This is a genomic window from Hungatella sp. L36 (assembly GCF_014288035.1).
In genome coordinates, this window is the sequence record NZ_JACOPC010000007.1 from 115,344 (window position 1) to 173,014 (window position 57,671).

General features: G+C 42.4%; 47 protein-coding genes (1 of these 47 only partly in view). 11 read left to right on the plus strand and 36 right to left on the minus strand.

Annotation, left to right across the window (positions count from 1 at the left end; translation table 11 throughout):
* Positions 1-320 precede the first annotated feature (320 nt).
* The gene (locus H8S80_RS17670) at positions 321-1,289 is read right to left on the minus strand and encodes a tyrosine-type recombinase/integrase (RefSeq protein ID WP_117632688.1); all 969 of its coding nucleotides are present in this window, start codon (positions 1,287-1,289) and stop codon (positions 321-323) included.
* A gap of 274 nt (positions 1,290-1,563) precedes the next feature.
* Between H8S80_RS17670 and cps2T the strand changes: the two genes are divergently transcribed.
* The 7 genes from cps2T (at position 1,564) to H8S80_RS17705 (ending at position 10,727) form a co-directional block, all read left to right on the plus strand.
* Positions 1,564-2,730 carry a beta 1-4 rhamnosyltransferase Cps2T gene (gene cps2T / locus H8S80_RS17675; RefSeq protein ID WP_117632689.1) on the plus strand — a complete coding sequence of 389 codons (1,167 nt, stop codon included), beginning with the start codon at positions 1,564-1,566 and terminating at the stop codon, positions 2,728-2,730.
* Between the two features lie 63 nt (positions 2,731-2,793).
* Positions 2,794-3,894, plus strand: coding sequence for a polysaccharide pyruvyl transferase family protein (locus tag H8S80_RS17680; RefSeq protein ID WP_181987994.1), 1,101 nt, complete (start codon positions 2,794-2,796; stop codon positions 3,892-3,894).
* 31 nt (positions 3,895-3,925) lie between these two features.
* The gene (locus H8S80_RS17685; RefSeq protein WP_117632691.1) at positions 3,926-4,933 is read left to right on the plus strand and encodes a Gfo/Idh/MocA family protein; all 1,008 of its coding nucleotides are present in this window, start codon (positions 3,926-3,928) and stop codon (positions 4,931-4,933) included.
* Positions 4,934-4,951: 18 nt separating this feature from the next.
* The gene (gene menD / locus H8S80_RS17690; RefSeq protein ID WP_117632692.1) at positions 4,952-6,721 is read left to right on the plus strand and encodes a 2-succinyl-5-enolpyruvyl-6-hydroxy-3-cyclohexene-1-carboxylic-acid synthase; all 1,770 of its coding nucleotides are present in this window, start codon (positions 4,952-4,954) and stop codon (positions 6,719-6,721) included.
* An 88-nt stretch (positions 6,722-6,809) separates the two neighbouring features.
* Positions 6,810-8,225: a lipopolysaccharide biosynthesis protein gene (locus H8S80_RS17695; protein ID WP_117632693.1), complete on the plus strand. Its 1,416-nt coding sequence runs from the start codon at positions 6,810-6,812 to the stop codon at positions 8,223-8,225.
* Positions 8,226-8,234: 9 nt separating this feature from the next.
* Positions 8,235-9,326 carry a glycosyltransferase family 4 protein gene (locus H8S80_RS17700; protein WP_117632694.1) on the plus strand — a complete coding sequence of 364 codons (1,092 nt, stop codon included), beginning with the start codon at positions 8,235-8,237 and terminating at the stop codon, positions 9,324-9,326.
* 87 nt (positions 9,327-9,413) lie between these two features.
* Positions 9,414-10,727, plus strand: a complete 1,314-nt coding sequence (locus H8S80_RS17705; RefSeq protein WP_117632695.1) for an O-antigen ligase family protein — start codon at positions 9,414-9,416, stop codon at positions 10,725-10,727.
* A 160-nt stretch (positions 10,728-10,887) separates the two neighbouring features.
* Here H8S80_RS17705 and H8S80_RS17710 read toward each other — a convergent pair whose 3' ends face one another.
* From H8S80_RS17710 to H8S80_RS17775, 14 genes are all read right to left on the minus strand, one after another.
* Complete coding sequence (locus H8S80_RS17710; RefSeq protein ID WP_117632696.1) at positions 10,888-12,339, minus strand: lipopolysaccharide biosynthesis protein; 1,452 nt, start codon at positions 12,337-12,339, stop codon at positions 10,888-10,890.
* Positions 12,340-12,365: 26 nt separating this feature from the next.
* Positions 12,366-13,493: a CDP-glycerol glycerophosphotransferase family protein gene (locus H8S80_RS17715; protein ID WP_117632697.1), complete on the minus strand. Its 1,128-nt coding sequence runs from the start codon at positions 13,491-13,493 to the stop codon at positions 12,366-12,368.
* A gap of 4 nt (positions 13,494-13,497) precedes the next feature.
* Positions 13,498-14,535, minus strand: a complete 1,038-nt coding sequence (locus H8S80_RS17720; RefSeq protein WP_117632698.1) for an asparagine synthase C-terminal domain-containing protein — start codon at positions 14,533-14,535, stop codon at positions 13,498-13,500.
* 14 nt (positions 14,536-14,549) lie between these two features.
* The gene (locus tag H8S80_RS17725) at positions 14,550-14,984 is read right to left on the minus strand and encodes an FAD synthase family protein (RefSeq protein WP_002605586.1); all 435 of its coding nucleotides are present in this window, start codon (positions 14,982-14,984) and stop codon (positions 14,550-14,552) included.
* 20 nt (positions 14,985-15,004) lie between these two features.
* The gene (locus H8S80_RS17730; protein WP_181987995.1) at positions 15,005-15,991 is read right to left on the minus strand and encodes a glycosyltransferase family 2 protein; all 987 of its coding nucleotides are present in this window, start codon (positions 15,989-15,991) and stop codon (positions 15,005-15,007) included.
* A 10-nt stretch (positions 15,992-16,001) separates the two neighbouring features.
* A complete protein-coding gene (locus tag H8S80_RS17735; RefSeq protein ID WP_117632700.1) occupies positions 16,002-17,138 on the minus strand; it encodes an O-antigen ligase family protein in 1,137 nt (378 codons plus the stop codon).
* Positions 17,139-17,142: 4 nt separating this feature from the next.
* On the minus strand, positions 17,143-18,159 hold the full coding sequence (locus H8S80_RS17740) for a glycosyltransferase (protein ID WP_117632701.1): 1,017 nt from the start codon (positions 18,157-18,159) through the stop codon (positions 17,143-17,145).
* On the minus strand, positions 18,152-19,483 hold the full coding sequence (locus tag H8S80_RS17745; protein ID WP_117632702.1) for a hypothetical protein: 1,332 nt from the start codon (positions 19,481-19,483) through the stop codon (positions 18,152-18,154). The genes H8S80_RS17740 and H8S80_RS17745 overlap by 8 nt, the downstream gene beginning before the upstream one ends.
* Before the next feature lie 10 nt (positions 19,484-19,493).
* Positions 19,494-21,323, minus strand: coding sequence for an alginate lyase family protein (locus tag H8S80_RS17750; protein ID WP_243010367.1), 1,830 nt, complete (start codon positions 21,321-21,323; stop codon positions 19,494-19,496).
* A gap of 22 nt (positions 21,324-21,345) precedes the next feature.
* Entirely contained in the window at positions 21,346-22,446 is a 1,101-nt protein-coding gene (wecB, locus tag H8S80_RS17755) for a non-hydrolyzing UDP-N-acetylglucosamine 2-epimerase (protein ID WP_117632703.1), read from the minus strand.
* Between the two features lies 1 nt (position 22,447).
* The gene (locus H8S80_RS17760; RefSeq protein ID WP_117632704.1) at positions 22,448-22,879 is read right to left on the minus strand and encodes a serine O-acetyltransferase; all 432 of its coding nucleotides are present in this window, start codon (positions 22,877-22,879) and stop codon (positions 22,448-22,450) included.
* 12 nt (positions 22,880-22,891) lie between these two features.
* On the minus strand, positions 22,892-24,115 hold the full coding sequence (locus H8S80_RS17765) for a nucleotide sugar dehydrogenase (protein ID WP_117632705.1): 1,224 nt from the start codon (positions 24,113-24,115) through the stop codon (positions 22,892-22,894).
* A gap of 6 nt (positions 24,116-24,121) precedes the next feature.
* A complete protein-coding gene (locus H8S80_RS17770; RefSeq protein ID WP_117632706.1) occupies positions 24,122-24,889 on the minus strand; it encodes a WecB/TagA/CpsF family glycosyltransferase in 768 nt (255 codons plus the stop codon).
* 953 nt (positions 24,890-25,842) lie between these two features.
* A complete protein-coding gene (locus tag H8S80_RS17775; RefSeq protein WP_117632707.1) occupies positions 25,843-27,273 on the minus strand; it encodes a sugar transferase in 1,431 nt (476 codons plus the stop codon).
* A 209-nt stretch (positions 27,274-27,482) separates the two neighbouring features.
* On the opposite strand from H8S80_RS17775, the gene H8S80_RS17780 reads away from it, so the two are divergent.
* Complete coding sequence (locus H8S80_RS17780) at positions 27,483-27,836, plus strand: helix-turn-helix domain-containing protein (protein WP_117632708.1); 354 nt, start codon at positions 27,483-27,485, stop codon at positions 27,834-27,836.
* Between the two features lie 343 nt (positions 27,837-28,179).
* On the opposite strand, the gene H8S80_RS17785 is transcribed toward H8S80_RS17780, so the two are convergent.
* Positions 28,180-28,683, minus strand: coding sequence for a QueT transporter family protein (locus H8S80_RS17785; RefSeq protein WP_025530687.1), 504 nt, complete (start codon positions 28,681-28,683; stop codon positions 28,180-28,182).
* Between the two features lie 598 nt (positions 28,684-29,281).
* A complete protein-coding gene (locus H8S80_RS17790; protein ID WP_243272828.1) occupies positions 29,282-31,303 on the minus strand; it encodes a M13 family metallopeptidase in 2,022 nt (673 codons plus the stop codon).
* A gap of 346 nt (positions 31,304-31,649) precedes the next feature.
* Here H8S80_RS17790 and H8S80_RS17795 point away from each other — a divergent pair, with 346 nt between their 5' ends.
* Both H8S80_RS17795 and H8S80_RS17800 read left to right on the plus strand, forming a co-directional pair.
* Positions 31,650-32,843 (plus strand): FRG domain-containing protein, encoded by a 1,194-nt coding sequence (locus H8S80_RS17795; protein ID WP_002605572.1) that lies wholly within the window; start codon positions 31,650-31,652, stop codon positions 32,841-32,843.
* Entirely contained in the window at positions 32,800-35,070 is a 2,271-nt protein-coding gene (locus H8S80_RS17800; RefSeq protein WP_117632710.1) for an AIPR family protein, read from the plus strand. The genes H8S80_RS17795 and H8S80_RS17800 overlap by 44 nt, the downstream gene beginning before the upstream one ends.
* 129 nt (positions 35,071-35,199) lie before the next feature.
* On the opposite strand, the gene H8S80_RS17805 is transcribed toward H8S80_RS17800, so the two are convergent.
* The 8 genes from H8S80_RS17805 to dpsA form a co-directional block, all read right to left on the minus strand.
* The gene (locus tag H8S80_RS17805; protein ID WP_002605570.1) at positions 35,200-36,753 is read right to left on the minus strand and encodes an MFS transporter; all 1,554 of its coding nucleotides are present in this window, start codon (positions 36,751-36,753) and stop codon (positions 35,200-35,202) included.
* A 20-nt stretch (positions 36,754-36,773) separates the two neighbouring features.
* Positions 36,774-37,211: a hypothetical protein gene (locus H8S80_RS17810; protein WP_002605569.1), complete on the minus strand. Its 438-nt coding sequence runs from the start codon at positions 37,209-37,211 to the stop codon at positions 36,774-36,776.
* A gap of 1 nt (position 37,212) precedes the next feature.
* Positions 37,213-40,473 carry a glycoside hydrolase family 3 C-terminal domain-containing protein gene (locus tag H8S80_RS17815; RefSeq protein WP_117632711.1) on the minus strand — a complete coding sequence of 1,087 codons (3,261 nt, stop codon included), beginning with the start codon at positions 40,471-40,473 and terminating at the stop codon, positions 37,213-37,215.
* Positions 40,474-40,504: 31 nt separating this feature from the next.
* Positions 40,505-42,466 carry a glycoside hydrolase family 2 protein gene (locus H8S80_RS17820; protein WP_117632712.1) on the minus strand — a complete coding sequence of 654 codons (1,962 nt, stop codon included), beginning with the start codon at positions 42,464-42,466 and terminating at the stop codon, positions 40,505-40,507.
* A 138-nt stretch (positions 42,467-42,604) separates the two neighbouring features.
* Positions 42,605-43,933: an ATP-binding protein gene (locus H8S80_RS17825; protein ID WP_025530683.1), complete on the minus strand. Its 1,329-nt coding sequence runs from the start codon at positions 43,931-43,933 to the stop codon at positions 42,605-42,607.
* A complete protein-coding gene (locus tag H8S80_RS17830; RefSeq protein ID WP_002605565.1) occupies positions 43,930-44,637 on the minus strand; it encodes a LytR/AlgR family response regulator transcription factor in 708 nt (235 codons plus the stop codon). The genes H8S80_RS17825 and H8S80_RS17830 overlap by 4 nt, the downstream gene beginning before the upstream one ends.
* 143 nt (positions 44,638-44,780) lie before the next feature.
* Entirely contained in the window at positions 44,781-45,359 is a 579-nt protein-coding gene (locus H8S80_RS17835; protein WP_002605564.1) for a dipicolinate synthase subunit B, read from the minus strand.
* Between the two features lie 13 nt (positions 45,360-45,372).
* Positions 45,373-46,203: a dipicolinate synthase subunit DpsA gene (dpsA, locus tag H8S80_RS17840; protein ID WP_025530682.1), complete on the minus strand. Its 831-nt coding sequence runs from the start codon at positions 46,201-46,203 to the stop codon at positions 45,373-45,375.
* A 115-nt stretch (positions 46,204-46,318) separates the two neighbouring features.
* Between dpsA and dapA the strand changes: the two genes are divergently transcribed.
* Complete coding sequence (dapA, locus tag H8S80_RS17845; protein WP_117632713.1) at positions 46,319-47,197, plus strand: 4-hydroxy-tetrahydrodipicolinate synthase; 879 nt, start codon at positions 46,319-46,321, stop codon at positions 47,195-47,197.
* Positions 47,198-47,261: 64 nt separating this feature from the next.
* Here dapA and rbsK read toward each other — a convergent pair whose 3' ends face one another.
* From rbsK to H8S80_RS17900, 11 genes are all read right to left on the minus strand, one after another.
* Positions 47,262-48,188 carry a ribokinase gene (gene rbsK, locus H8S80_RS17850; protein WP_117632714.1) on the minus strand — a complete coding sequence of 309 codons (927 nt, stop codon included), beginning with the start codon at positions 48,186-48,188 and terminating at the stop codon, positions 47,262-47,264.
* Between the two features lie 27 nt (positions 48,189-48,215).
* The gene (deoC, locus tag H8S80_RS17855; RefSeq protein WP_243007945.1) at positions 48,216-48,857 is read right to left on the minus strand and encodes a deoxyribose-phosphate aldolase; all 642 of its coding nucleotides are present in this window, start codon (positions 48,855-48,857) and stop codon (positions 48,216-48,218) included.
* A gap of 14 nt (positions 48,858-48,871) precedes the next feature.
* On the minus strand, positions 48,872-49,699 hold the full coding sequence (locus H8S80_RS17860) for a carbohydrate ABC transporter permease (RefSeq protein WP_002605559.1): 828 nt from the start codon (positions 49,697-49,699) through the stop codon (positions 48,872-48,874).
* A 14-nt stretch (positions 49,700-49,713) separates the two neighbouring features.
* Entirely contained in the window at positions 49,714-50,643 is a 930-nt protein-coding gene (locus H8S80_RS17865; protein ID WP_025530680.1) for a carbohydrate ABC transporter permease, read from the minus strand.
* Positions 50,612-51,676 carry an ABC transporter ATP-binding protein gene (locus tag H8S80_RS17870; RefSeq protein ID WP_117632716.1) on the minus strand — a complete coding sequence of 355 codons (1,065 nt, stop codon included), beginning with the start codon at positions 51,674-51,676 and terminating at the stop codon, positions 50,612-50,614. Before H8S80_RS17870 ends, H8S80_RS17865 begins: the two co-directional genes overlap by 32 nt.
* A 24-nt stretch (positions 51,677-51,700) precedes the next feature.
* Positions 51,701-53,095 (minus strand): ABC transporter substrate-binding protein, encoded by a 1,395-nt coding sequence (locus H8S80_RS17875; protein WP_117632717.1) that lies wholly within the window; start codon positions 53,093-53,095, stop codon positions 51,701-51,703.
* A 48-nt stretch (positions 53,096-53,143) separates the two neighbouring features.
* On the minus strand, positions 53,144-53,755 hold the full coding sequence (locus H8S80_RS17880; protein WP_002605555.1) for a hypothetical protein: 612 nt from the start codon (positions 53,753-53,755) through the stop codon (positions 53,144-53,146).
* A gap of 91 nt (positions 53,756-53,846) precedes the next feature.
* Complete coding sequence (locus tag H8S80_RS17885) at positions 53,847-54,854, minus strand: LacI family DNA-binding transcriptional regulator (RefSeq protein ID WP_002605554.1); 1,008 nt, start codon at positions 54,852-54,854, stop codon at positions 53,847-53,849.
* Between the two features lie 310 nt (positions 54,855-55,164).
* Positions 55,165-56,439, minus strand: coding sequence for an MFS transporter (locus tag H8S80_RS17890; protein WP_117632718.1), 1,275 nt, complete (start codon positions 56,437-56,439; stop codon positions 55,165-55,167).
* A 2-nt stretch (positions 56,440-56,441) separates the two neighbouring features.
* On the minus strand, positions 56,442-57,272 hold the full coding sequence (locus H8S80_RS17895) for an MBL fold metallo-hydrolase (protein WP_117632719.1): 831 nt from the start codon (positions 57,270-57,272) through the stop codon (positions 56,442-56,444).
* An 18-nt stretch (positions 57,273-57,290) separates the two neighbouring features.
* On the minus strand, positions 57,291-57,671 hold the final stretch of the coding sequence (locus H8S80_RS17900; RefSeq protein WP_002605551.1) for a carbohydrate ABC transporter permease. The gene runs 468 nt beyond the window's last position; 381 of the gene's 849 nt are visible here — the last part of the coding sequence; its start codon lies beyond the right edge, outside the window; it ends in the stop codon at positions 57,291-57,293.

Below are 57,671 nucleotides of genomic sequence, written 5' to 3' on the forward strand. Positions count from 1 at the left end.
TTATATTGGGTTATAATATTGGTACTTAATATTTGTTGCTAAGTAATATTGTATCGAAATATTTTTATCTTTGTTATTATAAACCAAGAATGTATTTAAAATTATTTGTCTACATATTTTATCAACTACTATAACATAAATATATATTCTTTACATTAATTATATTCTTAATTATTAATGTTAAAGTTTTTAACTTTTACATATGATGTTATTTAAAAATGCTTTATAAACCAAATGGACCACATTAATTTTTGTAATAAAATCTCCTTGCCATATTTGATTGTTAAGTTTTATCCAATAATTAAACTTACTAAAGCTTATCACAACCACTCTTCACCCATATTATCTTCTGGTAAATTAATAAAATTTCTTCCATTATAGTTTAATAACACCTCCCTCTTTCTTTTTAATGATACTTCAGTATAAATTTGTGTTGTAACAATACTGCTATGTCCTAAAATCTCTTGAACCGCTCTTATATCAGCTCCGTTGTTTAGTAATTGGGTTGCAAAGCTATGTCTTAAATAATGAGGGGTTGCATCAGAATTTATATGTGCCAATTCCCGGTACTTATAAAAGAGATTTTCTATGCTGTAAATGCTTAATCGTTTTCCGTATTTATTAACAAACAGAGCATCGTCCTGAATATTAAATTCTTTTCTCGTTCTGATCCATTTCTGAAGTTTCTGATTTACTGCGATTGAGGATATAAAAAGTAATCGTTCTTTGTTTCCCTTACCATGAATTAAAAATGATGCCTCAACAGAATCATAATCCCCTATATTTAGTGCTGCAACCTCTCCTATTCTCAATCCCAAGCAAAACAACACTTCAATTATACACATATCTCTCAAACAGAGTCTCCGGTAAAAATCACTTGGAGCTGACCAATATTCTTTTGAGACAGTAGATATCAATTGATTAATCTCCGCTTTTGATAAAGTACGTGGAAGGGACTTTGGCAGTTGAAACTTTCTAGAGGAGAACTTCATAAATATCTCGTTGATTCCTTTTTCTGTATTTATGTAGTAAAAAAACTGTTTGATGGAAACATACTTTCTGCGAATAGATCGCGGAGATAATTTCTTATCTTTTTGCAAATAAAGAAAATAGTCTGAGATTGACTGTGTATTTAATGAATCATATCTATTTTCATTTAACCAAGTAAGTAAACATACCAGATCACTTTTATAAGCATAAAGAGTTTTCTCTGATAGGTTTCTTTCAAGTGATAATGAATTTAAAAAGTCGGTAAGATATGTTTTTTGTTGTTCGTATATGTATTCCATTGTTTGGTACCCCCTCATTATTGAACATACTTTATATTTTCAGTCTAATTGTTGAAGTTTTAATGGCTTTCTACATTTACTCCTGGTCCTCTACAATTTGCTAGCATATCTCTCCCTTCTAAAAATAATGCAAATATAAATAACTATGTTTTGTACACCTAGATTATTGCATAAATAAATAGGGCGATAAAGTGTCTGGTTTAAATAATAACAATTATTTACGGTATATATTTATAAATTAATTGATTAAAAGCAGAGGTTATAAAGGGGAAATATGAATATACAACATATATACATCATTGGAGCCAAGAATTGCGGTGCTTATGGAGGTTACGAAACATTTTTAGAAAAACTTACAGAGTATCACCAGGAAAATCCGCAGCTTAAATACCATATTGCATGGAAAGGTACAGAAAAAAAAGAATTTTATTATCATAATGCTCATTGTTTTCAGATTAATGTACCTGATATAGGACATGCACAGGCCATTTATTATGATGTCGCCGCTTTGAATTTTTGTATTAAAGATATTAAAAAACACAAGATAAAAACACCAATAGTATATATTCTCGCATGTAGGATTGGTCCTTTTGCCGCGTATTACCGAAATAAAATTCATAAACTCGGCGGCAGGGTTTATGTCAATCCAGATGGACATGAATGGCTAAGGGCTAAGTGGAGCCCTCTTATTAGAAAATATTGGAAACTATCTGAAGAACTAATGGTAAAACATGCTGACCTGCTCATATGTGACAGTAAAAATATTGAAACCTATGTGAGAAATACCTATTCAAAATACAAACCGGATACCACATTTATTGCATATGGTGCTGAATTAAGCCTCAGCAAACTGGCAGATAAAGATAATAAAATTATAAACTGGTATTTAAAAAACGGACTCGAGAAAAAAAACTATTACCTTGCAGTCGGCCGGTTTGTGCCTGAAAATTCTTTCGAGATTATGATTCGAGAGTTTATGGCATCAAACTCGAAGCGTAACTTTGCTATTATTACAACCTCTAATAATAAGTTTTTGGCTGAATTAGAAGACCGGTTACACTTTAAAAAAGATAAAAGAATTAAATTCGTTGGTACTGTTTATGATTCAGAACTTTTAAAGAAAATTCGTGAAAATGCATACGCTTATCTTCATGGCCACACAGTCGGCGGGACGAATCCTTCTTTGATAGAAGCACTTGGCAGTACAGATCTAAACTTACTTATAGATGTTGGATTTAATCAGGAAGTTGCCGAAGATACTGCGCTTTACTGGAGTTCTGATATTGATGATTTAAGAAAATTAATCGATAAAGTTGATGCTATGAGTATAGAATCAATTCATGAGTTGGGGAAAAAAGCAAAAAAAAGAGTAGCTGATGCATATACCTGGGAGTATATCGGTTATAAATATGAACAGCTGTTTCTAGAAAATATAAAATAAATTGCAATAGTAGAGTTATATTTACTAAGAAATAAACAGAAAAATTCCAGAAGGGAGAAGCCGGTGAAAAGAGTCCATATTTTAACCTTCCATAATGCTTTAAATTATGGTGCAGTTCTTCAATGTATAGCATTATATAAAACAATCAGCCAAATTACCGAATGCGATGTTATTAATTACCATTCGCCTAAAATAGACGAAGTTTATAAAGTTTTTTCCTTCAAACGCTCTTTAAAAAATAATGTAAAGGGAATCCTTTTAGTTCTAAAAACACGCTGTAAAAAGAAAAAGTTTAATAACTTTCTTAATGACTATGTAAATTTGACAAAAAGATATTTTAATTTCAATGAACTAAAGAATGAGCATTGGGATGAAAAAGATATTTTTTGTTGCGGCAGTGATCAAGTATGGAACTTAGATTTAACAAATAGCGATGAAATATATTTTCTTTCATTTGCTCCGAAGAATACAACTAAGATGTCATACGCAGCCAGTATAGGAAAAGAATTATCTGATTCGGAAAAACCATTTTTTTATATGAAATTAAAAGAATTTGACTTTATTTCAGTTCGAGAAGAATCAGCCAAAAATAAATTCCATGAAATAGGGATAGAATGTATTCAAAATATAGATCCGGTATACCTCTTGAATAAAAATGAGTTAGAAAAGATGTCAATTGAAATTCCTGAAGAACAGCAGCCATTTGTTTTAGTATACTTATTACAGAAATCTGAAAAGTTCATGAAAAAGGCTTTGGACTATTCAAAAACTGAAAACAAACGGCTTATAGTTATTACAGCAATAGAGTTTAAAAAATTTTCTAATGTTACATATATTGATAAGTGCGGTCCAAGAGAGTTTATAAGATATTTTATAAAAGCTGATATAATTTTTACAAATTCATTTCATGGTATATCACTTTCTATCATATTAAACAAAACATTTTTCTTTGAATATTTAGCAGTTAAATTTAAGACCAATAGCAGACTTCATGATATAATCACGTTTTTTAATTTGGAAATACTGGATTCAGATAGATATGATGCGATTCCTAAAGTTATTTCAATTGATTTTAATGAAGTAAATAATAAGATAAAAAAAGAGCAAGACAGATCTATAAAGTATTTAAAGGAAGCATTTGAACATAGATCTATATCTAAATAAGAAAAATATTCTGAAATGACAGGAGGTTTTAATGAAAAATAATAAAATAAATGTCACGATGGTTGGAATCGGCCATGCACATGCAGCTGGTGTCCTGGAAGAATTACTTACACAAACAACAGTTTTCCATGTAACAGGTTTTGTAGAGAGTAACACCAATATACTAAATCAAAAACGAAATACAGCCCCTTTTAACAAAGTACCACTTCTTACAGAAGAGGACGTATTAAATAACAAAACGTACGAAATTGATGCCTTTTTAATAGAAACTGAGATGAAGGACTTAATTTCTACAGCAAGAAAATATCTCCGTGCAGGAATTCCTCTCCATCTGGATAAGCCTACAGGAATAGATAAGAATTTTTTGATTCTGTTAGAAGAAGCAAAAAAACTACATGTTCCAATACAAATGGGATATATGTACCGATATAATCCGGCAGTATTTATCGCTGATAAGTACATAAAAGAAAATAGAATAGGTGATATATGCTACATACATGCCTTTATGGATACGGAATTAGAAATACATCAAAGAAAGAGTCTGAATTGCTATCCGGGAGGCGCCATGTATGTTTATGGCTGTCATATGTTGGATATCGTTCTAAGATTTATGGGGCAGCCTCAATCGGTTCGCTCATTTATTAAGCAATCAGGATTTAATTCCACTGAAGCAGATGACAGCACACTTACCCTGCTCGAATATAACAGAGGGACATCAATAGTTGCCGCGTCCTGTGTTGATGCCAATGGTTACGGCAGAAGGCAGATTGTAATATCCGGTTCTAAAGGAACGATTGAAATTAAACCGTTAGAAAATCCCACAAAAATGACATATGCAGAAAGAGACGGAAAAGATGAGTATAAGGATAAAGCGTCATATATAGATTTATCCGGTTACAACTTTGACAGAAGGTACTATTATATGATAACGGATTTCGCATACATGATTCAAAGAAGATTTGATAAAATGATTTTCCAGATGGATTATGAATATGAAAAAAAACTGCATGAATTATTAATGCAGGCTATAAATCTATAAGAAAGAAAAGAGAAAAAAATGGGATACTCACTAAAAGAAAATGTAAAAATCTTAGTATCATTACTTAAAGCGTACAATATAAAAAATATAGTATTATCATCAGGCAATAGAAATATTTCTTTTGTACAGATGGTTGAAAATGACGATTTTTTTACTTGCTACTCAATTGTGGACGAGAGAAGTGCAGGTTTTTTTGCATTAGGTTTGATAGAACGTCTTAATTCACCAGCGGCAATTTGTTGCACATCAGGGACAGCGGTCTGTAATTATACCTCCGCAGTCTCAGAAGCATTTTATCAAAAACTCCCATTGGTGGTACTAACAGCAGATAGACCATCGTATTTTCTGAATCAAAATGAAGACCAAATGATTCCTCAAACAAATTTATTAAAGAGTATTACTAAATTAAGCGTTCAGCTTCCGGCAGTTGTCAGTAAACAGGATTACTGGTATTGTTCTAATCGTATCCACGCAGCTTTACTGGAACTGAGTCATCACGGAAACGGCCCTGTTCATATTAATTTTCAAATTGATGATAAGGCAACAAATGTATCAGATGCTTTATACGAAAAACCGGATATTTTGAATAGAATGAATCGTTACGAAATTGGAAGAAATAAACAGGAACTGTGGAAGGAAAAAATTAAGGAATTAGAATCTTCAAAGATTATGATTCTTTATGGACAGAGTACATTTATATCCGATGAAGAAATAGAGTATTTAGATGTCTTTACTGAGAGATTTAATTGTATCATCGCTAAGGATCATATGGCTAATCTTCATAGCAAAAATGCAGTTAACATATATACAGCGATCAATGTACTTAATGATTCCGAAATAGAAAATTTGCTACCTGATATTATTATTACTATGGGAGGAAATTCTGTTCTTGTACAACCATTAAAAGCTGCAATTGCTAAAAGAACTACTCCCATAAAACAATGGTTAATATGCGAAGATGGTATTGTCCGGGATTCATTACGCTGCTTAAGCGACATCTTTGAATGTTCCTCTCTGGAATTTTTAAAATTTTTTACTGAATATGGTGCCATAGATAAAAATGAGTATTATTTTCAATGGAGTGATGTGATTAACAGGATTCGTTTACCGGAACCTCCTTATTCCAGTTTATATTCCGTTAAAAGATTAATGGAAAGTATACCCGATAACAGTATATTTCACATCGCTAACAGCAGCAGTATACGTTATGCAAATATGTTCCAATTAAAGGATAGCATTAAAGTATATTGTAACAGAGGAACAAATGGAATAGATGGATCTTTTTCTGCATTCATGGGAAATGCAGTAGTAAGTAAAGATTTATGCTTTTTATTAATTGGTGACTTAAGCTTTTTTTATGATTTAAATGCATGTTGGAACAGATATTGTGGAAAAAACATTCGAATTTTATTAAATAATAATGAAGGAGCTGAACTATTTCACTATTCATATGGTACAAAAATTTCAGAAATAAATACATATATTGCAGCTGAACACGATGGAACTGCAAAAGGGTGGATTGAGTCAAGAGGTTTTCGTTACTTATGCGCGTCTAGTCAGGAGGAATTTGATGAAAAGCTGCAGGAATTTTTAAAAGAAGATTCTGAAACACCAATATTATTTGAAGTATTTACTTTAAAGGATGAGGACGCAAAAATTGTCCACACTTATTATGATGCGAATACTGCCTTAAACATTAAAAATGAAACAAAAAAAATTGTCAGGAAACTCATGGGAAAAAGTAAATCCTTAGATGTAGCAATTAATAAGGCAAGAAAAAAATTTTAGTAAATAAATGACTCAAACGGTGGAAATAAGAATTTCTTTGATAAATAATAAGTCATATAGTTAAACACCAGAAAGAGAATCCAAAGAAATGAATAGAGAACGAGCGCTTTTAAAAAATACAATCATTATAGCTATAGGAACTATTCTGCCTAAAATGACTACATTTATTACATTGCCTGTTATAACTGCCTCATTGACTCAAATTGAATATGGAACATACGATTTAATTACTACTTTGGTTTCTTTTTTCTTACCAATGTTTACTCTTCAGGTACAAGCTGCCGCTTTTAGATTTCTTATTGAATACAGGGGCAACAAGATTAAGACAAGAAGTGTAATTACAAATATACTATTTTTTATAATACCGGTTTCTATCCTCTCCTTGTTTGTACTTTTTTTTGCATTGTATAAATTATCAATCATAATTCGATTATTAATATGCATTTACTTTTTTGTAAATATTCTGGTATTAACAGCACGTCAAATTGTTAGAGGTTTATCAAACAATTTGCTTTATTCTATCAGCGCTGTTGTGGAATCTGCTTTAAATATGATTTTGGTTATTGGAATCTTAAAAATCGCAGATCAGGGAATTGTCGGATTATTGTTATCATTAACTTTAGCAACAATCACCGGATTATTGATATTAATTATAAAAGGAAAAATTATATCAAATATAGATATAAAATTGCTTTCAAAAGATTTATTAAAACAAATTTTGAAGTATTCATGGCCACTGGTGCCACATGTACTTTCTGACTGGATACTGCGCCTGTCAGACAGACTGGTTATTACGTTTTTTCTTGGATTAAATGCAACAGCTATATATGCTGTTGCAAATAAAATACCCTCACTATTGGCTTTAATACAGACTACCTTTACATATGCGTGGCAGGAAAATGCATCTTTAGCAGCTAAAGACACGGATAAAGACGCTTATTATACTCAAATGTTCGAACTAATATCACGGATATTATCTGGTGGAACTGCATTATTAATTGCAGCGACACCTGTTTTATTTAAAATTTTAATTAAAGGAAATTATGCTGAAGCTTATGCCCAAATGCCGATCCTTTTTCTCGGAACTTTATTTTCGGTTTTTGCCTCTTTTATTGGAGGGATATATATAGCCCATAAAAGAACAATAAATATGGGATTGACAACAATTGCCGCAGCAGGTGTGAATTTAGTTTTAGATTTGATGTTAATTAATTATATAGGTATCTATGCTGCATCTGTATCTACACTTATGAGCTATTTTTTTCTGTCATTATACAGACTGTGTGACATAAAAAAATATCATCAGATAAATGTTAAAGTAAAAAATATACTTATGTATTTATCCTTTTTAATAGCTATGTGCGTCATGTGTTGGAGGCAATCATTTTATTTAAACATATTAAATGGACTTATAGGTTTGGTGTTTGCTGTTGTAATAAATCATAAACTAATAAATAACATACTGATAAATATACTGGGGAAAGTAAAAAATAAGGAGAGATAAATTAATTATATGAAAATTCTTCTTGCTGCTAATATGTATCCATCTAATAAATATCCTCATTACGGGATATTTGTAAAGAATACGGAAGAAATTCTTAAAACTATGGAAAATGTTCAGATTAAAAAAGTAGTAATTAAAAAAACCAACAACTTACTTGTCAAAATACTTTCTTATGCTTTATTTTATGTAAGAATTGTTTTATATGTATGTGCAGGAAGATATGATGTTCTATATGGACATTTTTTATCTCATATATCCCTGCCAATTATTGTTGCCAGAAAAATAAATAAGAAAATAAAAATTGTCGTTAACGTTCATGGTAATGATGTGGTTCCAGATCAAAAAAAAGATGAAAAGTGGGAGAAGATTATACGAAAAGCGATTCCGCTAATTAATTACATTATAGTTCCTTCTGATTACTTTTTGCAAATAATGCAGACTGTATATAATGTAAAAAAAGAATTCATTTTTATTTTCCCCTCAGGCGGTGTGAATCGTAGTATATTTTACCAAAAAAAGAAAGATAAACTCTTGACTAAATATCATCTGGAGCAATCAAAGATCTATATAGGTTATGTTTCAAGAATTGAAAAAAATAAAGGATGGGATACTTTTTTACAAACTGTAAATTTGCTTAAAAATTATGATAGCTTAAATTACATTGTCGTTGGGGATGGGGATGAGATAGATGAATATTACAAAACAGCTGCGGATTTAGGAATAGAAGAAAAAATAATTAAGTTTGATTTGCTAAGCCAGAATGAAATTTCTGATATATTTAACATATTAGACGTATTTTGTTTTCCAACTTACAGGAAAAGTGAAAGTTTAGGCTTGGTTGGCTTAGAAGCGATGGCATGTGGCTGCCTTGTATTGGGTTCCAATAAATATGGTCCCTCAACGTATCTGAAAAATGATGTAAATGGTATTACATTTGATCCTGAGAATCCAAAAGAATTGAGCGATAAGATTATTAAACTGCTAAATAAACCTGATATCGAAAAAAACAGGTTGCGTTTAAATGCTTTCAAAACAGTTGATAAGTATGATATGAGCAGAATTTCAGAGGTATTAGTTAATATATTTGAGAATTTCAGATGATATAGTGCTCTTGCATCTGATACTTCTCAATATTTTCAAAAACATATGGAGGAAAATATGTATTTTATTTAAATACATAGACAAAAAATGAAACTATCTTTTAAAACCGGCTACATTTTGTATGATCTGCTATTACTAATGCCTTTTGTGGATATGATAACCGGTTATGCTTTTAATTTGAATATGAATGGCATTATAACGTATATAGGGCAGGGGTATAGAATTTTTATATTCTTATATATGGTCTGTACTCTTTATTGCCATAAATTTAGTAAAAAACAGCTATGGCTTATAATATTCACGATCTTCTTATTTTTACTTAACCTTATACAATATATTAGATTTAATGGATCTGTTATAGAAAATTTTTCATATACACTAAAATTACTTTTACCTGTATATTTAATATATAGTTTAAGTATAACTTCCAGATATGACAAAGATATCATCAATCGTTTATTGAATGTGTATTCTTGGATCTATCCTCTATCATTAGTGATACCCAAGATACTGGGAATAGGATTTTATATTTCTAATTATGCATTTGAGAGCGGCTATAAAGGTTTCTATTATGCAAATAATGAACTTAATGTTATTTTAATGGTACTATTTGTATATAATTTTCAAAAATTATATGACAATATAATAGTCAGAGAAAAAAATCCGAAGGATATTCACGGGATAAATGGTATTGATTTCACTAATCTGTTGAAACTTTTTTTAATTATATTTGCTTTGCTTTTTATTGGCTCTAAAACAAGTATTCTCTCTCTTTTTATTGTATGTTTGGCCTATCTTTTTAAATATGAGGGGCTAAAATATAAACTAAAATTTATTTTATTATTAATATGCCTTGGTTTACCAGGTATTCCTTTTATAGGTTTCATTTTAAATAGTCAAATAAATAATATAATTTCCAGAATTATCTATAGCTATAACCGATATGTTGAAATAGAAGGGTTTTTAAGTTTTTTATTATCAAGAAGAAATTTAAGAATTAAACCAGGATTTGATTTTTGGTACAGTGATGGATATAAAGGTGTATTAAATTTTATTTTGGGTATTGGAAAAAGTACTAAGTGCCCCAATGACGGAATTAGCGCTAATCAGTTTGCGCTAATTGAGTTGGATTTTTTTGATTGCCTTTTTTGGTTTGGAATTGTAACAGTGTGCATAATTATAGTGTTCTATCTTTCTTTTTTTATAAAATCGTTAAAAGTGAAAGACTTATTTATGGAAAAAGTAATGTTTCTTTTTGTATTCTCTTTTAGTATGATTGCCGGCCATGTAATGATGTCTGCTAACTCGGGAACTATCTTTGCAATTATCACAGCAGATTTGTTTATAAAAAGCTGTAATAAACGGGCTGAAAATATAAAAGAAAATGCTGAGTCAATTTAATGTTTAATTTAAACTTAATGTGTTCTTGTACGGTACTTATGTTGAAGCGCTTACAAGAATTCAAGGTTTATGTACCTGCTTATCGTTGTATTGAGCGTCCTCCCACTCTTAGCTTTAGGGAAACTATACATATTTTCCGAACTCTATTTAGCAAATTGTATTAAGCTTTCTTTTTTGCAAGTAAGTCTTTCAACACAGATATTATACAGTTCCTTCCTAAGAGAACTAGAACTAATGCAACTGCTAAAATTCCGTACCTTATAACAGGATACCTGTATGTTCCTAATATTGCAAATCCTGCAAGAAGAAATGGAACCGTTATCATGAGTAGCTTCTTCTGTTCGTATGGTCTTACTCCATCACAGAATTGATCACATACTTTATTCATGAAAATATAATGACATATGCTGTAAATCATGTAGCATGCTAAAGTAGTATAGCCAGCAGCACGATATCCGAACAGTCTTATGAATATAAAATTCAATATAATATTAAGAATTGCTCCAGTAACACTGGCTATCATAACAAATTTGGTTTTTTCATAGTAAAAAGCAAACTTGGCAAATAAATCATACATATACATGAAATATCCACTCATTGCAACTGGCGGTATCACATAAATTGCGTCATAATATGTAGGCGGAGCAAATATAGCAACCACCTCCGGCGCAAGAACAATAAGCAGCAAATTAAGGCAGGCAAGCGCCATTAGTGTTGAGTATGCGACTGACGAAATATCTTTTATAGACTTATCTTTAATTTTCCTGTAGATCCACGGATTTATGGTCTGCATTAATGCCGTATTGAATAAAAGCATCAACAGTGAGATCGAATATGCAAGGCTGTATATGCCCGCATCCGATGGACCAACCAAATCGCGAATCATAATTCTGTCAGCACTGTTTAACACTGTTTGTGATAAATAGTGTGGCACAAGAGGTAAATTAAAGCTTAATGCATATACCCAATATTTCTTAGAAAATAGCACTTCACCTCTTTTAACTTGAATAAAAAACAGCCATGCATACCCAATCAGTTCAACTAATGCTATTCCAAGAATTCGGGCGCTTACTTTATCATTAGTAACAGAAACACAGAATATACCAACAATTGGTTTTGCCAAAGAAACTACTAGCGTTATAGCTACCAAGGCTTTGTATTTATAGTTAACTCTCTGCTCTGTTGACCAAAAGGAAAATACCGCAGTTGTCCAAATAATAACTAGCATAGCAATCATTTGAACTGAACTTAAAGTAAACAGCTGATTCCAAAAATCATGAAAAATAAAGTATATAACCATCCATACAGCAACAAGCAGTAAAGTCAAACCTTGTAATGACGATGTGAATACGTTTCTATCTTTCTCAAACTTCACAAGTCCTTGTGCATATACCCCTCCAGTTAAGCTTAATGAAACAAAAATAGATGCAATACTCAACCATGAATTAAACACGTTGTACTGACCATATTCTGTTGTATTCATTATTCGCGTAAATATAGGAGTAGTGACTGTAGATATTCCCTTCTGTAAAAAAGAACAAATTAAAAACCACAGCGATGCCTTAACTTGAATTGGAAAACTCTTATATCTATTTAAAACTGACTTTATCACAAATTATCACCTCATTTAGGACCAGTTTACCTTTTAATCTCCACCAAGATTTTATTAACGACAACCTCTGGCCCAACATCATCGTAGTAACCTATTTCATCGACAAAGGCGTTTCTATCTTTTTCATACTTTGCCTCATCAAATGTTTTTAAACATTCCAGGAATTCATTCATATTCCGGCACAGTGGCGCTGGCAAAGAGTGGATATCAAAATACATACCTCTTTCTTTGCTTAGATAGTGTTCAAGATCTAATGCGTATAAAATCACTTTTCGTTTCAGCTTAAATCCATCGAAAATACATCCTGAATAATCTGTCACTAAGAAATCAGTTGCTATAATCAGGTCTTCAATCTGAGAATACTGAGATCCATTTAATACTTTATCAGTATAATGCATAAAACCATCTAGAGATGCAATACTTGGATGAAGGCGAACAATAACTTTCCAAGTTCCTCCATATACATTAGATAATGTGTCTATAACTTCAGAAAAATTCATGTTATAGCACTCTAGATTTTTATCAGCTCTAAAAGTTGGTGCATATAAAAGTAAATGGTCATTATCATCTAACTCATCAAAAAAGTTATATACCTTGGATTTAATATCACTTTCACTTTCGGATTTAATTTTTTTGAAGAGATCACACTTGGCAATTTCTCCATCATACCAAAACGAATCTCGCATATTTTTTGTTCTCCAATCAGATCCAGATACCATCAAATTGGCCATTTTCGAATCATTAATAGCATACTCGATGTATTCACGCGGAAGCGTATCACTAGCATCATTCTCTACCCATTTCAAGCAGGGGCCACCACCGTGCCAAGTATGGATATAATATTGTCCTCGACGTTTTCTTACATATCCAGGTTTTCTCCGATTATCAATCCAAACTTTTGCAGTGACTTGCTCATATATAGCCTTGATGGAAGCAAATTTTATGCCTCGAATACCTTTAGGCAATTTTTCATCTGGGTTACGAACAAGCCAAACAATATCCAAGTCGTTTCTCGCTTCCATAATTCTATCTGCAATAGCTTTACCCTCGCTTCCATACCCCTTTCCGCCAAAGTTTGCTATTACTATTTTTCTGTCATTAATTGGAAAAACCCTAAACAAGTAAAAAATCATAGAAATGATTTTATTCTTCATTCTTTTATCCTTCTATCATATTGAGGAACTGTTCAAGACAGTACATCTGCCATTTCTGATTGCCTGTAAACTTAGTAATGTCAATATCTATCTTGAATTCTGGACGCTTAGGTCCTCCCCAATTTTTAAAATACTTATCAACCGGACGTGGCATTGGAGTCTTATTAGGAACAGGAATTTCTGGATATTTTTTACTCATAAGCTCACGAATAAGATACTTGGGCTCTCCGTGACGAACACGATATAGATCAAGTTCATCAGCCATCTTAAGCCTTGCATACGGATCATAATATGGCATTTCAGCAACAGTGAATGCATTAAAGTAGGAGCTTGAGGATTCAATCGAAAAAACATCATCCATAAATGTCAGGAAATCAATCATATCTTCCCGACGATATCTCTCAAAGAGGTAGTTCATAGATTCAGGTTCTACTAATACTTCCTCTGGCTTGGTAAAAGTATAACGCTCAACAAATTCATCAAAAGTCCAGTCTTTAGCAAGCAATCCGTCCATACCACCAAAAATCAAATCACTGCTCTCGCCAACAAACATCATCTCAATACCATCTAATTTTGCCTGAAGTGCAGCCTGGAGAATTTGCGGCTCAATGGAGTGTACAGGTGCACATTTTGCTTTCATGACTGGTTCAAGATGCGCTATAACTGTATCCCAATTGATATCTACATAATGAAGGTTCAGACCATAATATTTTGCATAGTACTCAGCTCTAGCAAGCTCCTCCCTTTGGAATTCACCACCTAAGAATCTAAATGTATAAGCATCAGCACCGCACATGTAAGATGCTACAATTGCGGAGTCCATTCCACCTGAAAGCATGATACCTTTCTTCTTATCTTTGAACTGTTCCATCTGTTTTGCGATTTCTCTGTCGATATCTTCAACAGTATGTACCAAAATTCTCTGGTCATCTGGAACGGGAGTAATGTTTTTGTGATGTCCGCCCTCATAGAAATTCTTGTTAGCATCCTCGATATATCTGAATGCCATATATGAACTCATGCAATACTTCTTATCTACCATTTTATTTATCCTCCTCATTTCACGTCATGTAAATCGTCTTTTCTAACAGCATCTAAAGCTGCTTGAATCTTTGTAGAAGAAATACCTTTTGTGTATGGGAAGTAAATAATCTTGATTCCTTCTTTCGCAAAATCCTTATCATACTTCTTCCATTTTTCAGTACCATACCAGTCATCACCTACAAAAAGGTATGTCGCACCAAGTTTTTTACAAGCTGTCAGCTTATCCATGTCATACTGTGGTACTGCAGCGTCCACATACTTGCAACTGCGTACAAGTTCGATACGATCCTCAAATGGAATCATTGAATTTTTTCCCTTATACTGTACAAGCTCATCTACCGTTACCCCGACGATCAACTTATCGCACATTCCTTTTGCATTCTTAAATAGATTTAGATGACCTACATGGAATAGATCATATACGCCTGTTGTATATCCGATTACCATTTTACAATTATCTCCAATCACTACTTAAAATACATTCTATACAAATGTAAATATATTTTTTTTGAATGCCTGGCAACAAATACCTTGACCTTTTTTCGTATGCTTACTTCTGAGCTAAACAACAAATCAAATTTATATGAAGAAATAATATTCTTCATTTCTTTAGCAATTTCACTGTTATTCGATTCTTCATCAGCGAGATACAAACTTTCCAGAATTATTCCTGCGGATACCGCATACCGAACATTTGCCTCTCTTTTTAGCTCCGGATAGTTTTTTAAGATAAAGTCATAGAATTCCTTATACGAAATCATTAATTCCATTTCTTTCATACTAAATCCAGATTTAGTAATAGACCCCTCTCTATTTCTCCTATACCCATATATTGGTTTAGAAGTAATAGCCACTTTATTTGTACAATCTATTAATTTGTATGTGGTTGCTAAATCTTCATATAATCTTGCAAGTGGGTACCTAATCTTTTCGAACAACGAAGACCTGTACAACTTTGCACAAGCAGATACATCAACTCCTGCCTGTAGTAAAATTTTACTTAATGTATCTTTACGATTTAAACATTGCCACTCACATTTGTCATTTTTTCCGATTAACTGTCCCCACGTTATGTAATCACTTTCGTAAAAGGCTCGCATGGTTCCAACAGTAATATCTGTATCAAATTGTTTAGCCCCGGTATAAAGAGTTGAAATATAGTCTGGCGAAACAATATCATCTGAGTCTATGCAAGTTACATACTCACCTGTCATAATATCTAAGCCAGCATTACGGGCATCAGATAATCCTCCGTTTATTTTATGGATTACTTTTACACGTTCATCCTCCAGAGCATATTCATCACACATTTTTCCAGAAGAATCTGTGGAACCGTCATCAACTAAAATTATCTCCAGATTTTTATATGTCTGATTTTTTACCGTTGTATAACATGCTAACAAATACGTTTTGACATTATATACTGGTATTATTACCGAAATTAATGGTTCCATATCACACGACTCAACTTTCATTATCATTCTTTTTTCTTGTACTACCACACTCTCTAAAGAAAATCCTTACTACAATCAATCCTATAACCATTGATGTATACAAGAACAAACCATTGTAATAAACCAGTACTGCCAACATGAGGAAACAGCCTATTCCCCCTTTTCCTTTAATAAATCTTATTAGTTCTTCCGTGTACAGACCGACTCCAACGATTCCAAAGCTAATTAGAATAGTAAGTAGATCATTATGCCCCTGAATTGCTGTGCCAAGGTATCTATAATTACCTCTAAGTAGATTCTCATATCCGGAGCCAAATACTTTTTCAAACACAGATGACTCTTCATAGATCATAGATACACTATTAACGATCCATTCTCTTCCATTAGTAATACTACCGTTCCCCATTGCGTATAAGGACTTAGTGATTACTTGGTCGAATACCCTGAAATAAGCTAAGATACCTAATACTATCCCCCCCAATATTATATACTCAAATTTTCTTTTTAGGTTAAAGCTATGTAACAACCATACCAAGACAAATGCTGATGAAAGGATAGCAGATCGCACACATGTAAGTACTATTAGTACTTCCAAAACAGCTCCTAAAACAAGCCATCTGGTTTCCATTTTTATTTTATACACGAACAACGCGAGGCACAGTATTGCCAATAATTCATATGCTAGAATATGTGACAAACTATATGGGCCGTATAAAACAACCGTTCCCCACCCGGTTTGAATGCCGTCTTTAAAGACAAATGTATAAAACAGCACTGCTAAATAGAAGCAAATACCTCTAAAGATAAGTTTGTCGGATTCTAGAATTTTCTTTTTGAACGTTTCCTCATAGTCCTTATAATGGTATGCATCCAATAATAAAAGGAATGAGAAAAACTGAAGTAAAATACTACCGGATTTGTTATACGCAACAAACATAGTAATAAGGAAGACACTACCTATTATTATGAAGTTCGCATCTACTCTACAGCGGTTTCTCCATATACAAGTAAGTAAAATTGCAAATACATACATTATTGTAAATGTCGAGTAATGTTCAGCACCTGTAAAGGTGCTGAATAAAATATTTGCAATCGGATATAGTAGCACCAAGGCGCTTGAAACCCTTTTTATATCAATTGTTTTCATACAGTCACTCCTTTTTTAGTGCTTCCAAGATAAGTGGGCAGTATGATTCTATACAATATCTCCCTCTCGAATCAAATGAGGATTGCTTAAACCGGTCTAATTCATCTCTATTTTCGTGAAGGTAATTGACAGATTTAATTAATTCTTCCGGTGAGTTCCGTTTCAAAACTATGCCCTCTTCTCCATCCAGCACTACTTCCTTATTGTAGTTCCAGTCACTGACGATTGCAGTGATACCAGCCATCTTCGATTCGATTAATGCTCCTGGCACGCCTTCGCCAATCCAATGTGTGAGGAGTATAATTGCGTCATATTTATTTAGTTCCTGATATACCAAAGTTGAATCCTTAAATATGCCATGATACCTTACAGAGTTAAAAATCTTTAAGAATTCTTCAAACCGATCTTTATAAGATGCATCAACTTCACCATATATATCTAATGTAGCAATTTGCTCAATTTTATCAAATGCCTCAATAACTAAATCCATGCCTTTTTCTTCACAGATTTTTGAAAAATAAACTAATTTCAGCTTACCCGTATTCTTTTGAGGCAAGCAAGCACCTTCATCCTCTCTACAATTTGGAAATAAATAGGCATTTTTAATATCTATATTATTTAATCTCTCAATCATTGTTTGAGATTCTACCCATGTACTTCCTACTCTCTTCATAAGGAACCGTAATAAGCCGCTTTCTTTTTCTGGGATTCCAATTTGTCCTCCCATGCCAATTACCATTGTCTTATGAAGTCCGTTTGTACCTGTTAAAATAAATCGTGCTAGGAGAAGAAGCTTTCTTCTTCCAGAAGTACCTACTCCTACAATCATATGATTCGACACGCGAATGCTACAAAGAAGCTTCACACAAAGACTTACACAAAGTTTTTTCGAACGTTTAAATTCTACCAGATCAAAGAAAAATGTATTTGCATCTATGAATACAGTTTCGTATGTTAATTTGTTTTTTCTAGTTACTCCCCCATATGGTGGAGGCAACTCTCCAATATAAACATTAGTCATTAGCCGTCTCACTCAATTTTTGAATCAAAAGATCAAACTTTCCTCTTGTTTTATACTCGATATCATCTACTGTTTGAACACTAAAATCAATTATCCCTTGCGCCTTTTCATTTAAGAACTCATGTACCTTTTTATATTCCTGCTCCGTAAATCCTATAGCAGGGACAATTCTAAGCAACACATGTCCAAGTTCTTCCTGAACAAATTGATATTTTTCAATTTTTTCAAAAACCGCAGAAGTGTCAGTAAAGGAAGCCAATGATACGAGTTCACCATGCTTTCCATACATTGTCTTTTCTCTATGACCACGAATCTTATATAAATCACCTGCGACGAGTTCTGCATAGTCATCAGTAGCATAACGAATTAGCGGCATTTTATAGTTAATAAATCCCGTAGAAATAATTCGACCATCGTTCGCTAACTCTGTGTAGCCATACAATTTATTAAATCTGTAGCATAACCCTTTCTCATTTAATTGCTGTTCTCCGAATACGACTCTCTCTGTATGACCATAGTGCGTTAATATCTCACAATTAAATACCCCTTTAATTGCTTCGGACTGATAAGGATATATATTTTCTGACTGCAGAATAATTCCATCAACAGGATACCCTATTTTAAGATTATTAAGTTTAATCAATTTGCAGAAGAAATAGATAGCTGATGGCAATCCTCTAATAAATTCAGGTTTATATGAGTTTATATCCTTCACAACTTTTGATATAGTCTCTTTATTTATTTGCATTGAATTATAAATCCGCATTGCATACAACGGATTTTCGGAAATCAGAGTATCTCCATATCCACCTATATAGGCTAAAGAGCTGCGTTTATAATCATACGATTTGGTAAATTTCGTGTAGTGGTGATACACAAAGGCATATTCTTTGTAGAGACATTCCATCGTAGTATTCACGACAAGTCTTTTTCCACTCGACCCACCAGTAACAGCTTCATAACTATCATCGATGGCCCGTGAATTAATACCCTCAATATTATTTAATACAATATTTTTGTCTATGATAGGAACCTTGCCTATGAAATCATCTACGGTAAAGTCATATGGATTAAATCCATTCTTATCAAATTCGTTTTTATAAAAATCGCAGTTTTCATACGCATAGATGCATATTTTTTTTAATTCTTGCTGTTGAATTGTATCTACTTCAGAATTCGTCATTTGTTCTGCACGAACTAAAAGATCGTACTGTTTTCTAAACACTTTATTGTTAATCAATCGATTGCGAATAGTTCTGGAAAATAGTCTTTTTATTCCACTAGGTGTTTTCTCGTATATATTTTTTACAAATTGTTTATTCATCTGTATATCCTCACAGGAGATTTATATGTGTGTGAATTTGATCATCAAAATCTATCTTAAGAATTTTCTTTTTCTCCAGATTGTTGTATTCATAAGAGCAGCAACCATCATATATAATAGCGTTTGTGCTAGTAATTCTGATTTTCTCTCTTTGAAATACAAAAGCATTATTATCGTTGACAGGATCATCTACCGCGTTTATATTCCATATTTGTGATGGCTTAATATCGGATAATTTTGTCCTGATACTATCTATAATTTCTAAATTACGATTACGATCGAAAGCAACTATCCGAGTATGTTCGACCCCTTTATAATTGATCTTGCATTGAACAGTAACTTTACCCTCTTTATCTGTACATTTAATTGTATTCACATTGTATCGGCATCCCCACAAGAATGGTCCAAGCATTTCTGCCTGTTCGATATCTTCGACATAAACCGTATTATGTGCTTTCGTGGATCGCATCTCATCTCTATATTTCTTTGGGACATGATAGTTGTATGTACCTGAATCAACTAATACCGGATTCCCTTCGTAATAAACCTGTATGCTCAATGCATCAGCATGACCATGCGCGGCGATACTACCAAAACCTAAATCACCACAGTCCATTGCCATGAGCACTTTTCGATCTTTACTTCTCAGAAAAACCATTCCACCTTCTTCGTACACACGAATATCTGATGAGGTATACATTCCACCTGTCTTTTCCATGCTTACCCAGTCAATAGTTTCCTGACGTTTAAACGAGGTGTATTGTCCTCCTAAAATATCTCCCATTATCTGAAGAACATAATGATAGTAATTTATCTTTTTTCCACTTAGATCCAGAATTTTTCCTTCATCGTTGTCCCCGAATATGATGACTTCACTGTATTCTCCGCAACTGTCAGCTACAAATTCACTCATTTTCTCTAAATAATCTTTCCAAACAGACGGAACTTTAATTTTGTTCTTCTCCATTGAAAGCCAAAGTAAACCATATGCTTCCATCACAAATGCCTGATAATGGAGTGACATTTCCTTATTTACACCGTCCGCATAGTTTTGCTTCGGTAACTCCTCGGTCAGCACCTTAATAGAATAATTAATCCAGGGCTGATATGAAAATACTATTCCTGTTAATCCCAAAGCATACATTTCTACAATTAAATGATTATTTGCAGAAGAAAACTTTGCTCTATGAGATTTTATATATACAGCCATAGCTAATATTCCGTGGCTGAGTTTATTAAGTATCGATTCATCCTGATTCTGATACTTTTCAAATGATTTCTTTAAAAATGCATAAGCATAGATCCATGAATTAACACGAATAGCTACTTCCATAGCACTTGTCCATTCTACGCCATGTAGGAAGTGATTATGGTCATTCCAGCTGTTGAACAAGTCTCTGAACTCATCTAAGTACTTATCATCGCCTGTCAGATAATAATTCTTTGAAATACAAGCAAATTGAAAGTGCCGATTCAACTCCCAGTTTGTTCTAATATCGCCTATATCTTCCCTCTGATTAGTTGAAATTGAGTATGAGAAGTCATTTTCATCCCACATATTATCTGTTTGAAAGCCCGCGTTCCAATACATTTTATAGTCACTATATTTATAATTACCTAAAAGTACTAAACCATCAAACACAGTTGTATGCTGATTATTCCAATTAATAGCTAATCTTGATACATCTAAAGTTAATGACTTTACTTCTTCAGAAAGAGGTACATCAGTGACTGGCTTATCAAACAAATAATATTTTTTGTATTCTTGTTTCTGTACCACCTTCTGCTGAACTCTCCAAGCAACTTCAGGCACATTCATTGATTTTAGCCTATTTGCCAACCACTTAATGTCCCTCATAATTTCATACCAACTTTTCTTCTAATATGTCTGCAATCTGCTTACTTGCAGTACCATCTCCATATGGATTAGATGCATGACTCATCTTCCCATATGCTTCCTTATTGGTGAGAAGTTCAGAGAAGTTCTGGTAAATAGTTTCTTCTTTCGTTCCCACCAGTCTCAATGTACCAGCAGCAATCCCTTCTGGACGCTCTGTTGTATCACGCATAACAAGAACTGGCTTGCCGAGAGCTGGAGCTTCTTCCTGAATTCCACCAGAGTCGGTAAGAATCAAATAGCTCTTGTTCAGGAAATTATGGAAATCAAGAACTTCAAGAGGCTCAATAATCTTGATACGATCACATCCTGCCAACTCTTCATCTGCTTTCTGACGAACAGCAGGATTCATATGGATTGGATAGATTGCCTTGATGTTCGGATGCTCATCCATTACACGGCGGATTGCTCTGAACATGTGCTGCATCGGCTCACCAAGATTCTCTCTTCTATGAGCAGTGATCATAATAAGCCTGGAGTCAGATGCCCAATCCAGATATTTATTCTGGTAATCTTCACGAACGGTAGTCTTAAGTGCATCAATTGCAGTATTACCAGTGATATAGATGGTCTCTGGATCTTTGCCCTCTTTGATGAGGTTATCTCTTGAAATCTCTGTAGGAGCAAAGTTGAGTTTGGAAATAATTGACACTGCCTGACGGTTAAACTCTTCCGGATACGGAGAAAAAATATTATATGTACGGAGACCGGCCTCTACATGACCAACCGGGATCTGCAGATAAAAGCATGCCAATGCTGTTACAAAAGTGGTGGAAGTATCTCCGTGCACCAAGACAACATCTGGCTTCACCTCTTCAAGTACTGCCTTGATCCTCTCCAGAATATTTACAGTTACATCAAACAGGGTCTGTCTATCCTTCATGATGGCAAGATCATAATCAGGAACGACCTGGAATGTCTCTAGTACTTGATTCAACATCTGCCTATGCTGACCTGTTACGCATACAACGGTCTTGACGTTTTCTCTTGTTTTTAATTCATTTACAACAGGACACATCTTAATAGCTTCAGGACGTGTTCCGAATACCAACATTACAGTTCTCATTTTATTGTTCACTCTCTGATTTCTTTATAACTTTTGCTGGAACTCCAACTGCGATACAGTCATCAGGAATGTCTCGAATAACCACCGCTCCAGCACCAATCTCAACATTGTTACCTACATGCACGGGACCGATTATATTCGCACCCGCTCCAACTGTGACATTATCGCCAAGTATAGGCACCTCATAAATTCCAGAAGTTCCTCCAAGCGTTACGTTTTGAGAAATATGACAGTTCTTCCCAAGAACGCATCGTTTATGAATAACTACCCCGATTCCCTGATAACCAATTACAGTTCCTTCACCAATATCTGCTTGATAAGGAATTACTCCCCCCCATAATATTCTGATACTTGCTTTTATTATTCCAGGAAGTGCTGGAACATGGTGAAGGTACAGAAAACGGGATACTTTATACCATTTATAAACCTCCATCGTCCGTTCTCCTTACAGTCTATATATCCCCTCGTTATTGCAAATATGGCGTGTATCAAAAACAACCTTCCCCTGAAGCTTATCCATATTCTGCTTAATCTCATCATGACCAACAAGAAGCACAACAAGATCTACTGAATCAAGGAACTCGTCCAGATTATGCATTTGGTTGGGAACTTCATCCTCTGTGATGAACGGATCGTATACCTTTACAAAATTTCCGCAAAGATGTCTCTCCATTAACTCAAGCATCTGAAGAGTAGGAGACTCTCTCATATCATCAACGTTTTCTTTATATGTAAGACCATACAGGCCAACACGGCTGATGTCTGTCAGTCCCTCCTGCTTCATGATTTCATAGATACGGTTCAGAACGAAATCAGGCATTCCATCATTAGTCTTCATAGACTCATCAATAACCTTTGCAAGGTTAGGGTAGTCTCCAACGAGGAACCACGGGTCTACAGAAATACAGTGACCACCAACACCTGGACCTGGCTGAAGAATATTTACACGAGGATGCATGTTGCAGATTTTGATAATTTCATATACATCCATGTCATCATGACGGCAAATCTTAGCAAGTTCATTTGCAAAAGCAATATTAACCGCACGGAATGTGTTCTCTACAACCTTTGTCATCTCAGCTGTACGGATGCTCGTAACAACAATCTCGCCCTGACAGAAGGTAGCATAGATTTCCTTAATCTTCTCGCCAATTTCTCTATCATCAGCACCGATGGTTCTGTTGTTGTGAAGAAGTTCATAAACCATATTTCCAGGAATAATTCTCTCAGGAGCATGAACGAGGTTAATATCCTTGCCAATCTTAAATCCAGACTCTTCTACTACCGGGCGAATAAACTTGTCGATTGTTCCCGGAGAAACAGTAGATTCAATAACAACAGTCGCCCCCTTAGGGCAGATGCCAAGAATCTGCTTAACTGCTGCAACAACGTACTTTGCATCAACCTTCTTCGAGAACTTATCATAAGGTGTAGGCACAGAAACAATATATGTATCTGTTACCTGATATTCCGTCGTAAACTTAACGCCTGCTTTAAGAGCATCAGCAAAAAGCTCATCCAAACCAACTTCTTTAAAGGTTGTCTTTGCAGCATTCAAAGTAGCTACTAACTCCTTGTTTAAGTCAGTACCAACTACTTCTACTCCATGAGATGCCATCATGAGAGTTGTAGGGAGTCCGATGTATCCTAATCCAATTACGTTAACCATTTTAAATTACCTCTCCTTTTTTGCGTGTTTCTTGTATGTATAAGTGTATTTGACAAATTGACAATTACCTATTATGTAGCGTTTCCAAAGTCTTCGCGGCTCCTGGATGAAGCGATAAAACCACTCTAATCCATGATTCTGCATCCATATTGGAGCGCGATTCGTGACACCAGTCATAACATCAAAGCTACCTCCAACTCCCATAACAAAGGGAATATTTAACTGCTTCAAATACTTATTAACCCAGTATTCTTTCTTCGGTGATGAAAAAGCTACAAACATCATATCTGCACCAGATTCGGCCATATCTTTTACTATTTCTGGCTCATCTGCTTCAGTAAAGTAACCGTTTCTATAGCCAACAATTTGAAGATTTGGATACTGTTCTTCAAACATATTCTTGAGTTTGACAACTACCTCCTCTTTTGCTCCAAAAAGATAAATCTTATATCCCTTGTCGTTAGCAAGTTTAATAAGGTTCTCAAATAAATCAATACCAGTTACTCGTTCCTTAAGAGGAATACCGAGTTTCTTTGCTGCCCATACAATCGACGCACCATCCGCATTAATCAAAGGGCATATATTCACAATTTTTCGTAGCTGCTTGTCATCTTTCATTAAATTAATTTTTAATGCATTAACAACTACATGCTGTGTTGGTATTCCACGTTTTATTATCTTCTCAATCGCTTCTACGGATTCATCCATAGACAACGCGTTCACATACGTATTGAGAATTGGATACCGTTTTTCAATTTCCAAATCTGTGTTCAAATCTTGTCCCCCTCTTCTTCCTTTCAGTATCAGATCTTTATTTCGTCTTCTTGTACTCAATTTCTGTACAATCAAACCTTTTAATCTTTTTCTGTAATATTTCCGCTCTATCGTATTCGCGTACAATTAGTTGTGTACACTCATAACTCTGTAACATCCATTCATATACAAAACATCTTTATATCGTGTAGACCTATAGCTCTCTAAAGCTCATTATGCACTAAAACATTATCATATCGCCTATACCTGTTAAGCTACATCTGCAAATCATCCCATCAAGTCGTGCAATCAAAACAACTATAATTCCATCTGTTTTTCTATGCAAATTCACCAACATATCACTACACCAACTTTTGTCTGTAAAAATTTACGGAGAAACACAGACGCGCTGAATAAATGTTCTCTCATTTTTCCACCTTATTCAGCCGGGTATTTCTCCCATATAGGTATACACTTCTAAAAAATGTTTTAAGAACCGCCAGGTATTTTGCGTTCAACTAACCGCCCTGCTCCTCCTTTTTGAAGCACTTTTTATTGGCTAAACACTGATTGGCGTAGCGATAACAACAAAATCAGCAACACTATATGTATTTTGGCATCAAGTGTTGCTGTCAAGTCCCGTTCCATTTCTGCAAAATACTTTTCTATATATTCATCCTGAATCGAAGGCTTACACTGATTGATCACTAATATGGCAATGCTGAGGCCGCCATGATCTGTTCCTCGTTTTCACTCGAGAAAGTAGGAATTTTGTTTTTACTCGTTTTCAAAGACAACCATGAATACAGAGATTAAAAACAAGAGTATTTACTCGTAAAATTTTTTATACTATAAATAGTAACTCTGTCTAACTACCGTCTCTAAAACTCCCCGTTATCCATACTTTATACACAAATAATTGTTATTATTTACAGTTCATATCCTAAAACCCATTACTTTTATCTATCCAACCCCTACATCGCCCCACTCTTCCCAAACACCACACCCACAGTCCTCATCACAATCTTCATATCCAATCCCAGGCTCCAGTTTGTGATATACGCCTTATCCAACCTCACAACCTCTTCAAAGTCCGTAATATCACTTCTCCCGCTCACCTGCCACATTCCGGTTATTCCGGGCTTTATGGCCAGCCTTACGCGGTGGTGCAGTTCATACTTGTCCCATTCGTCGATGGTCGGCGGCCTCGTACCTACAAGGCTCATATCGCCTTTTAACACATTCCAGAACTGAGGGAACTCATCGATCGAATACTTTCTGATAAATCCTCCAATCCCTTTGTCACCACCAATAATTCTGGGATCGTGGTCCAGCTTGAACATCATTCCATCTTTCACACGATTCTGTGCCATCAGTTCTTTCTTACGTTTCTCCGCGTCCATATACATGCTGCGGAATTTGTAAAGCTTAAATCTCTTACCGTTTTTACCTACCCTGACTTGTGAAAAAAAGATAGGTCCCGGTGATTTTATGTAAATGCATGGTGCCACAATCAAATACAAAATTCCAGTGATGATACATCCGATCAGGCCGCCGACAATATCCATAGCCCGCTTGTAAAATGCCTGTTTCCATGAAGCCATATTAATACTGCTCGTTAAAACGGTGTAGCTTCCCAACCGCTCTATCCGCTGAACTTCGCCTTCCAGCTTCGCCATCTCGATCAGTTTCAAGTGAACCGTGATCCCCATCTCGATGAAATGATTAATCAGGTCTCTTGGCAATGGAATCTCTTTTGGCAGATTAAGAAATACCTCATCTACCCATTCTCTGCAGACATACTCTTCAACATTGTCCATGGTTGCTACTACCGGCACATCATTGATTGTCTCACCAACACGATCTGCATCAAGAAAGCTGATTCCTATAATCTGAAAACCTTCATAATTATTATTACGAATGTTATCAATCACTATATCCATCATTTCTTCTGATGTTATAATTAATAACGATCGATTTCCTTTTCCTACAACACCCTTGGTTTTTAAATATTTTTTCCAAAGAATCCTGGCTATGTAGCTGATGACCATATAAATAATGCCGGTCAGGACCAGCGTAATTCTGGAATATCCTTCACCGGTTTGCGTTGCAAACAAATAAAATACCGCAATTAGAATTATTTGGCATACGTGCTTAAATGTAACTGTAAACTCCTTATAATATCCCCTCTTCAAAACATTTTTGAAGCTCTCGCCAAAGAAAGTGACGCAGACTTGAATTAAGAAGAGTACAAAGGCCATATTTCGATACAATTTGTTCTCATATGCCAAATGAACCCCATGACGAATAAAATAAGCGCTTATAAATGCCACTTGCAGACAAACTAAATCCAGGATCATAAAATCCCAGTGTTTCAGCCAGCCAAGGTTAGCCTTTTTATACATTTTTCATCCTCACCCTTTTTAGTGCCGTATGATCATTTTTCGACAGCATGTCGATTTTTGGCACCTCATCATCTGTTCGCGTTAGAAACAGGTGCATAATATACGTTTAAAACTTACTATTATTATACCCTCAAAACAGGTGTTGTCAACCTTAATGAACCATATAATAATTTTATGTACGGTAATTTCTGGAAAGTGAGGCTTATGAATTGGCGGGATATAATCGAATTGCAGCAGGGGAACGGATCAGAAACAGACGGATGCTTATGGGATTGACACAGGAGGAGCTTGCGGAAAAAATCGGTCGTGCTTATAAATACTGCCAGGATATTGAACGCGGGACCTGCGGTATGTCCATTGACACAATGCTTAGCATTGCATCCTGTCTCAATATTTCGCTGGATTACTTAATCTACGGAAATAATGAGGATACCAGCGAATTCACAGACCTGGATGTGGAACAGCAGGCAGTCATCGAAATTCTGGGGAATTGCAGCATTAAGAAAAAAAGATATGCATTGGATCTGTTAAAATTATTTATGAAGGCTTGTGATGAACGCTAAAGGAACGAGATCATTATACAATGCCATTCGCACAACGATTATTTAAAACCATCAGGCGTTTGCTGCACCATTTTTTTGACACTTATCCAAATATTATTTAACTATAAAGACTCAGTTCTTATAATACCAATTATATAGAAGAAACTAATTAAAAATACAGCCTACTGGTTTCCCCCTTTACCTCTTATCTGTTTATCAGGCAAGGGTATTCCACCAGTATGCTGTATTTCATAATTTAAGCTCTTAAATTCTATTTTCTAACTTGCTTTTCTCTTATATTCTCTGAAAATTCTACAATATTTTTCTTTCTTTGTTCGATCTTTTAGACCTACTTCAGAATTCATTACGCAAGGTTTTTCTTGCCAAACATAATCTGTCTGTATTTATAAAGAACTCCCATTAAAAGATTTCCCAGAACACCGATCGCCAAAATCTCACCAATACCTACAGTTACCATTGCATACAAAATCATATCTTCCGAGCCATACGCAAAACGTAACACCCATGGGATAACAATTGTGTTTGCCAGGATCGGCGGAAGGCAGACCGCCCACTTGTTTTTGCGGAGCATCCAGGAACCCAAGGCCCCAATGAGCGTAGCCAGACTCCCAAAAATGATATCCAATGCTGCGGCGCCACACAATAAATTGGACAGCAGGCATCCGATAAACAGCCCCGGGACTGCGGCCGGTGTAAAAAATGGCAGGATACAGAGCGCTTCCGAAATTCGGAATTGGATAGGACCGAAACTGATCGGTGCAAATACCATCGTAAGTACGGTGTAGATGGCAGCAATCGCCGCCGCATAAACCATAAAATAGGTTCTGCTTGAAGATTTTTGTAACATATTCATTTCTCCTTTAGTTTTGTTTTAGGTGTGGAAGGTCTCGAACACACCATATATTTGCCGTTTCTGCCTGTTTTCAGGGGAAAATCAGCTTTCCTACTATAGCACAAAAACAGGGTAAAAGCAAGCGGTTCCTCAACAGTATGACAGACCTCTCCCTCCGGATATTTCATATAGTTTTAATGCAGGTTATGACATACTTTTATCATAAAAATGATGTTGCTGTTTCTTTATACATTAATACTATACTACATATTTTGCTGCCATTGTAAAGGCCATCTTATCACTCAATAGCTGCTGCATTAAAAATTTAGTCTTTAATAAGTCTGTTTTGTCAACTAATCGTTTACTTTATACAAATTGTTTACTTTACGCGAATTGTTTACTTTACACGAATTGTTTACTTTACACGAACTGTTTACTTTACACGAATTGTTTACTTTACACAAATTGTTTACGTTCCCCCTATCCCTAAACAATTGCTCTCTCGTTCACCACCGCGTTTTCAGTCGCTCTAGTCGTCCAGCATCCCCCAACAAATTAATCAGGTGATTCCTCTCAACGACTCAACAAACGGGCTGGCTCTCCCCAGCCCGCATCACCAGATCTTCACCCTCTTTTCCGGCGCTGCATACATGCCGTCGCCTTCTTTTAAATCCGGGTAGACCTTATAGAAAGCCTCTGTGGAACTTAAGACCGCATTTACTCTCACTTTTGCCGGAGAATGAACGTCCGTATTAAGCCTGTGGATCATGCTTTCCTCTGTATATTTCGACGCCCAGATGCGGGCATACTGCGTGAAAAGAGAATTCAGGGCTTCCGTATCATCTCCGGCAATCGAGGTGACACAGGCAAGGGCGCCTAAATCGGCAATATTCTCGTTTAACGTCTGGCGGCCATTTACATAACGCCCTTTCACAGCCTCCTGGCCGTCATAGTACGCCGCTACCTTAAGAGTCAGATCCTGGAATTTCTTTAAATCGTCCTCTGTCCACCACATATTATAATTTCCATTTTCATCATAGCGGGCGCCGGAGGAATCAAACGCATGGCTGATCTCATGGGCAATCACCATCCCAATCCCGCCTAAATTTGAAGCATCGTCTGCATTTGGATCATAGAACGGAGGCTGCAGGATCGCGGCAGGAAAGACAATTTCGTTATTCAGAGGATTGTAATATGCGTTGACGGTCTGAGGCGTCATTCCCCATTGGGTCCGGTCAACCGGTTTCTTTATTTCTTCTTTTTCGTAGGATCTGAGCGATCGGTATACATTTACCATATTGTCAACCAGACTGCCCTGCCCTTCCGGAAGAATGACTGCGTTTTCATAGTAGTCCGGCCAGTGATCCGGATAACCAATTTTGAGGGTCATATGCTCCAGTTTTCGAATTGCTTTTTCTTTTGTCGCTTCTCCCATCCAATCCAATCCGTTTATACGATCTTCATAGGCGGCCAGAATCTGATGGACCAGCGTTTCGACATTCTTCTTATCTTCTTCCGAAAAATGCTTTTCTACATAAAGCCTGCCGAACTCAAATCCAAATGTATTCTGAACAAGCTCTCCTGCCAGCTTTTTATCTGTTTTCTTTCCCTGAATTCCCTTTTGAGCATTGCTCCATGCTATGGTGCTGTCCCGTATTTCCGGTGTCAGGCAAGGGCTGAAATCTTTAATCAGGCAGAAAACGGAGTAATCCTTCAACAGCGGCAGATGGCCTTCTGTCAGATAGCTGTTCACCTTTTTTGCCTGTCCCGGATCATTTACCACCCAAGAATTAAAACCGGCCGCCCCGGCCGCTTTTAAATATGCTTTTATATCAATATTGGAGTATAGGGCGCTGAGCTCCTTCAGCGATTTGGGATTATACGTTTTTTCAGGGTCATTCTGGTCAGACAGCGGAAGCGTTGCAGACGCTAAATCAGTCTGAAACTTATAAATGGTTGAAGCAGCTCTTTCCGCCTCTTTTTCGCTGATTCCTGTGGATTCCATTATATTTTTTATATATTTCCTGTATGCTTCCAATATGGCCGACTGTGTACCATCTTCCAGTGTCTCTTTTCCCGGCCCTAAGTCGGCGCTCCCCAGATAGCATCCATAATTCCGGGAATCTTTCATATCCTCATAATAAGTCGGAGCAATGAGACTGGAGAATCCCAGTTCATTGTTTATAGTCCCGATCGCTTCTATATATTCCTGAATATCAGCCGCATTGCGGATGCTGTCAAGGTAAGGCTGCAGCGCACCAAATCCGGCATTTCTTCTCCCTTCCATATCAATTGCAGTCAGATATAGACTGGCTATTTTTTGTTCCGGTGACCCTTCGGCAAACTGCTCTCTCTGATTGATAATTTCATTAAGCAGATCACTTAAATTATCATAAGATTTCTGTCCCAATTCGTAAAAATAACTCCAGTTTCCAGAATCCGCAGGAATCTGCTTTTCTGCAAGGATTTTTTGATTTACATAATTGTAATAATCGTCTTCCGCCCTTACATTGCCCGCTTCCGCCTTTCCAGCGGTTCTGACCGCGTCTTCTGAATCCTGCGAACCTCCTGTCCCCTGCGAATCTCCTGTCCCCTGTGGGTCTCCTGGATCCTGCGCCCCCACTTCCCTGTTCATGGCATTTTCCTCCGCCATAGCCAGGGAGGATGATTCTCGTTTCTGTAGATCATCGGCTCCTTGTCTTTGATTTCTGCAGCCGGTTAGTATCACCGAGATTACACATAACATTGTAAGACAACCAAGTATTCTTTTCTTCATTTTCGTTCCTCTTTTTCTGTTTCGCTTTTACTTTTCTTACGCACCTGCTATTACTATGGCTTTTTTTCATCTTTTTCATGCCATATTTCACCAAACTTACGCCGATTCCCCGTTGAATGCCCCTTCCGTATAAGCTATAATAAAACCATCATGATTTTCCTGGCCCAGCCAGCAGGAAATCTATATCGAAAGAGAGGGAAAGCAATTGAACGAAAACAGCGCTTATGTTCTTCCCAAAGATAAAAGAGTCAAAGAAATCTCAGAAAAACCCATTGAAAATGTATCCGATTATATTTCCAAGATAAAAGAATACATGGAATCCCGTAAAGGTGAAAATTACAGTTACGTTTACCGGGGCGAGCCCCAGATTTATACCACCTCCTGCCGCGCCAACATTTTCCGGAGGGGCGTCATGGATGGCAATCCTTTTTTTGAGAAGAGTCTCTTTGACGCCATGAGACAGAACAGGCTGACGGGCGAGAAGCGGTATCTGGACAACGCCATCGACGCCCAGCACGGAGAATTTCCCAGCCGCCTTCTGGATGTGTCCTATAACTGCCTGACGGCCCTGTATTTTGCAGTCACGCCGTACTACCGCAAGGACGTTGATTCGCTGGATCACGAGGATGGGATGGTGTTCGTATTTTTCATCGATGAGATCTTCAGCCCCAGCGCGGAGAATACCAATGCCAATTACGACGCCATCATTAACCGGGACAGGCAGTGGCACCGGGATAAGATTATTTTTGAGAAGAACCATAAATTTATTGACCACACAAAACTGAATAACCGGATCGTGGCACAGCAGGGCGCCTTCATTCTGTTCCAGGGCAACGATGCTGCGGACTTACCCGCGTGGATGACGTATGGCATCCGGATTCCGAAGGAGGCCAAACCGCTGATCCGAAAAGAATTAAAGGAATTTTTCGGCATTCATACCGGGAGTATCTATCCGGAGATTGTGAATCTGGTAGATGAGATCAGCAATAAGAGCCGGAAACTGAACACGGAGAAGTTCTGCTGCGGCAACGAGCTTAAGTATGCCGTCAGAATGCTGGAGAAGGAGCTGGATTACTATTTTGACTACATTCTGGATAACCGGAAGGATTTGGATACAGACGGGATTCTGGTCTACGTGGAAAATATGATTAACAGCTACCGGATCGGCCTGCTGGACTTTACCCAGAACCTGGAAGAGGCCATACAGAAGGCCTACCTGACAGAAGAAGAACTGAATACTATCGTAAACCGTTACAACCAGTTAATTCTGGAATTTTCCAAAGAGCTAAATCAGCATGGCATTCATAAATTCTCAGGGAGCCAGCTGCTAATCAGTATGGAAAGGACAAAAGACAATGAGCGAAAATCGGATGAGAGCCAGGAGAATCGAAAACTATAAAGAGTACATCAGAAATATTTTGAGCAACCGGGATATCGACTGCGACGAGACCTGGTGGGACAGTGAAGAGGCTCAAAAGGCGCTGAATCTCCTGGTCCGGGCAGAAAAATGGGAAATCTGCAGTTCTGTACAGATGGGCATTGACAGCAGTGAGAATTTTCTGTTTCTGAAATTTACAGAGGACAGCGGCAGCCTGTTGGCGGCTCTGGAGGAGGAAGCCTGCCGCCTGGCAGACATGCCGGAATCGGCGGAAAAGAATATCTATGTCATCTGCATTGTAGACAACATGAAAAGCCGGGTTTTCCTCGAAAGACTTTTTCTTTCGGCGGAAGGTAAGACCATAAAGAAAAATATCCGGAAAGAGATGAAGGCCTGGAAAGGTACTGTAAATTTTCTCTATATTCTCGACAACAGCTATAATGAGCAGGACATCAAGCTGACCAATGTAAACCGGTTTGAGTTTATCCAGATGCCTCCTATGAAATGCCATATCAACTGGGAAAATAAGGACGAGGCAGAAGGTTCTAACCGGGGATATGTGACTTCTGTCCACCTGCACCAGCTGATTGATATCTATAACAGCATCGGCGACAAGCTGTTTAAGCGCAATGTCCGGTACGGTTTAAATGAACAGCTGGGCGTTGACCGCGCGATCAAAGATACGCTAAGAAACAATCCCGGCGAGTTCTGGTTTAAGAATAACGGTATTACCATTCTGGTAGAACGGCCCGATTTTAGACTGGATCGTGTGGAGGAGGTGCTTCTGGAACACATATCTGAATATGGTGACCTTCATTTCTCCGTCATCAACGGAGCCCAGACCATCACCGCATCCGCCCAGTGCCTTTATGAGATGGAATATGATTTAAAGGAATGCATAAATAAAGGGGAAGCAGAGGAAGCGGCAAAGCTGGAGGAAAAGATCCGTCAGTCGAAGAACGCCAAGGTACTGCTGCGCATCATACATATTCCACACTCCGCGCAGGCCGCCGAGTCCGAAGCGGATTCGACCCGGGAGGTAAATGAGATCAGCGTGGCCCTAAACCGGCAGAAGCCCATTAAGGCGGAGGATATTGCCTTCGCATCGCCATTTGTGGTGAAGCTGGCCGCATTTCTGGAGCGGGAGCAGATGAACGGCAAAAGGTATTTCAGGCTGGTGAAGCGCGGGGAAGGTAATATTGCCAGGCGCACCGTCGACCTCGTCGATTTTGCGAGAGCCCGGAAGGCCTGCGCAGGGTACCCGGGGGACGCCCGCAGCAAGGGCACCAATGTTCTGCTGAGTTCCCGAAATGACACCGGCGGAGAATACAGTTTTCAGGATAAAACGATATTCGTACCCGAATGGCTGGAGGCAGAGGATGAACAGGAAGCGGAGATTTTTGAGAAGTACTACGGCGCGGTGTATTTTGCAGTCAGAGTGGCCGATTTTTATGGAAAAAATGTAAAGAAGATCATCACGGACAATCCGGCAGCGGCAGCTGTACTGCAAAACGGGAAATGGTATTTTACCACATATATGGTCCAGCTCTTTAATGGATACCGCAGCGATTACTCCCAGTTCACAGACTGTTTTGAACTGATTCGGGACAAATTAAAAGACATGATGGAGCTCTTCGCCGAACTGTGCGGCGCTGCGGCACAGCTGTCAGGTAACTATCCGGTTCTGGATTCCAATACGTTTAAAAAGGATGAGCTCTACTTACTGACCAGGAACGTGGCAGACGTTAGCAGATTTGCACAGATCGTAAACAACAGCCTGGAGGATGACGAGAAGATCGACCTCGTAAGCTACCGTGAGGCTGCTGCCGGAGACCGGCGGCCATCCGCGGAGCCAGACACACAGGCGCAGAAAGCGCCGGGCGGCGGCAAGGCCAAATTCATCAAATTAAACAACGGACCGGCTGAACGGGTCAACAGCACCGCCCATGCCATGGTGAAGACGGTTCAGTACGTCCTCGACAACTATCCCGGCCATGAGAAGGAGATCCTGACGAACGGCACAGACTGGTTCACGGATGACCGCGCCAGAGCGGAAGAGGGCTACGGTTATCTGAGAAGGTCAGTTGAAGTGACGGGAAGCGACGGAAAAACCTACTGGGTGGGGACTCACTCGAACAGTGTCGTAAAGTATAATCAGATCGACCTGATTTGCAGCCTTCTTCACGTGAAAAAACACAGTATCAGCTGGATCGCCATTGACGGGAAGACGCCGTTGTTTTCATGGTAATGTACATAGGTTAAGACCAATTAAAAGGATGCCCTGGAAGTCAATTCATATCTTCCGGGCATCCTCTTTGTTTTACTTATTTGTTTTACTTATTTGTTTTACCTATTCTTTTTAATATCCTTTATTTCATCATTCCTGCCGAAACTCCACTGGCACCTGATCCATGGTCTTCCAGGTGGCAAGCGCCTCTTCCGTACTCATTCCTTTGGCAATCGCATCCTTGCGGACCGCGTTGACCGCCTGGATTTCCTTCATGCGCTCTCCGGTCAGTGTGTAGCCCTTCATGGCCCACAGGGTCAGCGCCCAGGCAATCATCGGAATCACACAGAACAGCACAAGGACGATCCCCTTCATGCCTTCCATGTAAGGCGTATCACCGCCGGGCAGCGTAGACAGTCCAATGGCCGCGATAGCAATTCCCACCACCGTAGAGCTTAAAGACGACACCAGCTTATCCACCAGGGAGAACAGTGTTCCCATTACGCCGGGGATATAGTTGCCTGAGCGGTAGGTCTCATAGTCCGAACAGTCTGCAACCATGGGGATCGGCATATCCGCCGTCGCATAGTAGGCCCCATATCCGATTCCAAACAGCAGGACAAACAGGACCGTATAAATATTTAAGCTGCTGAGAGACAGATTCACTCCCGCCACGCCCGGTTTCCAGAACATGAGCAGTGCAAAGACTCCCACATACATCACCAGCGCAAGCCCCACGTAACGCGTGAGGGACGCCTTCTGCCCGTGCTTCTGAGAGGTACGCACCGTCAGTACAAAGAACGGCGCGGAGAAAACGTAGCCCGCAATCATCATCGGCAGATACAGCCCGTTATAATTGCCCATCATGGAACCATAGAGCATACAGAGCACCGTACCATTGGTGGCAATGGCCAGCGCCAGCTTGCAGCCGGCTCCCGCAACCATCAGCCTCCGGAGCGGTTTGTTCTCTTTCATAATAGCCACATACTCAGAGATCCTGATCTTCTGCTTTTCCTCACTTCCCAGTCCAAAATACTTCGGCTGGTCTTTCTCCCAGATGCCGATTACCGCAAGCACCGTCAATAAGGCAGAGATAATAACCGAGATCGGAATCATCATGTCGAAAAATGCGGCCGTGGTATAGTCTCCGAACTTCGCCCGGAAAATGGGTGCCAGAAACTGGATCGCTCCCATCCCCAGCATGCTGGCCACCATGTTGAAAATCGTAAACATGGGCCGCTGCTTCGGGTCATTGGTCAGCACCGTCTGTCCGGAACGGGTGCAGGAGGTCTGAAACGTATATCCGATTACATAGAGCGCATAGATCACCACATAGGACGTATAGCGCAGCCACATCATCGTATCGGGGATGAGCCTGGTACCAAAATACAGCAGAAACGCACTCACCGCCATAATTACATTTCCCAGCACCATATAAGGCCTGAATTTGCCGAAGCGTCCGTTGGTCTTATCGATCAGAGCGCCGATGATCGGGTCCGTCACCGCGTCAAACAGACGCATGACCGTTACCATGGTCGTGGCGAACATCAGCGCCAGTCCCAGCACCCCATTGCCGTAATAGGCAATGTAGGTGATGGTCAGAATATAGTAAACATTGGTTGCACCGTTATTAAACGGAAACAGGACGAGCTGGTAAGGCTTTGCCCGGTTCATGCCGGCCGCCGTTGTTGATTCGTTGCTCATAAATGGTACCTCCTGCTTTCTTATTTAACACTCTTTAAGAATGAACCGATAATCAGCAGCACGATGGAGATCACAAAGCAGGCAATGGAAACCACACTGGCATAGAATACGTTCCAGCCGGGCGTATTGCCGGAGTTCCAGGAAAATAATCCGGATATCAGCAGGACGCGGTTCATGATGATCCCGCCGATGACGGCTGAAAAAAGAGCAACGGCAGCCACACCGGACAGTGTCCCGACATAATCGTAATTTCCCCACCGGTTAGCGGCGTAAACAGCAATCACAATCAGAAGTATCCCGGCAATTGCCCCCAGTACAAACAGCGGGAAGGAATTGAGCGCATAAGCTTCGTTCATGGTACTGCTGACCACCATGGCGACGAACGCCACGATGCCTGCTGCTGCGGACAGGATATTGAAATAGAAAGCCGGACCCTGTTTTTTAATAAAAGCTGTCATTTTATGATACCTCTCTTTCTTTGCGTTTGGAGGACACGACATACAGAGCTCCACTGGCCAGCAGCAGAATTCCAAATGCTGCGATAGCCGCCATATAGGCCATACGCCACCATGTCATGGTCTGCTCGATATGTGTCGTGCTGTTATAACGGTTCATCAGACTGCTCTGGCTGAACGCATATAAGATATTGTGGCAGGAATCCTTCACGGCATTCTGCAGCCTCGCATCGCCGGAAAGCAGCTGGGCGCTGACCTTGCTGCCGTCAACCTGAGTGGCAAAGGTGGAACAGTTTTCCAGCGTCGTAGCTCCATAGAAGCCTGAGATACCGCGGGTATCAAAGCAGGTCGTTCCGGAAGCCAGTACCGCTCCGTAAATATCAGTGTCGTCATAAATATCGGTGACGGCATATCCCTTAAAGCCCCACTCCTCTTTCAGAATTTCTGTCATCAGTTCGTAGCTGGCGGTGCATTCCACCGGTCCGATCTTGCTGAAGGAAATCATCAGGCCGCGCATACCGGCGTCCACTTCCTCCGTGTCGTACTTGGTCGCCTCGAAAGCGATCTGATAAGCACGCAGCTCGACCTCACGGGCCCTCTGCTCCAGCATGTAAGGCGCCACGCCGCTTCGGTTTGTTTCCTGATCGTTAAATGCAAAATGCTTGGGTGCTGCAATCAGGCCGTAATCCAGTGCGCCGATGGCAAATTCCATAGCTGCGGAACCGGACAGAACCGGGTCTTCCGAATAGTATTCGCCGTTACGGCCGTTATAAGCATGACGGTGAGTATTTAAACCAGGTCCCCACAGAATCGGGATTCCTGTGAACAGCGCTTCCTCTCCGATAAAGGAGCCAACTTCTTTATATAAATCCTGGTTAAAGGAAGCCGCTACGAGCGGTGCGTTGGCAAATACCTCCGGATGCCAGTTTCCGTTGGGATCGCTGGCAGAGATGCTCCAGGGAGCCCCCGTATCCTTTGAAGCGTTTAAGTTTACAGCCACACCATTTCCTGCGTTCTCGGTCATATACGTCTCCACCGTACCGATGGAGCTGACTCCAGGGATACTTGGACCGCCGAACGTAGCGAGATACTGTGCTTCCTCGAGCGTCATCTTATCAAGCAGATCCTGCCATTTCACATCGTCAAAATCAGTGCCGTACATCTCATAGAACATCAGATTGCTGTCCTTCCCCCAGGTGATTCCGGAGGTGTCGTCGTCCGTCTGAATGGTATAATAGTTACCGTTAAGCAGGTTGATCAGTTCCTCATTGACCAGAGTCATATCCGTGTAGCTCTTCGGATATGTGCCGGCCCAGTCGGTACGGCTTAAATAAGTAACCTCTCCCGGCTGGAAATAGTTCCAGTCAGCGTAATCCAGCTGGTTTGAAATCTTCTCTCCGGTTTTCGAAACAGAGAAAGCGGTGCTGGAAATAAAATCTTCTGTAATCTTATGTTCGTAAGCCATAGCGCTGTTGCTCTCGCCTGACAGACTTTCCGGATCCGCTCCCTGGCGGGCCATCATATGATTCAGGGCATCATGTGCGCCGTTACCCATGGCAAAGTAATACGTTCCCGGATCCAGGATATAAGTACCAACGGTGCCGTCACCGTTATCATACGTGTTGTCGTAGCTGGCAATATACTGTAAATCAACCTCTACGGAGACCACCTGTGATTCGCCTGGCTTCAGGGTATCGGTCTTGCCGAAATTAAGCAGCTGAACCGCAGACTTCTCAACGCCTCCCTCTGTATAAGGAGCCTGTCCGTAAATCTGGACAATGGATTTTCCGGCCATGTCACCGGTATTTGTTACCTTTACATGAAATACGGCGGTTGCATCGCAGACGCCTGTTTCCGGATCTGTGGAGACGTTAAACTCCGGTTCTCCCTCGAATTCCTGGGTAAAATCGGTATAAGAAAGACCATATCCGAAGCCATAGGCTACCTCTTTGTCATAGTCCCACTCCGTGGAAGACGCATAAGCGCCGACCGGAGAACCGGCGTTGCCGTTTCCAAATACCGAATCGTAATATCTGGTCTCATAGTAGCGGTAGCCAACATAGATGCCTTCGGCTTCGATCAGGTAGTTGCCTGTAGTGCCGCCGGTCTGCCCAGCGCCGCGGGTGAGCATATCCGCCCCGTTTTCATACTGGAAATTACCCATGTTCTGCATGGCGGGAGCCGACATATTATAGGTTGCGTAGATATCAGGAAGTGCGCCGGAAGGGCTGGTGCGTCCGCAAAGGATATCTGACACACCCAGCATACCGTAGCAGCCTGGGAATCCAATCCAGAGAATTGAATCTATTTCAGGGTCATTCTTTAAGTCACCGATTTCAACGGCATTGGCGGAGTTGAGCAGCACGATTACATTGTCGCTGCATTTCTTCGCCATCTCGATGGTATCGCGTTCATTGGCTGTCAGCTGCAGCGGTTCCTCCGCTCCCAGACCGTCAACCACTCCGCCCGGCAGATAGTCCTTGGACTCCGCGCTTGGACGGCTGATGACTACAATTGCCGCGTCGCCGTATTCGGCAAAGCTGGCCGCATAATCGGAATTGACTGCCTTGATCTCCGCTGCGGACGGCTCGCCCGGGTCATACTCCGCGGAAGGAGTCTCATTTTCTGAGTGAAGATACGTTTCATTCAGTTTATCATATACCGCTGTCATTACCGGATTAACGGTAAAGCCTGCGCCCTCGAACTCAAATTCATCTCCGCTCCAGGAGTCTAGCGTTGCGCCTCTCGTAACCTCGCCGGTGGCAAAGTTATTGTTCAGCGTGTAGGCTATGGTATTCTTAAAATCAGTCTTATTCTGAGTAAGCGCCTGCTCCAGACTGATATAAGGACCCTGTGCCTTGACGCCGAAGCTGGAACCCAGCAGCGATACGTGAGAACGGATTCCGAATAACGTCACCTGGGAATTGCCGGCCAGCGGAAGTCCCTGTCCATCTGCGTTGTTGTTCTTAAGCAGTACGGCGCCCTCCGCAGCCTGCTGGCGGTTCAAATCAATGGCTTTCTGAATCAGCGCGTGGGAATTGCCGGTTCCGTCTTCATTGAGAACCTCCGCCGACGGCTGAAACTTATCATATAAAGGGTCATCCTCTGTATTTTCGGAGACGAATTTCTCACTCAAAGTACCGAGAGCGGTATCGATCGTCGCCTTGTAGCTTTCAGCCACAACCCCAATAATAATTGTCAGTGAAAAAATAAATGTAAACAGAGTTGTCAAGCCGCGCCAAAGCGCTCTTTTTTTCATAAACATAACTTTTCCTTCCTTTCAACTGCATATTTTCTTACACCCAATTGGCGCTGGAGGACTTTTTCCTGACCAGCTTATATGCCGGGTTTGGAACCGCGACTTTATGAAAGACAGCGGTATCCCTGCATTCACCAGCTCTCACCTCCAGCGTTACCGTGCCGTTTAAGGGCACACGGAAGTTGAAAACACGGTCTCCTGTCTGTTCCTCCATCAGCTTTCCATCCGCGTACAGCGCGGCCTTTGGCTGATTGGTGTAAACCTTCACAGTAGTAACAGATTCCTCCCGGTCCGCCCTGCGGCGTCCCGCAATGTGCACAAACGGCTCGTCACTCCAGTAAGCCTTATAGAGATAGAAGCTGTCCTTTTTGATTTTCCGGTCAAATGTGACCAGCCCCTTGTGGTTCATACCGGCCTCTCCACCCTGATCTCTGGCATCCGCCGCGAAATCAAACATGTTCCACACATGAGTCGCCCACAGATAGGGGTTGCGTTCAAAGCATTTTAACATGTACTCGTGGTAAATGGTCTGATACTCCTCCGAGTGATCCCCTCTGCGCGGCTTTCCGGAATGCAGGTTCGGCATGGCCTCACATCCGTATTCCGAATACCCCAGACAGCGCTTCGGATACCGGAAATGGAAAAACCGCATCCACCAATCATTCAGGAACAGCCCCGGGACGTACCATCCCAGATACAGATTCCACGATACCAGGTCGGTGATATGCGCAGACCGGTTAAACGGCCCGCACATGGCGTAGCAGGCCAGCGTTGTCAGCCTGGTCGGGTCCATCTCATGACAGAGCTCGTTAAGCTCCCGGTGATTATCCAGCATATCCTTTTTATTCTTGGTGGAGATGGTAATCTCGTTGGAGACTCCCCAGCAGACGATACAGGGATGGTTGTAATTCTGGACAATCAGTTCCTTCATCTGGCTTATGGTGTTCGCTCTTCCATTGGCCATATGTTCGGAAATATAAGGGATTTCCGCCCAGACCACCAGGCCGGACTCGTCGCACAGATCGTAGAAATACTGATCGTGCTGATAATGGGCGAGGCGGACCGTATTGGCCCCAATCTCACGGATGAGCTCCATGTCCTTTTGATGGTGCTCCTTCGTGATGGCATTGCCCAGTCCCTTCCAGTCCTGATGGCGGGATACGCCGCGCAGGGGATAGCTGCGGCCATTTAAGAAAAATCCTTTTTCCGGGTCCACATGGAAGGTGCGGACGCCAAACCGGCAGCGGATCTCATCCACGGTTTTCCCGTGGTACTCCAGGCGCGCGACCGCCGTATAGAGATACGGGTCCTTCAAGCCATCCCATAAGTGCACGGAAGGGATGACCAGTGTGCAGTCCGCTCCGGTTCCGCAGGCAGCTACCGCGCCATCTGAATCCAGAAGAACGATGCGGATCTCACAATCATCGTCCGGCAGCGCTGCATCGGATTTATTTCCCCCTGCATCCATCTCGGTAAAGGTCTGGACTCTGACATATCCGTCCAGTTCTTTCACCTGCGGCGTAATACGGATTCCGTTCCCGCCGCGGTCAGCCAGAGCAAAATGTCTCCGGTTCACCACCACCAGATTCACGTCACGGTATATGCCCCCGTAGAATGTGAAATCCGCTTTCTGCGGGTACACACGGTCGTTGACGCCATTGTCCGCTTCCACAGCCAGCCGGTTTGTCTCCCGCAGCAGATCTGTCACATCCACACGGAATGTGGAATAGCCGCCGTCATGGGTGCACACCAGGGTATCGTTGAAGCATACCCTCGCACTGGCGTTCACTCCCCGGAATTCCAGATAGACCCGTTCCTCACCTTTCTGAAACTCCGGCATGTCCAGTTCCCGTTCATACCTGCATGAACCGCGCCAGTAATTATTACCGCCATCCTGCCCATCCACGCTGTTCCAGGTATGCGGCAGATTCACTGACACGGTCCTTCCATCCGGACCGGTAAACTGCCACCTGTCATTCAAATTCTTTGTTTTTCTCATGCCATTTCTCTTTTCTTTGTGCTAATCCTCCATACTATAACAAGTTTTTTTTCGGAGTGTAAGCATTTTTGTATAAGTGGTCGATTTTAGAACCCAAGTGGTTTTCAGCAAAAAAAATCAGGGCTGAGAGGAAATATACTACCTCCTCTCAGTCCTGTCCGCGGCTTTTTTGCCTGCGATCGGAATCAATATCTTCAACGAAAAGATATTTTCCTCCGTATCAATTTTCATGAAACCATTATATTTTTCTACCGTATAGCGGATACTCTTCAAGCCGAATCCGTGATACCCGTTCCGGGCCTTTGTGCTGACGGGCAGATCGCCGTCAAACTCCAGCCGCCTGCCGAGCGGATTCATGATATTAATGATCAAAAACTGTTTGCGGACGTACACCAGCACGTCTATCATCCGCATCTCCTGATTCTCCAGCTGCTTTACGCTCTCAATCGCATTGTCAATGGCATTGCCAAACACGGTGTATAGGTCTACCGGATCAAAGATATCCATCTGGCGGCCATCCGCAATGCAGTTGATCTTGATGCTGCTGGCCGTACAGAACAGGCTCTTCTCCGTCAGAACCGTATCCAGCACTTCATTGCCGGTCTTCACGATGGAGTCATAGATCTGCACGGAATCTTCCACCTCGCGCAGATATTTGTCCCGTTCCTCCGGACTGGTGATGGCGCGCATGGCGGCAATCTGATGCTTCAAGTCATGGCATTTGCGGTTAATCAGGGTTATGGTCTCCTGGGACAGCTCATACTGCTCCTTCTGCTGATGCCACAGCTGATTTAAGATGTCCAGCTCCTGTTTCATGGCGCTTTTCTTGAACAGCGTGTTCTGAAGGTAGAGAATCAGGACGCAGTAGCACTGGATCAGCAGGATGTTCCATACCCGCACATCAGGATATGGAATGCCGCCCCCTGACCTCAAAAAGCCAAACAGGATTTCAAAAACAATCAGCAAAAACAGCGCCGAGGACAGCTGCCGAGGCCCCACCTGATAGACTCCGTTTTCCGGCATATATCTGACGATTGTGATGCCGGCCATCCCATAGATCACTGCGTAAATCACCACCATGTAGCCGATGGCCGACAGCTGGCCTCCAATCCCCATACTCCTCAGAACAATGAATGCGGACTCATGGGCAATCTGCTGGCTGATGATCGCCCACGCCGCGCAGTACACCGCCGCGCCTGGAGGCATGGCCGCGCAGATATAGATAAACAGGCAGCTCAGCAGAAAAACGCCCGACATGGATACCACCGCCGGAACGGTCACTGCTGGAAATGCCGTCTTCCACCAGACTGCAGCCACAGCCACAGCGCAGGTCCCCGCCGTCGCCAGGCCCAGTCTCATCCGGAAATTCGGGCGGTGTTTCAGCGGAATTATATAAAGCACGCATGCCGCCCAGAGCGATACAGCCAGTTCCACATACGTCCATATCGTGATATTTATCTTTGTCATGTCCCCATCCCCATGTAATCCGTCAGCTCGGAAAGAAACGCCGTCTTATTCCTCCTGCTGATCTCCAGTTCATCTCCTGCTACGATGACTATATTTTTGCGTATCTCCGAAACGTACTGCAGATTCACCAGATACCAGTGGTTGCACCGCACAAAATGGCTCTCCTTCAGCGTCTCCTCCGCTCCCTGCAGCGTTCCTCTCACCACGAAAATACCGTCCTCCGTGTGGTAATGCAGCATACGGTTCTGCACCTCCACGTAGTGAATCCGGTCCACCTTGAGCCGTTTGATCCCATCCGGAAGATTTAAGAGAATTTCCTCCGGCTGACGTTTTTTCACCCTTGAGACGGCGCGGTCGAGACGCACGGAGAAGGTGTAATAGTTAATCGGCTTCAGCACGTAATCCAGCGCTCCCACATCGTAACCGTTAATCGCATACTGGGCCATATTGGTAATAAAGACAAGCACCACGTCCTGATCCTTTTTCCGTATCTCCCGTGCCGTCTCCATCCCGTTCAGCTTCCCCATCTCGATATCCAGCAGGATTATGTCAAACCGCGGGCTGTAATTCTCCAGCAGCGCACTTCCGTCGCAGAAGGTCTCTGTCTGAATCTCCCGTTTCTTCTCTGCACTATACTGCCTGATGTATTCCTGAATCTGGTCAATATACACTTTTTCATCGTCCACTACAGCAATTTTCAGCATACCCCGTTACCTCCTGACACATAACCCGCCTCTGTTTTCATCCGTTCATTATAACATGTCCGATTTATTTTGCATAGAAAAAATGGCGGAAAGGCCCTGGACATTCCAACGTCCAGGACCTCCGCTGCCTCCGGAAAATCCTTTTATAAAATGACCGGCTGGATCTGCTTTCCTTCCAGCGCTTCTTCCAGGGTTCTGACAATCTGATCCGTCCTGGCAATCATGGAATTGGGCTTTTTAATCGCGTTATCCTGGCCGAATGGCACGAAATAAATGTTTTTAATATTAAAAAGCTGGCCGATATTTTTAAAATTAATTCCCAAAGCGTCGTTGGTGGAAATCGAGATAACCAGGGGCTTGGAGTTTCTCAAATGGGCTTTTGCAGCCATGAGGACAGGGGTGTCGGTTATGCCGTTGGCCAGCTTTGCCAGGGTGTTCCCCGTACACGGTGCAATGAGAAGAATATCCAGGTAGCCCTGCGGACCAATCGGTTCGGCATCCTCCAGCTTCAGAATGGGGGGATTGCCGGTCAGGTCGGAAATGTGGCTGATAAACTCCGTGGTATCTCCAAAACGGGAATCGGTAGTCTGCACATTTGTGGAGATAATGGGATAGATGGAGGCGCCTTCCGCCATCAGAGCGGTGACTGCCTCTTCCATCTTACTAAAGGTACAGAAAGACCCGGTGATTGCCAGGCCGATTTTTTTTCCTTCTAATTTCATATAAACTCCTTTACTATAAGCTTTTCATGACAGCCTTTAACAGAATTTCAGCCGCTGCCTTCGGCGCATAGGCGCCGGGGAGCCCGGGACATAGTCTGGCGTTTATTTCCCGGCTCTTACATGCGGTAAAATCCACGCCGCCAGGGGCAGAGGCAATGTCAATGATGGTGACATCAGGCCTCATAAGGCGGATTTCGGCTTCACGGATGACTGGTGCGGGTATGGTATTGAATATAAAGTGATACTCGCCTATATCCTGTGAGATTTCGGACAGAGGCTTTGTCTTAAGCCCAAGCGCAGTCCCAAAGGCCAGCTGGACCGGATCTCTGTCGGCCACTGTGACATCCGCGGACAATCCCTGTAATTTACAGGCAAGCGTTTTTCCGCAGCGGCCGAAGCCTGTGACGAGACACCGGCTTTGGTGAAGGCAGTCCGGGCTCAAACGGATCGCTTCCGCAATCGCCCCTTCCGCTGTGGCTATGGTATTTTCTAAGGTGATTTCCTCTATCTCCAGAAAGTCAAAGTATGGGATTTTATGCTCTTTGGCGTGGTCTTTTACAAAGTCAGGTATATTTCCGCCGAACAGAGTATTGTCAGGCGTTAAGTGTCTTAAAAGGTCCGTGATCTTTAAGGAATCTTTCTGGTCCGTGGAAAAGATGGTCTTGCCATCCTTTGTAAAGGGTACGGGACACAGAAGGACGCTGCTGGCTTTTATGGCTTCTTCCAGAGAAAGGTTAAGCCTGCCTAAGTCGGCGGATGTAACGGTGGGTAACCCCTGTTGCTTTAACATGCGGCCCAGATAAATCTGTCTTAAATCGCCGCCCAGAATCAAATAATTATTCATGAACTTCACTCTCCATAGTGATTTTATATGAGGAAAAAAACTGGTTTGTGCAAGGAACAGACCGGGAGAGTTTGTCATATTTTACATCAAGGCATTGAATCAAAGGGAAGGTAAGATGATTTTTGAAGGATCTGCAGCAGCAGTTGTGACACCAATGGCCGAAAATGGCGCTATCGATTTTGAAGCAATGGGAAAATTATTGGAATTTCAACTGGAGAATGGAACTGACGCCATTGTAGTAAACGGGACTACCGGCGAATCCTCCACGCTTCAGGATGAAGAGAAATATAAGCTTATTGAATTTACCGTGAAGCGGGTTCATGGAAGGGTGCCTGTAATTGCAGGCGCAGGAAGCAACAATACCGCTCATGCAGTGGAATTATCGAAAAAGGCTCAGGAGCTTGGCGCGGATGGGCTTTTAGAGGTGACGCCTTACTACAACAAGACTTCGCAAAAGGGACTGATCGCCCATTTTACAGCCGTGGCGGACAGCGTTTCAATTCCGGTCATCCTCTATCATGTGCCCAGCCGTACCGGCATGACCATGGAACCGGAGACCTGCAAAGTGCTTTCACAGCATCCGAATATCCAGGCTGTCAAGGAGGCGGGAGGCAATATCTCCCACGTCGCCCGGATCGCCTCTCTGTGCGGGGAAGACCTGGATATTTATTCGGGAAATGACGATCAGACGGTTCCCGTTCTTTCTCTGGGAGGCAAAGGCGTGATCTCTGTCCTGGCCAATATCATGCCGCGGGAAACCCACGAAATGTGCAGGCTTTTCTTGAATGGGCAGGAAAAGGAGAGCTTAGGACTGCAGTTAGACCTGCTGGATTTGATGAATGCCCTTTTCCTGGACGTCAATCCGGTGCCTGTTAAGGCGGCCTTAAGCCTGATGGGAATGTGTGGGGAAAATTACAGGCTGCCTCTCATCAGAATGAGTGCCGCTGACAAGGCAAAGCTGACGGAAACCATGAAGAGGCATTCCCTGATTTAGAGAAACGCGAAAGGGGGTCCTGAAAGCCGTAATCGTACGGCCAGGACCCCCTTAATTATTTCTTTTAGTAGTTTTCCAAAAATGCTTCTATCTCCCGCCTGTCCGGCATGGACGGCGCCGTCCCGATCTTCTGCACCGAGAGTGCCGCCGTCGCGCTGGCGAACACGACCGCGTCCTTCCAATCCTTCCCTTCCGACACGGCCGCCAGAAGTCCCCCGCAAAATGCGTCTCCCGCACCGGTAGTGTCCACGGCCTCTACTGAGAATGCCGGAACAAACTCCCTTTTACCGGATGCTGACGATAAGCAGGCCCCGCGGTCTGCCATGGTAATGATTACCTCGCCAATTCCGCGTTCATGAAACCAGTCCGCCGCCCTCGCTGCGTCCGCATCCGAACAGACAGGAATCCCGGTGTAATACTCTGCCTCCACCTCGTTGGGCGTGATCACATCGATCCGTTTCCACAGCCCCTCCGGCAGGTCTGCCGCAGGAGCCGGGTTTAAGATCACTCTGGTCCCGCTCTCTGCCGCGTATTCCGCAACCCGCTCCACCGCATCCAGATTCGTCTCCAGCTGCATCAGCACATATTCACAGTCCTGGATCACTTCTTTTAAGGAGTCCACTTCCTGCTCCGTTATGGAAAGCCCCGCTCCTGGCACCACCACAATCTCATTCTGACTGCTGTCTTCTCCCACCAGAATCAGCGCACAGCCCGTGTCCTCCCGGTCGGTCCGGAAGACCCGCCCGGTCTCCATGCCCAGTTTTTCCATTGTATTTAGTGCAATATCGGAAAATGAATCCGTACCCAGCTTGGTCGCCAGCGTGACTTTTGCGCCCGCTTTAAAGGCGGCCACAGCCTGGTTAAAGCCCTTCCCCCCAGGGCCCATTTTAAAACCATTCCCCTTAACCGTTTCTCCCGGAACAGGCAGATGCGGCGCACGGGCCATGAGATCCACGACAAAGCTTCCAAAAACCAGTGTTCTTCTTCCCATATACAACCTCCTGGTTCCCCGAACCAATCACTCCTCCAGCAGTATAACTCCGTTTCCTGCACCGATTCTGTCGGCTCCGGCTTCTATCATGGCCTTCGCCTGCTCACAGGTACGGATGCCACCGCTGGCCTTCACCTTTGCTGAATCTCCCACCGTCTCTCTCATCAGACGAACCGCCTCTTCCGTGGCGCCTCCAGTCGAAAATCCGGTTGATGTTTTTACAAATCCAGCCCCTGCCTTCACAGAACGGCGGCAGGTTTCCACGATCTCCTCTCTGGTCAGCAGGCAGGTTTCCAGTATGACTTTCACCACCGCGCCGCCGCTGGCTGCCACGACTGCACGGATATCCTCCTCCACGCGGTCGTAATTTCCATCTTTTACGGCGCCAATATTGATGACCATGTCAACCTCTTCCGCCCCGTCTTCCACGGCTGCCTGTGCCTCGTATGCCTTGGCGCGGGTGCTCATGGCCCCCAGAGGAAAGCCCACGACACAGCATACCTTTACGCCGCTTCCCTTCAGAAGTTCAGCCACCAGCGGAACGTGGCATGTATTGACGCATACCGATGCGAAATGGTATTGAACCGCTTCCCGGCAGTATCTTTTTACCTCTTCTTCTCTCGCGTCGGCGCGCAGTATGGTGTGATCAATCTTTTCTGCAATATTCATGTTGTCCTCCATTTCTATCCTTTGATTCCCCCCTGTGCCACCGCGGTGACAATGTATTTTCTCGCAAAGAAAAACAGTACCACCATGGGGATTACTACAATAAACGCTGCCGCCATCAGCCTCTCATAGCGGATTCCTGCGGACTGCACAAATGAAGTCAGTCCCACGGTCACGGTCCTCATCCTTGACTCATTCGTCACCAGCATGGGCCATAAGAATGAGTTCCAGCTGTCAATGCTGTTGAGAAGAATGATAGTGATGATCGCCGGCTTGGCGATTGGAACCATGATTCTCCAGAGAAATTTCCAGTTGGATGCCCCATCCACCCGCGCCGCGTTGTAAAGCGAGCCGGGAATCTCCAGAAAGAAGTTTCTTAATATAAAGATATAGAGTATGTTGGCTGTATACGGTACGATCAGCGCCTTATACGTATCAATCTGATGAAGCTTCACGATGGTAACGTAATTGGTAATGGCAAGAAGCTCAAACGGAACCATCATAAATCCCAGGAACAGGGAAAAAATAATGTCTCTCCCGGGAAACTTAAGCCTCGAAAATGCAAAGGCAGTCAGTATGCTGACCGTGGTCGTCAGGATCACCGATGAGACCGTGACGAACAGCGAGTTTATAATATACCTTGCGAACTCCCCGGAACTCAGCACATACTTGAAATTATCCAGCAAAAATGACGGCGGCCACCAGATCGGAGGCATCTGCGTCACCTGCTCCGGCGTTTTAAACGCAGTAATGATCATCCAGTAAAACGGCAGAACCATCATCACCGCGCCGGCCGACAGGATTACGTAGGAAATGATCTTTACAGCCAGATGTCTATTTTTCATCTCAATTCTCCTTTTTACCTGCTGACCCATTTTTTCTGAATCGTCATCTGCAGCATGGTCATGATAAACACGATCAAAAACAATACCAGTGCGGCCGCGCAGGCAATGGAAACGTTCATCTTATGATAAAAGTTCTCATATATGTAGAACACCACGGTATAAAGGGAGTATCCCGGCCCCGGTTTTCCATTGAACAGCGCAAATACTTCATTAAACACCTTCGAGGTATTGATAATATTGATAATCAGAACCAGCGCGATCGTGGGCGATAAGAGCGGAAGCGTTATGCGGAACAGAATCTTTGCCGGTTTCGCCCCATCCACTTTTGCCGCCGTATAATACTGTTCACCGATGGTCTGGAGACCGGACAGGAACAGGATAATAGTAAATGGCAGCTTCGTCCAGATTCCATAGATAATCAGGGCCGCCAGCGCCATTCTGGGATTCTCCATCCATTTGACCGGCTCGATCCCGATCACTCCAAGCACGTAATTGATAATGCCGTAATCGTAGTGATACATCCATTTCCATACGATTCCAACGGCAATGGTCGCCGTGACCATCGGCAGAAAATATACGAACTGGAAGAACGAGCTTCCCTTCAGCTTCTGGTTTAAGAGAATGGCTACCGTCAGTGCAATGACTGTGGAAAGCGGTACGACAAATGCCACGTAAAGGAATGTATTTTTCAGTGACAGCAAAAACTCCTTATCCGAGAAAAGCGCTGCGAAATTCCCCATTCCCATGCCGGTGTAGGTGTTGGCCAGATAATCATAGTTCTCCAGAAATGCATTCAGAAAGACCGTGATAATCGGAAAGACCATGAACACACTCACTACAAGAATAAATGGGAGCAGATAGATGAAGGGTTCCGTAAATGTCCTTACCGTGACTTTTTCATCACTTTTTACCTTAACCGATCTTTTCCTCTGTCTCAGAATCATAGATGTGAACCCCCTTCTTTTTCAAACGAACCGATATCTTCCCTCCAATTTCATAGGTCTGTCCGCTTTCCAGCGTACTTCTGAATTCTTTTCCCCCAATTTCCAGAAGATACAGGGTTTCCTTGCCATTTAAAAATACGTTTCTTACGGTTGCAGGCGTCTCATAGACTCCCTCCGCCGCTGCCTCAAACGCCTCGCTCCGGATTCCCAGCTTCACCCTTCTTCCTCTTTCGATGCCTTTCATCCCGGCAATGAGAAATCCCGTATTGTCCCCCTGCAATATTACACGGTTCCCATCGACTATGCCCTCGTATAGATTAATCGGCGGATTGCCCAGGAAGTCCGCCACAAACGGATTGCACGGTTCATCGTACAGCTCCTGAGGCAGCCCGTACTGCTGGATCCGCCCCTTTTTCAGGAGCAGAATATGATCTGATATGCTGAGTGCTTCCTCCTGGTCGTGGGTCACGAAAATGGTGGTGATCCCCGTCTCCAGTTGAAGCCGCCGGATTTCCTCCCGCATTTCCAGGCGGAGCCTGGCGTCTAAATTGGACAACGGCTCATCGAGAAGCAGAATCTCCGGTTCCTTTGCCAGGGCTCTTGCTATAGCCACACGCTGCTGCTGTCCTCCCGAAAGCTGGGATGGCTTTCGGGTAAAGTAATCTTCAATCCGAAGCAGTTTGGCAAACTCCGCTGCCCGCTCCATCCGTTCTTTTTTTGAAACCTTTTTGATCTCCAGCGAAAATGCGATATTCTCCCCCACCGTCATGTGGGGATACAGCGCATAATTCTGAAATACCAGGCCGATATTTCTCTTATCCGGAGACAGAGATGTCACATCCCTGTCTCCGAAATAAATCGATCCCGAAGTAGGCGGCAGAATTCCCGATATTAAATTAAGCAGGGTACTCTTTCCGCATCCGCTTGGCCCCAAAAGCGTGGTCAGTTTCCCATCGCAAAATTCCAAAGATAAATCATCAAGGGCTACCGTTTCCCCAAATCTCTTTCTGATATTCTGTAATTTAATCTCCATGGCTCACCTTTTCACCTGATTGGACTATTTGCGGATTGCTGCTTCTGCCGACTTCCTGGCCTCTGCAAGTGCCGTATCCATGTCGCTTATATCCAGCATAATCTCTTCCAGCGCCTTATCCAGACTCGTGCGAAGCTCATACCATCCCGCTATGGTCGGCATATATCCGTAGGAATCTCTCTGCTCGTAGACCGCAGCCGCCACCGGATTTACTTTTAAGAAATCCTGGTATACGCTCTCGTTCATGGCCGCAGTAGATGCCGGAAGGGCGCCAAATACCGTTCCGCACTCCGCATTGACTTCCGGGCTCAGTAAGTATTTTAAGAACATCCAGCTGGCCAGTTCCTCTTCCGGATTGGTCTTCGCAATGGCAAATACCGGCTCGGAAAGGCTGACAAACTTCTTGGGTCCCTCCTGAGGAAGCGGCGCCGCTCCCAGTTCAAACTTGTCTCCGACCGCAGTGGCAAGATATCCGTAGTTCCCGGATAATGCAACGTAGCATCCGACATCGCCGTTGGCAAAAGGATTGGTAAAGTGTTTGTCGTCTCCCACCAGACGGGCAACCTTCTTATCGATCAGATCTTTGTACCAGGTAATCTTCTCTCTGGCAGTCTCAGAATCGAAACCAATGGTTTTATTCTCCAGATCAATCACTTCTCCGCCGGCCTGAGTCAGAACCTCCATGTAACCGTCCACCATAATCTGGAATCCGAAGCCAGGCTTTCCTATCTTGTCGCTGACAGCCGTGGCCACGGCCTCCACCTCGGACCAGGTCTTCGGCGGTTCTATGCCAAGTTCTTCAAACATGGTCTTATTATAGAAAAAGACATTGCCGCCCAGGAACAGAGGCATGGCGTAGCGCTTATTCCCCCACGGCACATACATCTGATTCAGCCCTGAGTTGATATCTTCATCAAAGTTCTCATACCCCACCGTCGAATCATAAATGTAATCGTCCATATTCACCAGCGCGCCCTCATTAATATAGCTGGTCATATTGGCTGCCGCAGAGTGAACCATGCTGGGCAGATCGTCGGCTTTTGCCGCCGCCATAACCTTTGCTTCGTACTGGTCTGCGGGCTGATATTGAAGCTTAACCGTAATATCAGGATTTTTCGCGTGGAATTCGTCCGCTACCTTCTGAAACCACACCTCATACTGATCAGAATACTGATGCCATATGGTTATCTCCACCGGACCCGTAATCTCCGTCGCGATGGCTGCGGCCGTCTCTGCTTCCGCCGCCGTCTCATTCGTCCCCTCGTTTTTTGCCTCGTTCTTTGCCTGGCTTTCTTCTGTCTTTGCCTCTTCTGCCTTTGTCTCCTCTGCCTTCTCCGGCGCAGCCACCTTCTGTGGTACACAACCCCCGAGCAGTACCGCCGTAAGCCCCAATGCTGCAATGCGTCTTAGTTTACTCATTCTGTAACCTCCCTGTTCTTCTCCTTTTGTTTTTACCGGTTCCCCTGTTTACTCCTCACCCAGTTCGATGTTCTCCCTGGTATACTGCTTTAAGATCTCCTTCAGTTCCGGATCGTACTGATCCATAAATGGCGTAACATCTGTAAAATGCTCCAGGAAATCCAGATACGTTCTTCCGCCCTCTCTTCCCTTTTTCGTATGCCAGTCATAGATATCATACTCTGTCGGAAGCTTTGCGTACTCCCCTCGCTTGTATTCCTCGATTACGATCGTCTTAATCGTATCGCTGGAGCGCTCTTTCCGGCATTTACACAGATAACGAATCGCCTGGAACAGGAACAGTGCCCTGCTGCCGCTTAAAGAGTACGGAAACTCCTCTCTCATGGTTTTCAATGTCTGGATTAGAATGGGCGCGGTCGGCTCCCCGAATCCGATGTCTTCCACGCTGATGACGGAAAGACGTCTCCAAAGATAGTTCTCCAGCTCCATACTGGTAACATACATCTCGTATCCGCACCGGATCGCGGTGTCCTCGTCCGCATGGCGGATGCTTTTCTGCAGTGCGGAAATCACCTCATCTGCGTGCAGTCCGTTCCTCGTCATAACATTCTCAAATGGATCGTACTGTGGTTTGTAGCTGTAGCTGTTGTCATGTTTCATTGCTGCTTTCCCCCTTTAAGTGATGTAAATATAGATTTAATAATGGTTCACTGCCCACGGATCGCCTCCGTTGTCCGTGCACAGCTACCGTTTATTTCTCAGCAGGCTTTATATTGGTCGGAAGGAGGATCTCACGGCTTCTTTTGTTCTTTCCGCCGTTATGAATCCGTTCCCACAACAGTTCAAACGCCAGCTCCCCCATCTCCCTCATGGGCCGTTCGATGGTAGACAGCTGAAGTCCGAAATCCGGGAATGTACCGATATCATCAAATCCAAAGAGACAGACATCCCTGCCGATCCGGTATCCTGCTTCGTTTAAGTATTTCACACATCCGATCAGCTCCGAACTGGAAAATGCCACAATTGCCGTGGGACTGTTCTCCATCTCCATCAGGCGCTTACAGGCATCATATCCGCTCTCAACGCTCAGTTCTCCCTCGATCACCCAGTCCGGACAGACCTCCAGCCCATGCTTCTTCATGCACTCCAGGAAACCGTCCTGCCTTCTCGCGCCCACTCTGGAAAAATCAGGGCTGGTGACGGCCGCAATCTGCGTATGTCCTGCCTGGATCAGCTGTTCTGTGGCCTTATAAATAGCCCCCTTATTGTCAATAAATACCGCGTCGAAATCCCCGCCCTCCGTATCACGGTCGATGAGGACCACGGGAATCCCGGCCCGTTCCACTGCTTCCAGCATCTTTCTGGTGGCGGAGGTCTGATAGAGACTCGGGGTGATCAGAATACCCTTTACACTCTGAGCCTTCAGCTGCTTTAAGATCTCCCCCTGCTTCTTCTCATCGTCGTCCGTTTTATAAAAAAGAACCGTTATATTCTCCTCATCCGCCTTTCGGGTCACACCGTCGTATACCTTCACGAAGAATGGATTAACCCGCTCCGGCATCACCAGGCCGATCATATCAGAGGCCTGGGTAATCAGGCTTCTCGCCGCCGCATTCGGACAGTAATTCGATTCCCGGATAATTTCCTCAATATTTTTCTTGTTCTTTTCGCTCACGTAGCCGGACCCGTTGATCACTCTCGACACCGTAGCCACGGATACACCTGCTTTTTCAGCAATATCCTTAATCGTAAGACTCATTTTGCACTCCATTTCTCCTGCGGCCGCACTATGCGGCCATGATGCAGCAATGTGTAATCGTTTACATATGTTTACAAAAAAAATTATGGTTATTTAAAAATATGTGAATTATGTAATCCTTTATAATCAGTGGATTTTGTAAAAGGCAAGTAGTTGTTTAGTATTATAGTGTGTAATCGTTTACACATTTGTATCTTACCATCATTTATACAGATTGTAAAGTATTTCGTGAAAAAAAATGGACATTTTATACAAGAATTTTGTATTACTGCCTAAAACGGCGCCCCCTGCTTTTGCAGAGAAGCGCCATTCACTGTAATTGTCTTCTATTGTACTTCCACCCAAACACCCCCAACGCCCCAACGCCCATCACCGTTAGCACCAGCCACACCAAAAACACGCTGTTCCACCCCAGTCCCAGCTGGATAACCAGCCCGGAAAACACGGAGGACAGACCGGCGGCCACATAGGAGCAGAAATCCAGCAGCCCCGATACGAAGCTGGCCCGGTTGGCCCTTGCGAAGCGAAGCGGAAATACTCCCAGCAGAATCGTATTTACACCGTACATCACGGCGCTGACGCCGCCTAATAAAAGTACCCCGGCAGCCAGCGATTTTCCCATAAAGACGCGAAGCCCGGCCAGGATAAATACCGATAGGACCATCATAATCACCACCAGCGTCTCTTCCTTCAGAAGCCGTTTTCTCTGAATCATTCCCACCAGGGTGATGCCCATAAAATTCATCACCGGTATAAACAACAGCAGGAACGAGGCCGTACCGGCGTCCACGCCATAGATATCCTGTATCATGGTCGGTCCCCACAGGCCGATTCCGTCCTTGATCACCCCCTGCGCCAGGCAGGCGAGTATAATCCAGATCAGGCCGGAAGCCAGAATAAACTTCCCAAGCCGGTTTCCGATGCCCGAAGAGGAGTCCGTATGTTCCAGAAATGCCGCTGACGGTTTCATCACCCGAACGCTCTGAAAATCCGTAAATCCGGCTTCCACTGCCGTATTTTTTACATACGTCTTCCACAGCAGCGCAAACAGAATCAGGGCGAAGCCAGGTATTAAAAATACCCACTTCCAGGATGCCGCCCGGATAATAAAGCCACAGATCCCCCAGCCGGCCAGCGTTCCTCCCACCATGGAGGTGGACAGCCACACCGCAGCTCCCGCGTGCTGTTCCTCGTAAAACCAGTGGGCAATCAGACTGATCATATTGCACCAGATAGCGCTCTGCGCGAATCCGTTCACCGCCCATAAAAGGATGATGATCCATATGTTGTGGACGAATCCGATAGCCACATTCGCAGCGCCCGACACCATCAGCCCAAAAAACACCTGATGCCTGTTGTCCAGATAATCCCCCGCATAACCGTTGACCAGCTTTCCCACCGCATAGACCCAGAAAAACACGCTCCCGGTCAGGCCGATCACCGCGGCGCCGCTGGCAAATTCCAGCGCCATGGCGTTCATGGCCACGGATAGATTCAGCCGCCCGAAATACGTCAGGAAATAACCGGTCCAGCAGAACAGAAACACTTCCTTCTGCTTTCTCCTTAAACGTTCCCCCATTTCCATGATCAGAATTCCACCGTCATACCATCATATGCCACCACGAATCCGTCCTCGCGGACACAGTCCACGATCTCTTCGTGCATCAGTTTTCCATTGTGAGAGAAATGATTGATCACAAACACCGTGTTCTCTCCGGCGCATCCCTCACGAATCATGCGTGCTTTTGCTTTCCGGTTGTCAGGCAGCCCCATGTGATAATTTCCGTCGGGCGCCTCCACATTGGTACAGTCGAAGCTGACAAGGCTGATCATTTTCCCTCTTAAATAATCCCATGTCTCTTCCGGGTAGCTTCCCGAATCATGGCCATAGAAGAGACATTTTCCGTCCTTTTCCAGCAGGTATACGAGGCAGTTTTCATCCTTTGCATGGTTGGCCGCCAGCGGCGTCACCACGTATCCGGAAGGCAGTGTTACCGGTTCGAGGGGCCTTACCCGCTTAAAATCCAGCTGTGCATGAAGTGTAGGGCTGTCGTTCATCTCCATGGCCATCCGGTATGCCGCTTCCACCTTATCATTTCCATAGACCGTGAGAACCGGCGCTCCGGGCTGGTGCGCGTATGGCTCGCCGCGCATCAGCAGCTCCATGGGATAAAAATGATCCTGATGAGAATGGGTAATCAACACCGATTCAACCTTGTCAATCGTCATTCCCTCCCGCAGGACATGGAGATACGTATCGGGCGGAAGATCGATGAGAACCGTATTATCCACAATGGCCTGGGAGCGGGTCCTGATATTCTTTCCTCCCAGCGCCCTCGCCCTCTTACACGCCTCACAGGTACAGAACACGGCCGGCCATCCTTCTGCGGCGGCCGTGCCCAGATATTTAATTTCCATATTAATCTCCTTTCGCACTCAGCCTTTGACCGCGCCTGTGGTCAGGCCCTGAATAATGTATTTCTGAGCAAATACATAGACCACCATCACCGGCAGCATGGACAGCAGAAATGATGCGAAGGCCAGATTATAGTCAAAGGAATACGTCGTCTTAAAATTATACTGGAACAGCTGCAGCGTCCAGCTGTCCTTGGATTTGTTTAACAGGAGCAGCGGAAGCATAAAGTCGTTCCAAACGGAAAGCCCGTTCAGAATCATAATCGTAGCAGTCATGGGTTTTACCAGAGGGAATACGATCTGGATATACGTCTGAACCACTCCGGCCCCGTCGATAAACGCACTCTCCTCCAGCTCCCGGGGCACACTGTCCATATACGCCACAAAGAGGAACACGCCGTC

Bases quoted from the DNA above. Each gene is read 5' to 3' on its own strand.
- H8S80_RS17670 (WP_117632688.1), bottom strand. From the start codon at position 1,289: ATGGAATACATATACGAACAACAAAAAACATATCTTACCGACTTTTTA.
- cps2T (WP_117632689.1), top strand. From the start codon at position 1,564: ATGAATATACAACATATATACATCATTGGAGCCAAGAATTGCGGTGCT.
- H8S80_RS17685 (WP_117632691.1), top strand. From the start codon at position 3,926: ATGAAAAATAATAAAATAAATGTCACGATGGTTGGAATCGGCCATGCA.
- menD (WP_117632692.1), top strand. From the start codon at position 4,952: ATGGGATACTCACTAAAAGAAAATGTAAAAATCTTAGTATCATTACTT.
- H8S80_RS17695 (WP_117632693.1), top strand. From the start codon at position 6,810: ATGAATAGAGAACGAGCGCTTTTAAAAAATACAATCATTATAGCTATA.
- H8S80_RS17700 (WP_117632694.1), top strand. From the start codon at position 8,235: ATGAAAATTCTTCTTGCTGCTAATATGTATCCATCTAATAAATATCCT.
- H8S80_RS17705 (WP_117632695.1), top strand. From the start codon at position 9,414: ATGAAACTATCTTTTAAAACCGGCTACATTTTGTATGATCTGCTATTA.
- H8S80_RS17715 (WP_117632697.1), bottom strand. From the start codon at position 13,493: ATGAAGAATAAAATCATTTCTATGATTTTTTACTTGTTTAGGGTTTTT.
- H8S80_RS17720 (WP_117632698.1), bottom strand. From the start codon at position 14,535: ATGGTAGATAAGAAGTATTGCATGAGTTCATATATGGCATTCAGATAT.
- H8S80_RS17725 (WP_002605586.1), bottom strand. From the start codon at position 14,984: ATGGTAATCGGATATACAACAGGCGTATATGATCTATTCCATGTAGGT.
- H8S80_RS17730 (WP_181987995.1), bottom strand. From the start codon at position 15,991: ATGGAACCATTAATTTCGGTAATAATACCAGTATATAATGTCAAAACG.
- H8S80_RS17735 (WP_117632700.1), bottom strand. From the start codon at position 17,138: ATGAAAACAATTGATATAAAAAGGGTTTCAAGCGCCTTGGTGCTACTA.
- H8S80_RS17740 (WP_117632701.1), bottom strand. From the start codon at position 18,159: ATGACTAATGTTTATATTGGAGAGTTGCCTCCACCATATGGGGGAGTA.
- H8S80_RS17745 (WP_117632702.1), bottom strand. From the start codon at position 19,483: ATGAATAAACAATTTGTAAAAAATATATACGAGAAAACACCTAGTGGA.
- wecB (WP_117632703.1), bottom strand. From the start codon at position 22,446: ATGAGAACTGTAATGTTGGTATTCGGAACACGTCCTGAAGCTATTAAG.
- H8S80_RS17760 (WP_117632704.1), bottom strand. From the start codon at position 22,879: ATGGAGGTTTATAAATGGTATAAAGTATCCCGTTTTCTGTACCTTCAC.
- H8S80_RS17765 (WP_117632705.1), bottom strand. From the start codon at position 24,115: ATGGTTAACGTAATTGGATTAGGATACATCGGACTCCCTACAACTCTC.
- H8S80_RS17775 (WP_117632707.1), bottom strand. From the start codon at position 27,273: ATGTATAAAAAGGCTAACCTTGGCTGGCTGAAACACTGGGATTTTATG.
- H8S80_RS17785 (WP_025530687.1), bottom strand. From the start codon at position 28,683: ATGTTACAAAAATCTTCAAGCAGAACCTATTTTATGGTTTATGCGGCG.
- H8S80_RS17790 (WP_243272828.1), bottom strand. From the start codon at position 31,303: ATGAACAGGGAAGTGGGGGCGCAGGATCCAGGAGACCCACAGGGGACA.
- H8S80_RS17800 (WP_117632710.1), top strand. From the start codon at position 32,800: ATGAGCGAAAATCGGATGAGAGCCAGGAGAATCGAAAACTATAAAGAG.
- H8S80_RS17805 (WP_002605570.1), bottom strand. From the start codon at position 36,753: ATGAGCAACGAATCAACAACGGCGGCCGGCATGAACCGGGCAAAGCCT.
- H8S80_RS17810 (WP_002605569.1), bottom strand. From the start codon at position 37,211: ATGACAGCTTTTATTAAAAAACAGGGTCCGGCTTTCTATTTCAATATC.
- H8S80_RS17815 (WP_117632711.1), bottom strand. From the start codon at position 40,473: ATGTTTATGAAAAAAAGAGCGCTTTGGCGCGGCTTGACAACTCTGTTT.
- H8S80_RS17820 (WP_117632712.1), bottom strand. From the start codon at position 42,466: ATGAGAAAAACAAAGAATTTGAATGACAGGTGGCAGTTTACCGGTCCG.
- H8S80_RS17825 (WP_025530683.1), bottom strand. From the start codon at position 43,933: ATGACAAAGATAAATATCACGATATGGACGTATGTGGAACTGGCTGTA.
- H8S80_RS17830 (WP_002605565.1), bottom strand. From the start codon at position 44,637: ATGCTGAAAATTGCTGTAGTGGACGATGAAAAAGTGTATATTGACCAG.
- H8S80_RS17835 (WP_002605564.1), bottom strand. From the start codon at position 45,359: ATGAAATTAGAAGGAAAAAAAATCGGCCTGGCAATCACCGGGTCTTTC.
- dpsA (WP_025530682.1), bottom strand. From the start codon at position 46,203: ATGAATAATTATTTGATTCTGGGCGGCGATTTAAGACAGATTTATCTG.
- dapA (WP_117632713.1), top strand. From the start codon at position 46,319: ATGATTTTTGAAGGATCTGCAGCAGCAGTTGTGACACCAATGGCCGAA.
- rbsK (WP_117632714.1), bottom strand. From the start codon at position 48,188: ATGGGAAGAAGAACACTGGTTTTTGGAAGCTTTGTCGTGGATCTCATG.
- deoC (WP_243007945.1), bottom strand. From the start codon at position 48,857: ATGAATATTGCAGAAAAGATTGATCACACCATACTGCGCGCCGACGCG.
- H8S80_RS17860 (WP_002605559.1), bottom strand. From the start codon at position 49,699: ATGAAAAATAGACATCTGGCTGTAAAGATCATTTCCTACGTAATCCTG.
- H8S80_RS17865 (WP_025530680.1), bottom strand. From the start codon at position 50,643: ATGATTCTGAGACAGAGGAAAAGATCGGTTAAGGTAAAAAGTGATGAA.
- H8S80_RS17870 (WP_117632716.1), bottom strand. From the start codon at position 51,676: ATGGAGATTAAATTACAGAATATCAGAAAGAGATTTGGGGAAACGGTA.
- H8S80_RS17875 (WP_117632717.1), bottom strand. From the start codon at position 53,095: ATGAGTAAACTAAGACGCATTGCAGCATTGGGGCTTACGGCGGTACTG.
- H8S80_RS17880 (WP_002605555.1), bottom strand. From the start codon at position 53,755: ATGAAACATGACAACAGCTACAGCTACAAACCACAGTACGATCCATTT.
- H8S80_RS17885 (WP_002605554.1), bottom strand. From the start codon at position 54,854: ATGAGTCTTACGATTAAGGATATTGCTGAAAAAGCAGGTGTATCCGTG.
- H8S80_RS17890 (WP_117632718.1), bottom strand. From the start codon at position 56,439: ATGGAAATGGGGGAACGTTTAAGGAGAAAGCAGAAGGAAGTGTTTCTG.
- H8S80_RS17895 (WP_117632719.1), bottom strand. From the start codon at position 57,272: ATGGAAATTAAATATCTGGGCACGGCCGCCGCAGAAGGATGGCCGGCC.